59 protein-coding genes (2 of these 59 only partly in view) are annotated in these 53,994 nt (G+C 67.4%); 25 read left to right on the forward strand and 34 right to left on the reverse strand.

Annotated elements, in window-relative coordinates; translation table 11 throughout:
• The 3 genes in view from WKW77_RS16235 to WKW77_RS16245 are tightly spaced (at most 28 nt apart) and all read right to left on the reverse strand, a layout consistent with a single transcriptional unit that may run on beyond the window.
• Positions 1-945, reverse strand: partial view of a glycosyltransferase family 4 protein gene (locus WKW77_RS16235; RefSeq protein ID WP_340357882.1) — the 5' portion only. Its footprint begins 120 nt before the window's first position; 945 of the gene's 1,065 nt are visible here — the first part of the coding sequence; the start codon lies at positions 943-945; the stop codon falls past the left edge of the window.
• On the reverse strand, positions 942-1,355 hold the full coding sequence (locus WKW77_RS16240) for a 6-pyruvoyl trahydropterin synthase family protein (protein ID WP_340357883.1): 414 nt from the start codon (positions 1,353-1,355) through the stop codon (positions 942-944). Before WKW77_RS16240 ends, WKW77_RS16235 begins: the two co-directional genes overlap by 4 nt.
• 28 nt (positions 1,356-1,383) lie before the next feature.
• Positions 1,384-2,382 (reverse strand): zinc-dependent alcohol dehydrogenase, encoded by a 999-nt coding sequence (locus WKW77_RS16245; RefSeq protein ID WP_340357884.1) that lies wholly within the window; start codon positions 2,380-2,382, stop codon positions 1,384-1,386.
• A gap of 182 nt (positions 2,383-2,564) precedes the next feature.
• On the opposite strand from WKW77_RS16245, the gene WKW77_RS16250 reads away from it, so the two are divergent.
• On the forward strand, positions 2,565-2,789 hold the full coding sequence (locus WKW77_RS16250; RefSeq protein ID WP_340357885.1) for a hypothetical protein: 225 nt from the start codon (positions 2,565-2,567) through the stop codon (positions 2,787-2,789).
• A 13-nt stretch (positions 2,790-2,802) separates the two neighbouring features.
• On the opposite strand, the gene WKW77_RS16255 is transcribed toward WKW77_RS16250, so the two are convergent.
• From WKW77_RS16255 to WKW77_RS16285, 7 genes are all read right to left on the reverse strand, one after another.
• Positions 2,803-3,813: an XdhC family protein gene (locus WKW77_RS16255; protein ID WP_340357886.1), complete on the reverse strand. Its 1,011-nt coding sequence runs from the start codon at positions 3,811-3,813 to the stop codon at positions 2,803-2,805.
• 34 nt (positions 3,814-3,847) lie between these two features.
• Positions 3,848-4,450 (reverse strand): SRPBCC family protein, encoded by a 603-nt coding sequence (locus WKW77_RS16260; protein ID WP_340357887.1) that lies wholly within the window; start codon positions 4,448-4,450, stop codon positions 3,848-3,850.
• Between the two features lie 36 nt (positions 4,451-4,486).
• A complete protein-coding gene (locus WKW77_RS16265) occupies positions 4,487-5,635 on the reverse strand; it encodes a vWA domain-containing protein (protein ID WP_340358004.1) in 1,149 nt (382 codons plus the stop codon).
• Positions 5,636-5,688: 53 nt separating this feature from the next.
• On the reverse strand, positions 5,689-6,621 hold the full coding sequence (locus tag WKW77_RS16270; RefSeq protein WP_340357888.1) for an AAA family ATPase: 933 nt from the start codon (positions 6,619-6,621) through the stop codon (positions 5,689-5,691).
• A gap of 95 nt (positions 6,622-6,716) precedes the next feature.
• A complete protein-coding gene (locus tag WKW77_RS16275; RefSeq protein WP_340357889.1) occupies positions 6,717-7,508 on the reverse strand; it encodes an FAD binding domain-containing protein in 792 nt (263 codons plus the stop codon).
• 20 nt (positions 7,509-7,528) lie between these two features.
• Complete coding sequence (locus tag WKW77_RS16280) at positions 7,529-9,970, reverse strand: xanthine dehydrogenase family protein molybdopterin-binding subunit (RefSeq protein ID WP_340357890.1); 2,442 nt, start codon at positions 9,968-9,970, stop codon at positions 7,529-7,531.
• Positions 9,971-9,981: 11 nt separating this feature from the next.
• Positions 9,982-10,473 carry a (2Fe-2S)-binding protein gene (locus WKW77_RS16285; protein WP_340357891.1) on the reverse strand — a complete coding sequence of 164 codons (492 nt, stop codon included), beginning with the start codon at positions 10,471-10,473 and terminating at the stop codon, positions 9,982-9,984.
• 193 nt (positions 10,474-10,666) lie between these two features.
• On the opposite strand from WKW77_RS16285, the gene WKW77_RS16290 reads away from it, so the two are divergent.
• From WKW77_RS16290 to WKW77_RS16300, 3 genes are all read left to right on the forward strand, one after another.
• Positions 10,667-11,788: a helix-turn-helix domain-containing protein gene (locus tag WKW77_RS16290; protein WP_340357892.1), complete on the forward strand. Its 1,122-nt coding sequence runs from the start codon at positions 10,667-10,669 to the stop codon at positions 11,786-11,788.
• A 151-nt stretch (positions 11,789-11,939) separates the two neighbouring features.
• Positions 11,940-13,100, forward strand: coding sequence for an ABC transporter substrate-binding protein (locus WKW77_RS16295; RefSeq protein WP_340357893.1), 1,161 nt, complete (start codon positions 11,940-11,942; stop codon positions 13,098-13,100).
• A 65-nt stretch (positions 13,101-13,165) separates the two neighbouring features.
• Complete coding sequence (locus WKW77_RS16300) at positions 13,166-13,492, forward strand: thioredoxin family protein (RefSeq protein WP_340357894.1); 327 nt, start codon at positions 13,166-13,168, stop codon at positions 13,490-13,492.
• Here WKW77_RS16300 and WKW77_RS16305 read toward each other — a convergent pair.
• Both WKW77_RS16305 and WKW77_RS16310 read right to left on the reverse strand, forming a co-directional pair.
• Positions 13,489-13,866, reverse strand: a complete 378-nt coding sequence (locus tag WKW77_RS16305) for a nuclear transport factor 2 family protein (RefSeq protein ID WP_340357895.1) — start codon at positions 13,864-13,866, stop codon at positions 13,489-13,491. The two genes, WKW77_RS16300 and WKW77_RS16305, sit on opposite strands and share 4 nt — an antisense overlap.
• 89 nt (positions 13,867-13,955) lie before the next feature.
• Entirely contained in the window at positions 13,956-15,260 is a 1,305-nt protein-coding gene (locus WKW77_RS16310; RefSeq protein ID WP_340357896.1) for a D-amino acid dehydrogenase, read from the reverse strand.
• Positions 15,261-15,389: 129 nt separating this feature from the next.
• On the opposite strand from WKW77_RS16310, the gene WKW77_RS16315 reads away from it, so the two are divergent.
• Positions 15,390-15,857, forward strand: coding sequence for a winged helix-turn-helix transcriptional regulator (locus WKW77_RS16315; RefSeq protein WP_093163446.1), 468 nt, complete (start codon positions 15,390-15,392; stop codon positions 15,855-15,857).
• A gap of 4 nt (positions 15,858-15,861) precedes the next feature.
• On the opposite strand, the gene WKW77_RS16320 is transcribed toward WKW77_RS16315, so the two are convergent.
• The 3 genes from WKW77_RS16320 to WKW77_RS16330 are packed head-to-tail and all read right to left on the reverse strand — an operon-like array spanning position 15,862 to position 18,229.
• Complete coding sequence (locus tag WKW77_RS16320; RefSeq protein ID WP_340357897.1) at positions 15,862-16,779, reverse strand: ABC transporter substrate-binding protein; 918 nt, start codon at positions 16,777-16,779, stop codon at positions 15,862-15,864.
• The gene (locus tag WKW77_RS16325; RefSeq protein ID WP_422823213.1) at positions 16,776-17,486 is read right to left on the reverse strand and encodes an ABC transporter ATP-binding protein; all 711 of its coding nucleotides are present in this window, start codon (positions 17,484-17,486) and stop codon (positions 16,776-16,778) included. Before WKW77_RS16325 ends, WKW77_RS16320 begins: the two co-directional genes overlap by 4 nt.
• Entirely contained in the window at positions 17,480-18,229 is a 750-nt protein-coding gene (locus WKW77_RS16330; RefSeq protein ID WP_340357899.1) for an ABC transporter permease, read from the reverse strand. The genes WKW77_RS16325 and WKW77_RS16330 overlap by 7 nt, the downstream gene beginning before the upstream one ends.
• Before the next feature lie 140 nt (positions 18,230-18,369).
• On the opposite strand from WKW77_RS16330, the gene WKW77_RS16335 reads away from it, so the two are divergent.
• On the forward strand, positions 18,370-19,470 hold the full coding sequence (locus tag WKW77_RS16335) for a substrate-binding domain-containing protein (RefSeq protein ID WP_340357900.1): 1,101 nt from the start codon (positions 18,370-18,372) through the stop codon (positions 19,468-19,470).
• A gap of 18 nt (positions 19,471-19,488) precedes the next feature.
• On the opposite strand, the gene WKW77_RS16340 is transcribed toward WKW77_RS16335, so the two are convergent.
• Positions 19,489-20,778, reverse strand: coding sequence for an SUMF1/EgtB/PvdO family nonheme iron enzyme (locus WKW77_RS16340; protein WP_340357901.1), 1,290 nt, complete (start codon positions 20,776-20,778; stop codon positions 19,489-19,491).
• Between the two features lie 132 nt (positions 20,779-20,910).
• On the opposite strand from WKW77_RS16340, the gene WKW77_RS16345 reads away from it, so the two are divergent.
• The 8 genes from WKW77_RS16345 to WKW77_RS16380 all read left to right on the forward strand — a co-directional run bounded on the left by WKW77_RS16345 (position 20,911) and on the right by WKW77_RS16380 (position 28,325).
• Positions 20,911-22,077: an ABC transporter substrate-binding protein gene (locus tag WKW77_RS16345; RefSeq protein ID WP_340357902.1), complete on the forward strand. Its 1,167-nt coding sequence runs from the start codon at positions 20,911-20,913 to the stop codon at positions 22,075-22,077.
• Between the two features lie 148 nt (positions 22,078-22,225).
• Positions 22,226-23,107, forward strand: a complete 882-nt coding sequence (locus tag WKW77_RS16350) for a branched-chain amino acid ABC transporter permease (protein ID WP_340357903.1) — start codon at positions 22,226-22,228, stop codon at positions 23,105-23,107.
• Positions 23,104-23,967: a branched-chain amino acid ABC transporter permease gene (locus WKW77_RS16355; protein ID WP_340357904.1), complete on the forward strand. Its 864-nt coding sequence runs from the start codon at positions 23,104-23,106 to the stop codon at positions 23,965-23,967. The genes WKW77_RS16350 and WKW77_RS16355 overlap by 4 nt, the downstream gene beginning before the upstream one ends.
• A gap of 71 nt (positions 23,968-24,038) precedes the next feature.
• Positions 24,039-24,845 carry an ABC transporter ATP-binding protein gene (locus WKW77_RS16360; protein WP_340357905.1) on the forward strand — a complete coding sequence of 269 codons (807 nt, stop codon included), beginning with the start codon at positions 24,039-24,041 and terminating at the stop codon, positions 24,843-24,845.
• Positions 24,842-25,564 (forward strand): ABC transporter ATP-binding protein, encoded by a 723-nt coding sequence (locus WKW77_RS16365; RefSeq protein WP_340357906.1) that lies wholly within the window; start codon positions 24,842-24,844, stop codon positions 25,562-25,564. Before WKW77_RS16360 ends, WKW77_RS16365 begins: the two co-directional genes overlap by 4 nt.
• Before the next feature lie 154 nt (positions 25,565-25,718).
• Positions 25,719-26,258 carry a TRAP transporter small permease subunit gene (locus tag WKW77_RS16370; RefSeq protein WP_340357907.1) on the forward strand — a complete coding sequence of 180 codons (540 nt, stop codon included), beginning with the start codon at positions 25,719-25,721 and terminating at the stop codon, positions 26,256-26,258.
• Between the two features lie 61 nt (positions 26,259-26,319).
• Positions 26,320-27,849: a TRAP transporter large permease gene (locus WKW77_RS16375; RefSeq protein ID WP_340357908.1), complete on the forward strand. Its 1,530-nt coding sequence runs from the start codon at positions 26,320-26,322 to the stop codon at positions 27,847-27,849.
• On the forward strand, positions 27,846-28,325 hold the full coding sequence (locus WKW77_RS16380; RefSeq protein ID WP_340357909.1) for a hypothetical protein: 480 nt from the start codon (positions 27,846-27,848) through the stop codon (positions 28,323-28,325). The genes WKW77_RS16375 and WKW77_RS16380 overlap by 4 nt, the downstream gene beginning before the upstream one ends.
• Before the next feature lie 84 nt (positions 28,326-28,409).
• Here WKW77_RS16380 and WKW77_RS16385 read toward each other — a convergent pair whose 3' ends face one another.
• From WKW77_RS16385 to xseB, 4 genes are all read right to left on the reverse strand, one after another.
• Positions 28,410-29,489 (reverse strand): TRAP transporter substrate-binding protein, encoded by a 1,080-nt coding sequence (locus WKW77_RS16385; protein WP_340357910.1) that lies wholly within the window; start codon positions 29,487-29,489, stop codon positions 28,410-28,412.
• An 87-nt stretch (positions 29,490-29,576) separates the two neighbouring features.
• Positions 29,577-31,463, reverse strand: a complete 1,887-nt coding sequence (gene dxs / locus WKW77_RS16390; protein ID WP_340357911.1) for a 1-deoxy-D-xylulose-5-phosphate synthase — start codon at positions 31,461-31,463, stop codon at positions 29,577-29,579.
• 15 nt (positions 31,464-31,478) lie between these two features.
• Entirely contained in the window at positions 31,479-32,399 is a 921-nt protein-coding gene (locus WKW77_RS16395) for a polyprenyl synthetase family protein (protein ID WP_340357912.1), read from the reverse strand.
• Positions 32,396-32,662, reverse strand: a complete 267-nt coding sequence (xseB, locus tag WKW77_RS16400; protein ID WP_340357913.1) for an exodeoxyribonuclease VII small subunit — start codon at positions 32,660-32,662, stop codon at positions 32,396-32,398. The genes WKW77_RS16395 and xseB overlap by 4 nt, the downstream gene beginning before the upstream one ends.
• 191 nt (positions 32,663-32,853) lie before the next feature.
• On the opposite strand from xseB, the gene WKW77_RS16405 reads away from it, so the two are divergent.
• The 7 genes from WKW77_RS16405 (at position 32,854) to WKW77_RS16435 (ending at position 39,164) form a co-directional block, all read left to right on the forward strand.
• Positions 32,854-33,984, forward strand: a complete 1,131-nt coding sequence (locus WKW77_RS16405) for an aromatic ring-hydroxylating oxygenase subunit alpha (RefSeq protein ID WP_340357914.1) — start codon at positions 32,854-32,856, stop codon at positions 33,982-33,984.
• Between the two features lie 133 nt (positions 33,985-34,117).
• Positions 34,118-35,050: a DMT family transporter gene (locus WKW77_RS16410; RefSeq protein ID WP_340357915.1), complete on the forward strand. Its 933-nt coding sequence runs from the start codon at positions 34,118-34,120 to the stop codon at positions 35,048-35,050.
• Between the two features lie 10 nt (positions 35,051-35,060).
• Entirely contained in the window at positions 35,061-35,966 is a 906-nt protein-coding gene (locus tag WKW77_RS16415; RefSeq protein ID WP_340357916.1) for a sulfurtransferase, read from the forward strand.
• Positions 35,963-36,508, forward strand: coding sequence for a DUF2796 domain-containing protein (locus WKW77_RS16420; protein WP_340357917.1), 546 nt, complete (start codon positions 35,963-35,965; stop codon positions 36,506-36,508). Before WKW77_RS16415 ends, WKW77_RS16420 begins: the two co-directional genes overlap by 4 nt.
• Before the next feature lie 7 nt (positions 36,509-36,515).
• Positions 36,516-37,220, forward strand: a complete 705-nt coding sequence (locus WKW77_RS16425; RefSeq protein ID WP_340357918.1) for an ABC transporter ATP-binding protein — start codon at positions 36,516-36,518, stop codon at positions 37,218-37,220.
• An 82-nt stretch (positions 37,221-37,302) separates the two neighbouring features.
• Positions 37,303-38,562 (forward strand): ABC transporter permease, encoded by a 1,260-nt coding sequence (locus WKW77_RS16430; protein ID WP_340357919.1) that lies wholly within the window; start codon positions 37,303-37,305, stop codon positions 38,560-38,562.
• 2 nt (positions 38,563-38,564) lie between these two features.
• Entirely contained in the window at positions 38,565-39,164 is a 600-nt protein-coding gene (locus tag WKW77_RS16435) for a DUF3299 domain-containing protein (protein ID WP_340357920.1), read from the forward strand.
• 12 nt (positions 39,165-39,176) lie between these two features.
• On the opposite strand, the gene WKW77_RS16440 is transcribed toward WKW77_RS16435, so the two are convergent.
• Together WKW77_RS16440 and WKW77_RS16445 are read right to left on the reverse strand one after the other, a co-directional pair.
• Positions 39,177-39,632, reverse strand: a complete 456-nt coding sequence (locus WKW77_RS16440; RefSeq protein ID WP_340357921.1) for a GNAT family N-acetyltransferase — start codon at positions 39,630-39,632, stop codon at positions 39,177-39,179.
• 2 nt (positions 39,633-39,634) lie between these two features.
• Positions 39,635-40,894 (reverse strand): glutamate carboxypeptidase, encoded by a 1,260-nt coding sequence (locus WKW77_RS16445; RefSeq protein ID WP_340358005.1) that lies wholly within the window; start codon positions 40,892-40,894, stop codon positions 39,635-39,637.
• Positions 40,895-41,080: 186 nt separating this feature from the next.
• Here WKW77_RS16445 and WKW77_RS16450 point away from each other — a divergent pair, with 186 nt between their 5' ends.
• Entirely contained in the window at positions 41,081-41,290 is a 210-nt protein-coding gene (locus tag WKW77_RS16450) for a dodecin (protein WP_340357922.1), read from the forward strand.
• 208 nt (positions 41,291-41,498) lie between these two features.
• On the opposite strand, the gene WKW77_RS16455 is transcribed toward WKW77_RS16450, so the two are convergent.
• From WKW77_RS16455 to WKW77_RS16470, 4 genes are all read right to left on the reverse strand, one after another.
• Positions 41,499-41,744 (reverse strand): hypothetical protein, encoded by a 246-nt coding sequence (locus WKW77_RS16455; protein ID WP_340357923.1) that lies wholly within the window; start codon positions 41,742-41,744, stop codon positions 41,499-41,501.
• 129 nt (positions 41,745-41,873) lie between these two features.
• A complete protein-coding gene (locus WKW77_RS16460; RefSeq protein WP_340357924.1) occupies positions 41,874-42,773 on the reverse strand; it encodes a ZIP family metal transporter in 900 nt (299 codons plus the stop codon).
• Between the two features lie 167 nt (positions 42,774-42,940).
• The gene (locus tag WKW77_RS16465; protein ID WP_340358006.1) at positions 42,941-43,693 is read right to left on the reverse strand and encodes an aspartate/glutamate racemase family protein; all 753 of its coding nucleotides are present in this window, start codon (positions 43,691-43,693) and stop codon (positions 42,941-42,943) included.
• Between the two features lie 116 nt (positions 43,694-43,809).
• Entirely contained in the window at positions 43,810-44,691 is an 882-nt protein-coding gene (locus WKW77_RS16470; RefSeq protein ID WP_340357925.1) for a transporter substrate-binding domain-containing protein, read from the reverse strand.
• A 211-nt stretch (positions 44,692-44,902) separates the two neighbouring features.
• On the opposite strand from WKW77_RS16470, the gene WKW77_RS16475 reads away from it, so the two are divergent.
• Entirely contained in the window at positions 44,903-46,123 is a 1,221-nt protein-coding gene (locus WKW77_RS16475; protein WP_340357926.1) for a D-amino acid dehydrogenase, read from the forward strand.
• Positions 46,124-46,141: 18 nt separating this feature from the next.
• On the opposite strand, the gene WKW77_RS16480 is transcribed toward WKW77_RS16475, so the two are convergent.
• The 7 genes from WKW77_RS16480 to xdhC form a co-directional block, all read right to left on the reverse strand.
• Positions 46,142-46,675 carry a DUF4136 domain-containing protein gene (locus tag WKW77_RS16480; protein ID WP_340357927.1) on the reverse strand — a complete coding sequence of 178 codons (534 nt, stop codon included), beginning with the start codon at positions 46,673-46,675 and terminating at the stop codon, positions 46,142-46,144.
• A 72-nt stretch (positions 46,676-46,747) separates the two neighbouring features.
• Positions 46,748-47,965: a beta-ketoacyl-[acyl-carrier-protein] synthase family protein gene (locus WKW77_RS16485; RefSeq protein WP_340358007.1), complete on the reverse strand. Its 1,218-nt coding sequence runs from the start codon at positions 47,963-47,965 to the stop codon at positions 46,748-46,750.
• Positions 47,956-48,222 carry an acyl carrier protein gene (locus tag WKW77_RS16490; protein ID WP_340357928.1) on the reverse strand — a complete coding sequence of 89 codons (267 nt, stop codon included), beginning with the start codon at positions 48,220-48,222 and terminating at the stop codon, positions 47,956-47,958. Before WKW77_RS16490 ends, WKW77_RS16485 begins: the two co-directional genes overlap by 10 nt.
• A 56-nt stretch (positions 48,223-48,278) precedes the next feature.
• Positions 48,279-49,034 carry a phosphatase PAP2 family protein gene (locus tag WKW77_RS16495; protein ID WP_340357929.1) on the reverse strand — a complete coding sequence of 252 codons (756 nt, stop codon included), beginning with the start codon at positions 49,032-49,034 and terminating at the stop codon, positions 48,279-48,281.
• A 77-nt stretch (positions 49,035-49,111) separates the two neighbouring features.
• Entirely contained in the window at positions 49,112-50,446 is a 1,335-nt protein-coding gene (locus WKW77_RS16500; protein ID WP_340357930.1) for a glycerate kinase type-2 family protein, read from the reverse strand.
• 145 nt (positions 50,447-50,591) lie between these two features.
• Positions 50,592-51,797: a urate hydroxylase PuuD gene (locus tag WKW77_RS16505; RefSeq protein ID WP_340357931.1), complete on the reverse strand. Its 1,206-nt coding sequence runs from the start codon at positions 51,795-51,797 to the stop codon at positions 50,592-50,594.
• Positions 51,798-52,000: 203 nt separating this feature from the next.
• A complete protein-coding gene (gene xdhC, locus WKW77_RS16510; protein WP_340357932.1) occupies positions 52,001-52,819 on the reverse strand; it encodes a xanthine dehydrogenase accessory protein XdhC in 819 nt (272 codons plus the stop codon).
• A gap of 53 nt (positions 52,820-52,872) precedes the next feature.
• Between xdhC and WKW77_RS16515 the strand changes: the two genes are divergently transcribed.
• The gene (locus WKW77_RS16515; RefSeq protein WP_340357933.1) at positions 52,873-53,379 is read left to right on the forward strand and encodes a hypothetical protein; all 507 of its coding nucleotides are present in this window, start codon (positions 52,873-52,875) and stop codon (positions 53,377-53,379) included.
• 113 nt (positions 53,380-53,492) lie between these two features.
• Here WKW77_RS16515 and uraH read toward each other — a convergent pair whose 3' ends face one another.
• A complete protein-coding gene (gene uraH / locus WKW77_RS16520; RefSeq protein WP_340357934.1) occupies positions 53,493-53,855 on the reverse strand; it encodes a hydroxyisourate hydrolase in 363 nt (120 codons plus the stop codon).
• A gap of 85 nt (positions 53,856-53,940) precedes the next feature.
• On the opposite strand from uraH, the gene WKW77_RS16525 reads away from it, so the two are divergent.
• Positions 53,941-53,994: the beginning of a GntR family transcriptional regulator gene (locus WKW77_RS16525; protein ID WP_340357935.1), read on the forward strand. The gene runs 612 nt beyond the window's last position; 54 of the gene's 666 nt are visible here — the first part of the coding sequence; it begins with the start codon at positions 53,941-53,943; its stop codon lies beyond the right edge, outside the window.

A 53,994-nucleotide genomic window follows, 5' to 3' on the forward strand; every position in this document is an offset into this window, starting at 1 on the left:
GGCGGTGTCGTCCATCAAGCGCTGCAGCGCCGCGCGAAGCGCCGACTGGTCGCCGGGCGGCACGAGCGCGCCCGCATCGGCCGGCACGGTGTCCGGAATCGCGCCGGCCGTGGTGCTGATCACCGGCAGGCCACGCGCGAGCGCCTCGGCGAGCGCCATGCCGTAGCCCTCATGGAAGGACGGCAGCACGAAGACATCGGCGCGCGCATAGAACGCATCCAGCGCCGCTTCGTCCTGCTCGCCATGCAGCGCCACCCGATCGCGCAGGCCGTGGCGATCGATCGCATCGACGAGCGCCGCGGAGCACGCGGCATCCATCGTGAGACTGCCGACGCAGTCCAGGACCCAGCGCCGGTCGCGCAGCTCGGCGAGCGCGTCGACCAGGAGGCCATGACCTTTGCGCGGGCTCACGTTCGCCACGCTCAGCAAGTGCAGTCCGCCTGCGCCGGATCCGGCGGCGAGCGGTGCCGGCGCCGTGCCGGGCTCGACCACTGAGACGTGCGCGGCCGGAATGTCGTACGCGGCCAGCGCGCGCGCGGTCGAGGGGCTCGTGACGATCACGGCACGCGCGGTCGCAAGCGCCCTTCGTTCGCTGTCGAACAGCATCGCTTGCGTATCGGCGTCGAGCCCGGTCTCCAGCGCGAGCGGGTGATGCACGAGCGCCGCCCACCGCAGGCGCTTCGCATGGGCCTCTGCAACGTCGGCCATCGCGCCGAAGGCCAACCCATCCACGACGACCACCGAGTCGTCGGGCAATGCCTCCACGACCAGACGGGCCGCCTCCATGGCCGCATCGTCAGGCACCGGCCAACCATCGCCGAGCGAGCGCACATCGACATGCCAGCCCAGCGTCCGCAGGCCATCGACGATATGCCGGTCGTAGGTGGAGCCGCCGGTGCGTGCGCCGAGATCGCCCGGCACGAGAAAGCTGCAACGCCCGTTCACGACGCGCGCGCAGGCAATGCGCCCTCGTAGGCCGCCCACGCCACGTGCGATTCGTTCAGGCGCACGCGCAGGCTCGACAGGCCGCCCGCATGTGCGCCGAGTTCGCCGGCAGCGATGCATGCGGCCACGCGGTCGAAGATCACGCGCGCCATGAATTCGGTGGTCGTGTTCCTGCCCTTGAAAACCGGATCGTCGTCGAGGTTGCGCAGGTTAAGTTCGCCGAGCACGCGGCGCAACACTTCGGTGGCGAGCGCGATGTCGACCACCACCCCATCGGGATCGAGTTCGGCGCGGCGCATTTCCAGATCGACGACGTAAGTCGCGCCATGCAGGCGCTGGGCCGGCCCGAACACCTCGCCGGTGAAGCTGTGGGCAATCATGAAATGGTCGCGGACGTTGACGCTGTACATGGGGGCCTTTCGGATGCGAAGAGTGAATTCAGGAATAGTCGATGCGCTGGCAGAGCGTGTCGGGCGCGCCGCTGGACAGCCGTTCGAGCACCGCGGGCAATTCATCGAAGGGTGCGCTGTCGGTGATGAGCGCGTCGAGCACCGGATCGCACAGCAGCGAGAGCGCCAGCGCCATCCGTCGGCCGCGGTCCCATCGCGCACGCTGGGCGGTCGCCACATGGCCGACCTGCGAACTCCGGAGCGTGAGCCGGCGCGAATGGAACGCTTCGCCCAGCGGCAGCGGCACATCGCGCGCGCCGTACCAGCTCATCTCGATGACGGTCGACTCGAAGGCTGCGAGCTTCAGCGCGGTGACAAGGCCTTGAGGGTCCCCGCTCGCATGGACCACGAGGTCGGCATCGGGCGCCGCGTCCTGCGGCAGCGCGAAGCCGAGGCCCAGCGCTTCGGCCAGCGATCGACGCGAGGCGCGCACGTCGACGAGTTCCACCTTGCAGCCCGGCACGCGCCCCGCGAGCCAGGCGACCAGCAGCCCGACCACCCCGCCGCCCACCACCGACATGCGATCGCCCAAACGCGGCGCAGCGTCCCAGATGGCATTGACGGCAGTCTCCATGTTCGCGGCCAGCACCGCGCGCGCGGGCGGAAGGCCCTCGGGCAACACATGCACCGCATCCGCCGGAACGACATAGCGGGTCTGGTGCGGATGAAGACAGAAGACGTGACGGCCCTTCAATGCTTCAGGCCCGTGTTCGACGATGCCGACGCTGGCGTACCCATACTTCACCGGCGCCGGGAAATCCCCTTCCTGGAAGGGCGCGCGCATGCGCTGGAATTCGGTCGCCGGCACCTCGCCGCGAAACACCAGCATCTCGGTGCCTCGGCTGACTGCGGAGTGAAGGGCTCGGATCACCACCTGCCCCGCCGCCGGGGAAGGCATGGTCGCGGCACGGATCGCCGCCCGGCCGGGCGCCTCGATCCAGCAAGCCCTGGCGCCACCCGGAATGTCGTGGGACGGATATGCAGGCATCGTTCGCAACGCCCGCTGCCGCGAGCGACCCTCAATCAACCGACGGAAGCCGATCTTAAGACGACGACCCCCGCAGTCCTCCGTCGACCGGCATGCCGCGCGTGCGTACAAGAAAGTCTTCAGTGTTTTTACGCATCATTCGGCACTGTTCCCGTCACGGTTCTCTGATAGCCTGTGACGCCATGCGCGCCATCGTCCTTCTCGCCAATCTCGGCCTTCTCGCACTCGCTTTCCATTTCGGCTCGCTGGCTGGCCTGCTCATCGCGGCAGCACTGTGCGTCGCGATCGTCGCCGGCTTCTTCCTGTTCTCGATGTCGCGCAGCGAATCGCTCGAATCGAAGGACATCCGCCGCGCGATGGGCCGCAGCACCACCTTTCTCGGCGGACTGACGGACACCCGCCGCTAGCGCGGTTCAGACATCAGACAGCCGCCGCGGCCGCCTTCGCCACGGCGACCGCCGCTTCGCGCGGCAACTGCACCGCGTTCTTCACCGCGAGGATCTCCGCCATCACGCTCACCGCGATCTCCGGCGGCGTCTTGCTGCCGATGTAGATGCCGATCGGCCCACGCAGGCGAGCGAGAGAGGCTTCGGTCTGATCGAAGTGCTCGATCATGCGGTCGCGCCGCGCCTCGGCATTGCGGCGCGAGCCGATCGCGCCGACATAGAACGCCTCCGTCTGCAGCGCCTCGAGCAAGGCGAGGTCGTCGAGCTTCGGATCGTGCGTGAGCGCGACCACGCAACTGCGCCGATCGGGCTTGAAGGCGGTCACCGCGTCGTCGGGCATCTCGGTGGTGGTCGTCACGCCCGGCACGTTCCATGAGGTCTGGTACTCGGTACGCGGGTCGCACAGCGTGACCGCGAAACCGCTGAACTGCGCCATCGTCGCCAGGTACTCGGCCAGTTGCCCCGCGCCGATCAGCAGCATGCGGTACTCGGGGCCGAAGGTGTTGACCAGCTCCGTGTCGTTGACCGTCAGCGCCGCGGGCGAAGAGGCTTCGTTCAACTTCACCGATCCGTCCGCGAGCGTCACCGTCCGCTGCATGAGGCGGCCACGTTCGAGCGATGCCACGAGGGTATCCAGCGAAGCCGGATCGGGGTCGTATTCGAGCAGCAGCTCGAGCGTGCCACCGCACGGCAGCCCGAAGCGATGCGCCTCATCGGCGGTGATGCCGTACTTGACGAAGGCCGGCGCGCCCGTGGGCATGACGCCGTCGCCATGCGCGCGGGTGTAGCGCGCGATCAGGTCGTCTTCGATGCATCCGCCCGACACCGAGCCGACGACCGCGCCGTCTTCCGCCATCGCCATGATCGATCCGATCGGGCGCGGCGACGAGCCCCAGGTGCGCACCACCGTCGCCAGCAGCCCGCGGCGGCCGGCCTGTCGCCAGTCGCGCAGCGCACGAAGCACCATCACATCGAGGTTTTCCATAGTTCTCTCTCAGTCTCTCGGGCTCTCTCGTCCTTCAGTCGGCAGGCTTCTCGGCTGCTGCGTCGCCTTCCTCGCCCTTGTCCTTCTTGCCGAATCCCATCTTCCGCATGAAGCCGGCCATCGCGCCTTCCTTCTCGGCCGGCTCGGCGTCACCTTCGGCTGAAGCTTGCGCTGGCGGCGGACCGTAGCGGCTCTGCATCTCGGCCTCGAAGCGCTTGAAGAAATCGTCGGCGGTGGACTTGGCGGCACCGTCAATGAGTCGCTGCCCCAGCTGCGCGATCTTGCCGCCCACCTGGGCCTGCACCGTGTAGTCGAGCTCGCAGCCTTCGACCCCATCCACGGCGGGCTTGAGCGACACGCCCGACGCGCCCTTGGCAAAGCCGGCTACGCCGCCCTGCCCTTCGAACGTGAGCTTGTAGCTTTCCGGCGCCTGGATGTCCGACAGCGTGACCTTGCCGTTGAACTTGGCCGAGACCGGACCGATCTTGACCGCGAGCCCGACGCTGTATTCGTTGTCGCCGGTCAACTCGAACCTGTCGCAGCCGGGAATGCACTTCTTCAGCGTCTCCGGGTCGTTGAGCGCGTCCCAGGCCTGTTGCTGGGTGATCCCGAGCTTGCGGTTGCCGAGCATTTCCATGATGAATCTTCCTTGTGGGTGTCTTGTCGCAGCGGGCTAGCGGCCCGACCGCATGAGGGCTGCGAGGCTGGCCGCCAGTTGTTCCAGAGCGCTGAGATTGTGGACCGCCAGCATCGCGTCTGCATGGCGGTGCAGGATGGCCGCACCGCGCGCAAGGGGTGCATAGCCTTCGTAGCGCAAGAGCGGGTTCAGCCACAGCACGCGCCGCGAATGGCGCTTGAGCCATTGCAGTTCGTTGTCGAGGACGTCCGGCTCGCCGGTGTCGAGACCGTCGCTGATCACCAGCACCAGCGTGCGGCGGCCGGTGAGGCGCCGCGCATGGCGGCGGTGCAATTCGACCAGCGATTCGCCCAGCCGCGTGCCACCGGCGAAATCGTCGATCGCCTCGCTCGCGGCGCCGAGCATCGAGTCGGTGTCGGCGAGCCGGAAAGCCGGGGTCAGGTCGGTCAGGTGCGTGCCGAAGGCGAAGACGTCGCGCCGGCCGGAGTGCCGTGTCGAGGCGTGCAGGAACGCGAGCAGGAGCCGCGCGTAGCGCTCCATCGAGCCCGACACATCGACCAGCACGAGGAGCGGCAGCGGTTCCTTGCGCCTCGCCCAACGCGGCAGGCGCAGGATCTCGCCGCCGGTGCGCGCCGCCTCGTGCAGCACGCCGGGCCAGTGCATGCGCGAATGCGCGCCCGCATCGCCGGTGACACGCAACCTGCGCGCGGGCAATGTGGGGATCGGCAGCGCGATGTCGCGCGCGAGGCGTTCGACGAGCCGGTATTCGGTCGCACCGAGCGCATTGAAATCAGCGTGATGGATGCGCACACGGTCGCTCGCGGTCATCGCGGCGTCGAAGTCGACCTCGCGCTCGTTCTGCGCCGCACGCGCCCCTTCGCGCGGCGGCGCCAGCGCCTCGCGTACACGCGGGCGGCGCCTGGACGGCTCGGCCTTGCCTTCGGCGCTGGGCAGCATCTGCGCGAGCAGCTTGTTGGCCAGCTCCGGATCGCGGAACCACGCGTCGAAGAGCTCGCGGAACACCAGCCGGTCTTCCTCGCGGCTGATCATCACGGCTTCCATCGCCGCAGCGAGATCAAGCCGGCTCTCGACACCGACCAGCGTCGCGGCCTCGGCGGCGAGCGCGATGCGCATCGAATCGGTCCGCACGCCCGCGCGGCGCAACGCGCGGCCGAAGCCCAGCATGTTGCCCGCCAGCTTGCCGCGGCGTGCGTCGCCGAGCTGATGGACGGTTTCGCTCAAGACGAAGCCTCCTCCTCGGGCTTGAGGAGATCCGTCGCCATGGCGTGCGTCAGCGCGGCGACGTCGTCGCGCTGCTTGAAGAGGATGCCGGCGGTGTCGACCACGATCTCGGGGTCGAGCTCGAGGGTGTCGAGCGCGACCAGCGCCTTCGCCCACTCGACGCTTTCGGCGATGCCCGGGCCGCGCTGGAACGCGCTCGCGAACGGGGTGCTGCGCAGCCGGCCGACGAAGTTCGCGATCTGCTCGGAGAGCAGGGCGCTCGCCTGCGGCACCTGTGCCCGCACGATCGCCAGTTCGCGCTCGCGCTCCGGATAGTCGAGCCAGTGGTACAGACAGCGGCGCTTCACCGCATCGTTGAGTTCGCGCGTGCGGTTGCTGGTGAGGATGGTGACCGGCGGCACCAGCGCACGGATGGTGCCGAGTTCCGGGATGCTGACCTGATATTCGCCGAGATACTCCAGCAGGAAAGCCTCGAAGGGCTCGTCGGCGCGGTCGACTTCATCGATGAGCAGCACCGCGCCGGGCGCAGGCGCCTGCAGGGCCTGCAGCAGCGGGCGACGGATCAGGTAGCGCGGCTGATAGACCTCCGATTCGACATCGGTGGAGATGCCTTGCGCCTCGGCGGCGCGCATGTGCAGCAACTGCGCGGCGTAGTTCCATTCGTAGAGCGCTTCGCGCTGTTCGAGGCCGTCGTAGCACTGGAGCCTCAGCAGTTCGCGGCTGAGCGCGGTCGACAGCGCCTTCGCCAGTTCGGTCTTGCCGACGCCGGGCTCGCCTTCGAGCAGCAGCGGCCGCTGGAGCTTGAGCGCGAGGAACACCGCCGTGGCGAGCCGCCGGTCCGCGTAGTAGCCGGCGCCCTGGAGCGCCTGCACGACGGCGTCGATGGAAAAGAACGGCGAAGCCGCCGGGGGCGTATCTTGATCGGTCATCTGAGCAGCTTAAGGGCTCTTGGCATTGCGCGTCGGCGCGCGCACGCAGGCTGCGGGGAGAAGGCCCCGCAGCCGCGAAGCCGCTACCGGAAGCCTTAACTCGACGCCTTGGCGACTGCCCTTTGCGTCAGCACGCCAATCAGGTTGGCGCGGTACGCAGCGGAAGCATGCAGATCGGTATTGAGATCGCTCGAATCGATCTTCACCGACGCCGCCGATTCCGGCGTGAAAGCCTTGCTGAGCGCCTGCTCGAGCCCAGCGTGCCGGAACACGCCATTGCCCGCACCGGTCACCGCCACGCGCACGCCGCCGTCGAACTGCGCGACGAAGACGCCCACCAGCGGAAAGTTCGACGCCTTCTGGCGCAGCTTCTCGTAGGCGGCGCGCTTCGGGATCGGGAAGCGGATCGCCTTGATGAGTTCGCCGTCTGTCAGCGCGGTGGTGAAGAGGCCCTGGAAGAAATCGTCGGCTGCGATCTCGCGCTGGGTGGTGATCACCGTCGCGCCGGTCGCGAGGACCGCGCTCGGATAGCACGCGGCCGGGTCGTTGTTGGCGGCCGATCCGCCGATGGTGCCCATGGCGCGCACCTGCCGGTCGCCGATGTGATCGGCGAGCCATGCGAGCGCCGGAAAGGCGGCCTTGACGTCGGCGTTGTTCGCGACATCGACGTGCCGCGTCATCGCACCGATCACGAGCGCATCGCCCGACTTGCTGATGCCCGCGAGTTCCTTGACGCCGCTCAGGTCGGCCAATTGCTCGGGGGCGGACAGCCGCAGCTTCATCGAGGCCAACAGCGTCTGGCCGCCGGCGAGCGGCTTGGCACCCGCCGCGGCGAGCTTGACCGCATCGGCCAGGGTGGTGGGACGTTCGAGAGTGAAGGCGTACATGGTGTTCAACCTTTCCGTGTTCAGGGAGCCGGGCGGCCTTGCGTGCTGGCGGCCAGCGAGGGCTGCTGCGGTTGATGGGTCGGGCTGCTGCCCTTCTGCATCGCTTCCCACACGCGGTAGGGCGAAGCCGGCATGTCGAAGTCCTTGACGCCCAGCGGCGCGAGCGCGTCGAGCACCGCGTTGATGACCGCCGGCGGCGAACCGATCGCGCCCGCCTCGCCGCAGCCCTTGGTGCCCAGCGGGTTGTGGGTGCAGGGCGTGCACACGGTGTCGAGCTTGAACATCGGGAAGTCCTCGGCGCGCGGCATGGCGTAGTCCATGAAGCTGCCGGTGAGGAGCTGGCCGGTCTCGTTGTCGTAGACGCAGTTCTCCATCAGCGCCTGGCCGATGCCCTGCACCAGCCCGCCGAGCACCTGCCCTTCCACGATCATCGGATTGATGATGGTGCCGAAGTCGTCGACGGCGGTGAAGCGGTCGATCTTGACTTCGCCGGTCTGCTTGTCGACCTCGACTTCGCAGATGTAGGTGCCGCCCGGGAAGGTGAAGTTCGTCGGGTCGTAGAACGCGGTTTCGTTGAGCCCCGGCTCCAGTTTGTCGAGCGGGTAGTTGTGCGGCACGTAGGCGGTGAGCGCGACCTGGCCGAAGGCGATCTTCTTGTCGGTGCCCTTGACGGTGAACTCGCCATTGGCGAATTCGATGTCGGCATCGCTCGCTTCCATCAGGTGCGCCGCGATCTTCTTGGCCTTGGTCTCGATCTTGTCGAGCGCCTTCATGATCGCCGCGCCACCGACCGAGATCGAGCGCGAGCCGTAGGTGCCCATGCCGAAGGGCACGCGGCCCGTATCCCCGTGCACCACGTCGACGTTCTCGACCGGAATGCCCAGTCGCGCGGCCACCACCTGCGCGAAGGTGGTTTCATGCCCCTGTCCGTGGCTGTGCGAGCCGGTGAACACCGTCACGCTGCCGGTCGGATGCACGCGGATCTCGCCGCATTCGAACAGGCCTGCGCGCGCACCGAGCGCACCCGCGATGTTCGACGGTGCGATGCCGCAGGCTTCGATGTAGCTGGAATAGCCGATGCCGCGCAGCTTGCCCTTGGCCTCGCTCGCCGACTTGCGCTGCGCGTAACCGGCCACGTCGGCCAGCGTGCGGGCCTTGTCCATGCAGGCATGGAAGTCGCCCGTGTCGTACTGCAGCGCCACGGGAGTCTGGTACGGGAAAGCGGTGATGAAGTTGCGCTTGCGGATCTCGTCCTGGCCGAGGTTCATTTCCCACGCGCAGCGCGAGACGAGCCGTTCGAGCAGGTAGGTGGCTTCGGGCCGGCCCGCGCCGCGATAGGCGTCCACCGGCGCGGTGTTGGTGAACCACGCGTCGACCTCGACGTAGATCTGCGGCGTGGCGTACTGCCCCGCGAGCAGCGTCGCGTAGAGGATGGTCGGTATCGCGGTCGAGAAGGTCGACAGGTAGCCGCCCAGGTTCGCGTCGGTGTGCACGCGCAAGGCGAGGAACTTGCCGTTGGCGTCCATCGCCATCTCGGCATGGCTCACATGGTCGCGACCGTGCGCGTCGGAGAGGAAGGATTCCGAGCGCTCCGCCGTCCACTTGATGTTGCGGTTGAGCTGCTTCGAACCCCAGGTCAGGGCCACGTCCTCCGCATAGAGATAGATCTTCGAGCCGAAGCCGCCGCCCACGTCGGGCGCAATCACGCGCACCTTGTGCTCGGGCAGGCCGAGCACGAAGGCGGTCATCAGCAGGCGCTCGACGTGCGGATTCTGGTTGGAGACGTAGAGCGTGTACTCGTCGTTCGCGCGGTTGTAGCTGCCGATCGCGACGCGCGGCTCGATCGCGTTGGGCACGAGCCGGTTGTTGACGAGATCGAGCCTTGTCACGTGCGCCGCATTCGCGAACGCCGCATCGACCGCGGCCTTGTCGCCGATCGCCCACTTGTAGCACTGGTTGTCCGGCGCCTGATCGTGGATCACGACGCCGCTCTGCTTCTTCGCGGCATCGGCCACGCTGACGAGCGCCGGGAGCTCTTCGTAGTCGACCACGATCGACTCGGCAGCGTTCTTCGCCTGCTCGACCGTCTCGGCCACGACCATGGCGACGTGGTCGCCCACGTAGCGAACCTTGCCGATCGCGAGGATCGGATGCGGCGGCTCCTTCATCGGGGTGCCGTCAGGGTTGTTGATGAGCCAGCCGCAGGGCAGGCCGCCCATCTTTCCGTCGATGTCCTTGCCGGTGAAGATGCCGACCACGCCGGGCATCCTGAGCGCGGCCGCAGTGTCGATGGACTTGATGTTCGCGTGCGCATGCGGCGAACGCAGGAACACCGCGTGCGCCTGGTTGGCCAGGGTCACGTCGTCGGTGTACTGGCCGGCGCCGGTGAGGAAGCGGTAGTCCTCCTTGCGGCGCAGCGCCTCGCCGATGTGCGGGAGGCTGGAGAAGTCGGATGCACCCATGACTTGTCTCCTCAGACGTTGGCCGGGGCCTTGGCGGGTTCGGACATCGCCTTGCCGCCCATCTGGACCGCCTTGACGATGTTCTGGTAGCCCGTACAGCGGCAGAGGTTGCCGTCGAGCAGCTCGCGGATCTCGGTCTCGCTCGCATTGGGGTGGTAGGTGCACAGGTCGATGGCGCTCATCACCATGCCCGGGGTGCAGAAGCCGCATTGCAGGCCGTGGCACTCCTTGAAGGCCGCCTGCATCGGGTGCATGGTGCCGTCAGGCTGGGCAATGCCTTCGATGGTCGTGATCTTCGCGCCGGCGACCTGCCCGACCAGCACGTTGCAGGACTTCACCGCACGCCCGTTGACGTGGATCGTGCACGCGCCGCACTGCGCGGTGTCGCAGCCGACGTGCGTGCCAGTGAGATGGAGGTGCTCTCGGATCGCCTGGACCAGGAAGGTGTTGGGAGGCGCGTCGACCGTGACATCGCGGCCGTTGACCGTGAAAGAAACCTGCATGTGGCTGTCTCCGTTGTAAAGGGAAGAGATGGCTGTTTTCGGCCAGATGAATCTTGGACGCCGCACCTGAGCGGAACCCTAGGCAAAACCCTAGCCGCTTGCGTGGGCCACTTGAAATTCTCAAAATGAAACAGCTTGCCGGTTGGCAATGCATCCGCCCCAACAGGTGCCGTTCAGGCCCGGACCCCGCACGATGACCGCATCCCTCGCCTCGCCGCTGCCAGAGCGCTCGATCACCATCGCCCAGGCACGGCGGGAATGGATCGACGGCGAGCCCGCCGCCGCCCCAGGCACGCGGATCGAGCCATGGCTGCTGCGTTCGTGGCAGCGCTGCCTCGCAGCCGGGCGGCAGCCCGGGGAGCGCGTGGGCTTCGACCCGGTGTCGGCGCAGGCTGCGCTGCGTGTCGCGGAGCGCAACCGCGCGCTGGTCACGGCTGCGCGGCCGGTGATCGAACAGCTCTCGCGCGCGATTGCGGACACACGCTACTTCGCGATCCTCACGGACGCGGACGGCATCGTGGTCGATGTCGGCGCGCTGCCCGGCGGCAGCGATCCGGCCGCGCGCCATGCGCGCGACATCGCACGCGTCGGCGTGGACCTGTCGGAACGCGCGGTCGGCACTACCGCGATCGGCACGGCGCTGGCCGAGCACGAATCGGTCTGGCTGCATCGCGGCGAACACTTCTTCGACGACACCAGCGTCTACAGCTGCGCGGGCTCACCCCTCTTCGGCCCGCTCGGGGAATGCATCGGCATGCTGGACCTGACCGGCGTGCAGGTGGTCGAGCGGCCCGAATTGCGGCATCTGGCCGTCCTGTCGGCCCGCAGCATCGAGAACGCGCTGCTCCAGCGGCATCCCTGCGAACTGCGCCTGCGCATCGGCTGGCCGGGTTGCGCGCCGGGCGCCGATGCGGAGGGCCTGTTGTGCATCGACGCGGACGGCTACGTGACGGGCGCCAACGCGGCCGCGCGGCACATGCTCCATCAGCCGCTGGGCGCCGGGCTCGCGCTCAACTGCAACGACCTCTTCGCGCTCCCGCCGCAGATGCTCTTCGATGCGGCGCGGCGCGGCGATGCGGTGCTTGAAGTGCCGCTGTGGTCCGGCCTGCGGGTGCAGGTCCGGGCGCAACTCCCGAACCAGCCGGCGGCGCCCTCGCAAGGCGGCGGCCGTTCGCGGCTGCGGGACGTCGAAACCGCGCTGATCCGAAAGGCGGTCGACGAGGCCCGCGGCAACGTCGCCGAGGCCGCGCGCGCGCTCGGCATCAGCCGCGCGACCGTCTATCGCAAGCTTCCCAGAAGCCGCCGCGCCCGCTGAATTCGTCCGCGACGTTCGTGCGGTTTGCCACGAAATGGCAGACCGCCCGGGAACTCGCCCCAATGGACTTACTTACACTTTGTTGCTATTGTTAGAAGTTGTTAAAACTTCTGCGTGCCTTTCTGTCGGCATGCCCCTGGGGACGTCGACCATGAGTGATTCCAAGGCCCGCACCTTCGACCCGTTGCCGAAGCCCACGCGTCGCCAAGTCATCGGCCGGCTGGCGGGCGCCGCCGCCGTTGCCGGCCTCGGATTGCCAGTCTTCGCCCAGGCCAGGACCCTGCGGATCGGCGCCACCTTCGACAACAGCAGCGTCGAGAAGGCCAACGGAACCGGCCTGTTCCTCGGTTCGAGCGCCTATTTCAACGCCCTCAATCGCGCGGGCGGCATCAACGGCACGAAGGTCGAGCTGGTGATGGCCGACGACCAGTTCAAGCCCGACATCGCCAAGGCGAACGCCCTCTCCTTCGCGGCGGACAGCGCGATGCTGGCCATCCTGCACCCGCTCGGCACACGCCAGACGGCGGAAGTCAGCGATGCAGTTCCGGGCATGGCGGTGGTGGGGCCGAACACCGGCACCGTGTCGCTGCGCAAGAAGGCGAATCCGAACACCTTCTGGGTGCGCGCGAACTACGACCAGGAAATCGACAAGCTCATCGCCACCGCCGCGGTGCTCGGCCAGTCGCGCATCGGCATCGTGTATTCGAACGACCCGCTCGGCCAGTCGCTGCTGGCGGGCTACAAGGCGGCGCTGGCCAAGGCCAAGCTCGAACCCGCAGTGGTCGCGAGCACGCCGGGCACCACCAGCATGGAGGTTGGGCCCGCAGCGAAGCAGATCGCGGAAGCCAGTCCGCAGATCGTCATCATCGGCCTTGCCGGCACCGCGCCGGCCTTCGTCAAGGCGTTGCGCGCGGCGGGCGGCAAGAGCAGTTGCTACGGCCTCTCGATCACGGCCGGCTCGCTCAGCGCGATGGGCGACCTCGCGCACGGCCTCGGTTTCGCGATGGTGGTGCCCTCGCCGTTCGCGACCAAGTTCGAGATCGTGCGGCGCTACCAGGCCGACATGATCGCCAACGGCACCAAGGAGTTTTCGCTGCCGAGCCTGGAGGGCTACATGGATGCCGCCGTGCTGGCCGAAGGCCTGCGCCGCGCCGGCCCGGCGCCGACGCGCGCCGCGGTGCTCGCCGGCCTGGAGCGCATCGAGGCCTACGACCTCGGCGGCGTGAAGATCAACTTCGGCAGGACCAACCGGGAAGGCAGCCAGTTCGTCGATGTCGCGGTGATCAGCACCAACGGCAGGCTGGTCAGCTAACTCCCACGCCGCGGGCCGCCGGCGTCGGACGAGCGCGCTTCGGGGCGCTCAAGCAGAATCGGGCGATGAGTTCATACGCAACCGAACAACCTTCCCGCGCCGAGGTCGACGCGATGCCCGGTCTCACGGTGGTCGAATTCGGCGCCAACTGGTGCGGCATCTGCAAGGCGGCGCAGCCGGCGATCAACGAGGCGCTGCGCGACGCGCAGCACCTGCGGCATCTCAAGGTCGAGGACGCCAGCGGGAGGCCGCTGGGACGATCCTTCGGCATCAAGCTATGGCCGACCCTGGTCTTCATGCGCGATGGCTTGGAAGTCGGCCGCGTCGTGCGGCCCGGCAGCGCCGCGGACATCCGCCGCGAGCTCGAACAGGCAGCCGCCGCGAAGCATTAGGCGCTGGCCGGCACCTTGTCCAGGAAGCCGGTCACGCATTGCAGCCGACCTGCTTCGAGCTGCACGAAGTCCGTGCCCTCGATCAGATCCTCCGCGCCGCTCGGGCCGAGCGTCCACGAGAAGCGCATCTGGTCGCCGTGTCCGTCCACGCGGCCCTTGAGCGCGAAGCGAAACCCCGGGTAGCGCCGGTGCACCCCGCCAACGAGCGCGTTGATCTGCGTGCGGCCGCTCGCCTGCGCGATCGGATCGACGTAGCGCGCGTCGTCGGTCCAGTGCGTTTCGAGCAGCTTCAGCCGGCGGTCTTCGTCCGTCTCGTTCCAGACGGCGATGTACTGCTCGGCGAGCTGCGTGGCGTCGGGGATGGCGGTGTTCATGGCGAGTCCTTTCGGTGTTCAACACCCGCAACAGCGCGGGGTGGAGGAATGGTCGCCGCGGGGTCGCCGCCGGTCGATGACGTGGGAGGTTATGCCGGCACGCCTGCCGGGCGCACGATGCGGCGTCCGCCGGAAGCCGGCGCGAGGTAGCGGTCCACGGAGAGGCCGTCGGTGCGGATATCCGGACGCCGACCCATCACCTGGTCGGCGACCACCTTGCCGGAACCGCAGGCCATGGTCCAGCCCAGCGTGCCGTGGCCGGTGTTGAGGAACAGGTTGGCATATGGCGTCGCGCCGATGATCGGCGTGCTGTCGGGCGTCATCGGACGCAGGCCGGTCCAGAATGTGGCGCGCGGCAGGTCGCCACCGGGGAAGAGATCGGTCACGACACGCTCCAGCGTCTCGCGGCGACGCGGATTGAGGCGCAGGTCGAATCCGCCGAGCTCGGCCATGCCGCCGACGCGGATGCGGTCGTCGAAGCGCGTGACCGCGACCTTGTAGGTTTCGTCGAGCACGGTGGATTGCGGCGCCAGCGCAGGATCGACGAGCGGCACCGTCAGCGAATAGCCCTTGACCGGGTACACCGGAAGGTCGAGCCCGAGCGGCGCGATGAAGTCGCGTGAGTAGCTGCCGAACGCGAGCACGAAGCGGTCGGCGGTGAGCACCTCTCCATCCGCCAGACGCACGCCGGTGATGCGCCCGCCCTCGGTGACGAGACGCTCGACCGATCGATCGAAGCGGAAGTCCACGCCCAGCCCGCGAGCGACATCGGCCAGCCCCTTGGTGAACAGGTTGCAATCGCCGGTTTCGTCGTTCGGCAGGCGCAAACCGCCGGCCAACAGGTCGCCGGTGCGCGCGAGCGCCGGTTCGACCGTAGCAAGCCGATCGCGATCGAGCAATTCATACGGCACGCCGCATTCTTCGAGCACCGCCACATCGCGCTGCACTGCATCCAGCTGCGCCTGCGTGCGAAAGAGCTGCAGCGTGCCCTGCGTGCGGTGTTCGTAGTGCACGCCGGTCTCGGCGCGCAGGGCCCGCAGGCAGTCGCGGCTGTATTCGGCCACGCGCATCATGCGTTCCTTGTTGACTGCATAGCGCTCGGGCGAGCAGTTCTTGAGCATCGCCGCCATCCAGCGCAGCTGGAACAGCGTGCCGTCCGGACGGATCGACAGCGGTGCGTGCTTCTGGAACATCCACTTGAGCGCCTTGAAGGGAATGCCCGGCGCGGCCCAAGGGGTGGAGTAGCCGGGCGACACTTGCCCGGCATTGGCGAAGCTCGTTTCCTGCGCGGGGCCGCTCTGGCGGTCGAGCACGGTCACTTCGGCGCCGGCCTTGGCGAGGTAATACGCGGTCGTGACACCGATGACGCCGCCACCCAGAACAATCACTTTCATCGCAAAACCCATTCAATGCAGGAATTGCGCTAAGCGTATTCTTCCGGTCGCCATAAACTTCGCTGAAATCGGTACGGTTGACAGTTGTTTTTGCCGATTTTTCGCCGCATTCAGGCCCAAAGGAGTGAAATGACCGATCTCGACCGGACGGACCGGAAAATCCTCGACATCCTCCAGCGCCAGGGGCGCATCTCGATGACCGATCTGGCCGAGCAGATCGGCCTGTCGACCTCGCCCTGCTCCGAGCGGGTTCGCCGCATGGAGCGCGAGGGCGTCATCACCGGCTACTACGCGCGCGTCGATCCGCAGGCCCTCGGCAAGACGCTGCTGGTGTTCGTCGAAGTCACGCTCTCGTCCAAGTCGGGCGATGTGTTCGACAAGGTGCGCAAGGAGCTGATGCACGTGCCCGAGGTCATGGAATGCCACCTCGTCTCCGGCGGCTTCGACTACCTCATCAAGGCCCGGCTGCGCGCGATGAGCGACTACCGCAACCTGCTGGGCGACCTGCTCAAGAAGCTGCCGGTCACCGCTGAATCGCGCAGCTATGTGGTGATGGAAGAGGTCAAGGAAAGCCTTTACCTCCCCGTGGACCGGTAGCGCTTCAGCGCGCGTTCGGGAAGAAGAGCTGTTCCCCGCCGATCTTGTAGGAGGCAATGGTCGACTGCCCCGCCGGCGAGGTCACCCAGTCGACGAACTTCCGAGCGCCGTCGCTGTTGAGCTGCGGAAACCTGGTCGGGCTCACGACCATCACGCCGTACTGGTTGAACAGGCGCTTGTCGCCTTCCACCAGCACCGCGAGATCGGCGCGGTTCTTGAAGCTCAGCCAGGTGCCGCGGTCGGCCAGCACATACGCTCCGGTCGAAGCCGCGATGTTGAGCGCAGGCCCCATGCCGCAGCCGCATTCCTTGTAGCCCGTGCCCTTCTTCTCGCCCGGCACCGGCTGGCCGGCTTCGGCGAGGCCGGTCTGCGTCCACAGGCGCCGCTCGGCGGCGTCGGTGCCGCTCTTGTCGCCGCGCGAGACGAAAGGCGCGTTGACGGCGGCGATCTTCCGGAGCGCGGCGACGATGTCGCTGCCCTTCGTTGCAGCCGGATCATCCTTCGGCCCGATCAGGACGAAGTCGTTGTACATGACCGGGAAGCGCCTGGCCGCGAAGCCTTCGGCGACGAACTTCTCCTCCGCTGCGGTGTCGTGCACGAAGAGCACGTCGGCATCGCCGCGCTTGGCCATGTCGATCGCCTGCCCGGTGCCGACCGCAACCACCTTGACGTCGATGCTCGTGGCCTGCTTGAACGCCGGCAGCAGATGGCCGAAGAGGCCGGACTGCTCGGTCGAGGTGGTCGAAGCCATGGTGATGGTCTCGGCATGCGCAGCCACCGACAGAACGATCGCACCCGAGCCGATCAACGCATGCAGAACGACGCGGCCAAGCCGGGGAATCCCGCGGAACCGGCTTTGCCGGGCCGCCGGGACGGCCCCCGGAGAGGGGGAGCGCCGAAGGCGCATGGGGGTGAGCGTCATACCGATTCTCCTTTGACGAACAGACGCGCTTCGCGGGGCAAGGGCCCGTTGAAGAAATCGTGGACGGGCAGGTCGGCGAGCAGCCGGCCGTGCTCGAGATAGATCACGCGGCTCGCGAGCCGCTTGACCTGCCCCAGGTTGTGGCTCGCGAACACCAGCGTGCGGCCTTGCGCCGCATCGGCGATGAGCGCCTCGACGTCGCGCTTGGCGGTCGGGTCGAGGCTGGCGGTGGGTTCGTCCAGCAGCAGCACGTCCGGCTGCAGCACCCATGCACGCGCCAGCGCCATCCGCTGCTGCTGTCCACCCGAGAGCGTGCGGGCGTTGCGGTCCGCCAGCTCCGCGAGGCCCACGCGCGCGAGCGCCACGGTCGCCTCCCGCTTTGCGTTGGCCCAGGGCGCACCATGCAGCCACAACGCCAGCGCCACGTTGTTGCGCACGCTCGCGCGCAGCATGTGCGGCCGCTGGAACAGCATCGCCTGGCGGCGACGCGATGCACGGCTGACGAAGGCGCCCCGCGAATGCGGCACCAGCCCGTGCAGCACGCGCAGCAAGGTGCTCTTGCCGCTGCCGTTGGCGCCGATGAGCGCGACGCGCTCGCCCGCATTGATCGACAGCGTCGTGCCGGACAAGGCCTGCACGCGCCCGAAATGCACGTCGATGTCGTGCAGGCTGAAAAGCGGCTCGGCGCTCGCGAACCGGCTCACGATCTCAGCTCCAGATGACGGGAGATCGCGGGATCGGCCGCCCCGCCGTCGACACGCTCGCGCCAGCTCCGAAGCGCCGCGATCGCGAGGTTGAGCACCAGCACCACGCCCAGGAGCACGAAGCCCAGCGCGAGCGCCAGCGGCAGGTCGCCCTTGCTGGTTTCGAGCGCGATGGCGGTGGTCATCACGCGTGTGAAGCCGTCGATGTTGCCGCCGACGATCATCACCGCGCCGACTTCCGACACCGCGCGGCCGAAGGCGGCGATCACGACCGTGACCAGCGCATAGCGCTCGTCCGCGACGAGCAGCAGCGCACGCGCGAACGAACCGGCGCCGAGCGATCGCAACTGCTCGCCGTGCGCGCGATCGGCATCCTCGATGGTCTGCCGCGTCAGCGCGGTGACGACCGGCAGGACGAGGATCGTCTGCGCCAGCACCATCGCCTTGAAGCTGAACAGCCAGCCCAGAAAGCCCAGCGGCCCGGAGCGCGAGAGCAGCAGGTAGATCACCAGCCCGACCACCACGGAAGGCAGTGCGAGCAGCGTGTTGAGCACGGTGAGCAAGAGCGCACGTCCCGCAAAGCGCGTGACCGCGATCCACGCGCCCAGCACCAGGCCCAGCCCGCAGGCGAGCACGCACGCCGACGCGCTGACCGCCAGGGATCGGCCGACGATCGCCAGCAACACCGGATCGCCCGAAACAAGAAGTCCGCCCGCGGCGACGACGCTGTCTGTGAAAGTGCTCATTCGTGGGTGCAATCGAAACGCGGGGCAGTGTGTAGCAATTTGCGACCGTGACTTATGCAATCACTTTCATAAGTTGGGGATTGCATTTGCATAATCCTCCCGGCTCCCGGCTCCCGGCTCCCGGCTGCCGCCGACTTCCCGTGCACCAGATCGAACTCTCCTACGCCATCGCGCCCCGCCGAAGCGGTCGCGCGCTGATCCGCAACCCGCTCATGGAACTGCTGCATGCGGTGCGGGAGCGCGGCTCGATCTCGGCGGCGGCGCGGTCGCTGGGCTTTTCGTACCGCCATGTGTGGGGCGAGCTGCGTCGCTGGGAAGACCTGCTCGGTCATGCACTGGTCGCCGGCGAGCAGGGCCGCTCGGCACAGCTCTCGGAGTTCGGCGACAAGCTGTTGTGGGCCGAGCGACAGGCGCAGGCGCGGCTCGCGCCCCAGATCGAGGCGCTGCACGCCGATCTCGAACGCGCCTTCGCGCTCGCCTTCGACGACAGCACGCACGTGCTGAGCCTGCACGCGAGCCACGACGACGCGTTGGTCCTCCTTCGTGGCCACGCGGCGGCCGCCGCGCGCCTGCAGCTCGACATCCGCTTCACCGGCAGCGTCGATGCGATCGGCGCGCTCAACCAGGGCCGCTGCGTGATGGCGGGCTTCCATACGCTGGAAGATCTGCCGAACGGATCGCTCGCGCAGCGCACCTACAAGCCGCTGCTCAAGCCCGGCCTGCACAAGCTGGTCGGCTTTGCGCGGCGCACGCAAGGCCTGATCGTCGCGGCCGGCAATCCGCTGGGACTCCGAAGCCTGCAGGACATGGCCGGACGGAAGGTGCGATACGTCAACCGCCCGCTCGGCACCGGCACGCGCGTTCTGTTCGATGAGCTGCTGGAGCGCGAAGGGCTCGATGCCCACGCCATCACCGGTTACGCGCACCACGAGCCTTCGCACACCGCGGTCGCACACGCGATCGCCTCGGGCCAGGCCGACGCGGGTCTGGGCATCGAATCGGCCGCGCGCGCGATGGGCCTGGGCTTCGTCCCGCTGGTGCACGAGCGCTACCACCTCGCCTGTCTCAAGGCAGCGCTCGACCAGCCGGCGATCCAGGCCCTGCTGACGGTGCTGCGCGGCAAGGCCTGGCAGCACCAGCTGAGCACCCTGCCGGGCTACGAGAATGCGGGCAGCGGCAACGTGCAGTCGCTGAGCAGACTGCTCCCTTGGTGGAACTTCAAACCGAAGAAGTCGGGCTGAGATCGCACCCGGCAACACTCAGAGCGTGCAGGTCCTGAAGCCGAAGAAGCCGTCGTCGCGATCCGGCATCGCAAAACCGCGGCGCTTCGGCGAACGCAGCCGCGCACGGGTCGCGAACGATGCGCCGCGCAGCACACGTGCTCGCCCGAATGCCGCCTGCGGATCGAAGGCCGATCCGTCGCTCCACGGATCGGCACGGAAGCCCGTCCACGGCCGAAGCGTGCCGGCGGTCCATTCGTGCACATCCGCCCAACGGAAGCCGCGGTTCATCGCGGTGTGCGCAGCGATCTCCCATTCGACCTCCGTCGCCAGCCGGCGGCCGGCCCATCGCGCCCAGGCATCGGCCTCCCACCAGCTCACATGCACCACGCTCTGGTTGTCCGCGGCGCGCACCGTCCGGCCGAAGCGCTGCTGAAGCACCGAGCCGCCGCCCTCGCGCGTCGAGCCGATCTGCTCGACGTGGCGCGGGCCGCGCCGGCCTTCGATCTGGGCGGCGAGCCACGCCTGCCCTTCGGGGCGCCACAGCTCGGGCCGGTCATAGCCGCCGTCGTCGACGAACTCGACGAACTGGCTCCAGGTGACCGGCTGCGCATCGATCTCGAACTCGGGCACCTCGACGCGCTCCGCGCCGCCTTCCTGCGCGAACGCGAAACCCGGCCCGGCCATGCCGAGCTCCCACGCCGTCGCCGGCATCAGCAGCGGCTGTCGGCTGACCGCGGCCGGCGGCAGTTCGATGCCCAGCCGCAGGCCGAGCGTCTGCGCCATCACGACGAGCTGCTCGCCGCACATGTCTTCGTGGAACAGCGCGAGACGGTAGAAATAGAGCCCCGAATCCGTCTCGGCAGCGTGTTCGAGCAGTTCCAGCGTGATTTCCAGCGTTTCGAGCAGGTAGGCCTTGGTCTGCGCGAGATCGGGCATGTCCGGCGACCAGCGGTCGGCTGGCGGAGCCTGCGAGGAATTCCACCACGCATCCGCGTTCGGCTCGATCGCCGCGAGCCGCGTGGGGCGCACCGGGCACTCGGCGCCGAACGCGCGCTGCGTATTGCGCGCGATCCACCATTCGGAGAACCAGCCGATCTGCCCGGCCAGCCAGACCGGCGGATCGACGCCTTCGACGCGCGGCATCGCGAGCGTCGCGGAGCCGAGTGCCTGCTCGTACAGCGACAGCAGATGCAGCGTGTGGTTGCGCGCATCGATCAGCGCCAGGGACAGCAAGTCGCGGCCCGCGCGGCGCATGTCCGGCGAATCGATCGCCTGCGGCGCGCCGGAGGTGCTGAAGGGCGTCGAAGACGACGGGCTCGAAGGCATCGGGAATTATGAGGACCCACGCACCGTCGGCGTCAACCTCGGTTTGCCAGGGGACAGCGCGCCGGCAGCTTCGCCACCCCACTCGTAAAATACGCGCCCTCTCCTCCCCCTCACCAGAAAGAACTCTCCATCATGAGACGCTTCCCTCTCAAGAACTCGCTGCTCGCCATCGCGGCGTTCGCGGCGTTCACCGCGTTCGGTCCGGCCGCACAGGCGGCCGACCTGAAGATCGGCGTGGCCGAGGCCCTGTCGGGTGGCGCCGCGCAGTACGGCACCGCCATCCGCAACGGCTTCGAGCTGGCCGTTGGCGAGATCAATGCCGCGGGCGGCATCAACGGCAACAAGATCGAACTGGTCATCGCCGACGAGCAGGGCAAGAAGGAAGAGGCGATCAACGTCTTCAAGAAGCTGATCTTCCAGGACAAGGTGCTGATGGTCTTCGGCCCGACGCTGTCCAACTCCGCGCAGGCCGCCGACCCGATCGCCCAGGCCGCCAAGACGGTGGCCTTCGGCACGTCCAACACCGCCGACGGCATCACCTCGATCGGCGACCACATCTTCCGCAACTCGGTGACCGAAGCCGACGTGCTGCCCGAGACGATCAAAACCGCGGTCAAGAACGCCGGCATCAAGAAGGTGGCGGTGCTCTACGGCAACGACGACGTCTTCACCAAGAGCGGCTACGACAACTTCAAGAAGGCGCTCGACGACCTGAAGATCCCGGTGACCACCACCGAGACCTTCGCCAAGGGCGACGTGGACTTCAAGGCCCAGCTCACCAAGATCAAGGCCAGCGGCGCGGACGCGATCGTGCTGTCGGCGCTGCTCGCCGAAGGCGCGCCGATCATGGTGCAGGCCCGCCAACTCGGCCTGAACGTGCCGATCATCGGCGGCAACGGCATGAACTCGGTCAAGATCTTCGAACTCGCCAAGGGCCAGTCCGACAACCTCTACGTGGGCAGCCCCTGGTCGTCCAGCAACGCGACGCCCGAGAACACCAAGTTCATCAAGGCCTACACCGAGAAGTTCAAGATGGCGCCCGACCAGTTCGCGGCGCAGGCCTATGACGCGATGTACATCGCGGCCCAGGCGCTCAAGACCGTCAAGGTGAGCGGCGACCTCGCGGCCGACCGTGCCGCCGTGCGCGAGGCGCTGCCGTCGGTGAAGCACACCGGCGCCACCGGCGCGTTCCAGTTCCGCCGCGCCAACGACAAGAGCGGCAAGCCGGCCGGCTACGACGCCCAGCAGTTGCCCATCGTCAGCGTGACGAAGGGTTCCGAGTTCGTCATAACCAAGTAACCCCCCAGCCTCGCTCACTGCGTGTAGCTCGGGCACCCCCCTGCTGGGGGCAACACCAGCGGCCCGGCCAAGCCGGTTCCGCGGTGTTTCTCGAACGGCGGGAGCCGGCTTGCCGGCCCCGCCTCGTGTCTTTTTGAATGGAACCACGATGCTTGAACAGCAACTGGTCAACGCGCTCTCTCTCGGGTGCGTCTATGCCCTCTTCGCGCTGGGCTTCACATTGATCTTCGGTGTGCTCGGCGTCATCAATCTTTCGCACGGCGCGGTCTTCATGGTGGGCGCTTATGCGGCCGTGCAGGTCATGGCGCACTTCGATCTGCCGCTGTGGATCGGACTGCTGTTCGCCTTCGTGTCCTGCGGCCTGCTGGGGCTGCTGATCGATTTCCTGGTGCTCAAGCCGCTGCGCGCGCGCAATGCACCGCACCTGATTCCGATGATCGCGACCATCGGCGTGGCGATCATCCTCAACAACGGCGTGCAGGGCCTGTTCGGCGCGCAGAACGTGCGCTTCCCGGCCGACGCGGTGTCGAGCGAGTCGCTGAATCTCGCGGGCATTCATCTCACGGCGCTGGAGTTGGGGATCATCCTGCTGTCGTTCGTGCTGATGGCGGTGCTCATGCTGGCGCTCAAGCGCACGCAACTGGGCCGTGCGCTGCGCGCCATTGCCGAATCGCCGAAGGCGGCCTACCTGCTGGGCATCAATGTCGAGGGCCTGTTCTACCTGACCTCGTTCGCGGCCGCCGCGCTCGGCGGGCTCGCGGGCGTGCTGATCGGGCTCTATTCCAACGCGGTGTTCCCGCTCATGGGCCAGCCGATGCTGCACAAGGGCATCGCGGTGATCATCCTCGGCGGCATGGGCGACATTCGCGGCGCGATGCTGGGCGGCCTGTTCCTCGGCTTTGCGGAAGTGCTGTCGGTGGCCTACATCGGTTCGACCATGCGCGACGCGGTAGCGTTCGGCCTGCTGTTCCTCGTGCTGCTGGTGCGGCCCAAGGGGCTCTTCGGCACGGTGCAGGAGCGCAAGGTATGAGCCTTCTCGAGAATTTCTGGTCGGTCTACAGCAACCTGGTGCTCACGCTGGGCACCAACGCGCTGCTGGCGCTGTCGATCTGGCTCACGCTGTCGTGCGGCATGCTCGCGATGGCGAACGCCGCCTTCATGGGCATCGGCGCGTACACCTCGGCCATCCTGTCGATGAACTACGGCGCCCCCTTCCCGGTCGCGATCGCGGCGGGCATGGCGGCGCCGGCGCTGACGGCCTTCGTGATCGGCAAGCCGACGCTGCGGCTGTCCGGCGTGTACCTCGCGATGGCGACGCTCGCCTTCGGCGAGGTGGTGCGCATCGTGGTGCTCAACGCCGAATCGCTCACGGGTGGCGCGCTGGGGCTCAACGGCATTCCGCAGGCCACGCAGTGGTGGCACGTGCTGCTCGCCGTGGTGCTGGTGCTGTTCGCGCTGTGGCGCCTGCGCCGCTCCAAGGTGGGTCGCGCCTTCGAGGCCATCAAGGAAGACGAGACCGCCGCCGGCCTGATGGGCATCGACGTCGGCGCGCACAAGATGCTGGCCTTCGTGCTCGGCGCCGCGATCGCGGGGCTCGCGGGCGTGCTCAATGCGCACCTGACCTTCTTCATCGGCCCGAACGAATACGGCTTCGACCGCGGCGTGGACATCCTGACGATGACCGTGCTCGGCGGCATCAACGGCCTGACCGGCCCGGTGCTCGGCGGCGTGATCCTCACGGTGCTGCCCGAGGCGCTGCGCGCGTTCGGCGACTTCCGGCTCGTGGTCAACGGCGTGATCCTGGTGCTGATCGTGCTGTTCCTGCCGAAGGGCATCTGGGACCCGGCGCGTTTCCGCCAATGGTTCGGACGCAAGGGAGCGATGGCATGAGCGCCGCGCCGGGCCGCTCCCAAGCAAGCTCTCGCCCCCTCGGTGGGCAGCGAGGACATGAAATGCCGAGCGTGGGGGCAACAGCCGCGCCGCTTCTTCAGCTCGACGGCGTCTCGCGCCATTTCGGCGGCCTCAAGGTGCTGCAAGAGGTGAACCTCGAAGTGCCGAAGGGCGGCGTCTTCGGCCTCATCGGCCCCAACGGCGCGGGCAAGACGACGGTCTTCAATTTGACGACGGGCCTGCTGCCGACCACCGGCGGCTCGATCCGCTTCGAGGGCCGCGACCTCGCAGGCCTCAAGCCCCACCAGATCACGCGCGCCGGCATCGCACGCACCTTCCAGAACATCCGCATCTTCAAGGAGATGTCGCTGCTGGAGAACGTGATGGTCGGCATGCATGCCAAGCTGCGCTATGGCGCATTAGGGCTGCTCGCGGGCACGGGCCTCTTCCGCGGCGAGGAGAAGCGGGCGCGCGATCGCGCGCGCGAGCTGCTCTCGTGGGTCCGCCTCGATCACAAGGCCGACGACGTGGCCGACAACCTCTCGTACGGCGACCAGCGCAAGCTCGAACTCGCGCGGGCCCTCGCCACCGACCCGAAGCTGCTGCTGCTCGACGAACCGGTCGCAGGCATGAACAGCACCGAGAAGACCGAACTGATGCACGAGATCCGCAATATCGCGGGCCGTGGCTACACCATCTTCATGATCGAACACGACATGCGCTTCGTAATGGGCTTGTGCGAGCACATCGCGGTGCTGAACTTCGGCCGCATCATCGCGCGCGGCAACCCCGACCAGATCCGCAACGATCCGCAGGTGATCGAGGCCTACCTCGGCCGCGAGGAAGACGAAGCGACGAACGAGGGAGTGGCGCCATGAGCACCGGGCCTCTGCTGAAAGTCGAAGGACTGCGCGTCGCCTACGGCCACATCGAGGCGGTCAAGGGCATCGATTTCGAACTCCACGAAGGCCGCATCACCACGCTGGTGGGCGCCAACGGCGCCGGCAAGTCGACCACGCTGCTCGCGCTGTCGGGCCTGGTGGCCAAGGCGGCGGGGCGCGTGGTGCTCGACGGCCAGGACCTCACCGCCCTGTCGCCGCACCGCATCGTCGCCTCGGGCATGGTGCAGGTCGCCGAAGGCCGCGCCACGCTGACGACGCTGACGGTGCGCGAGAACCTCGAACTTGGCGCCTACACGCGCCGCGACGGCCGCGCCCAGCGCGCGGAGGACCTCGAACGCATCTACACCCTGTTCCCGCGCCTGAAGGAGCGGGCCGACGGCCTCGCCGGCAACCTCTCGGGCGGCGAGCAGCAGATGCTGGCGATCGGCCGCGCGCTGATGGCAAAGCCGCGCGTGCTGCTGCTGGACGAACCGTCGATGGGCCTCGCACCGATCATCGTGCAAGACATCTTCCGCACGCTGCGCGAGATCAACAAGGCAGGGCTGACGATCTTTCTGGTCGAACAGAACGTGCGGCAGGCGCTCAAGATCGCCGACAGCGCTTACGTGATCGAGACCGGAAGAATCGTGTTGTCCGGCAGCGGGCACGAACTGCTCGGAAACCCGAAGGTCCAGGACGCGTACCTCGGCGGCTGAGGCGCGTGGCTGGTTCCGGGCGCGCGCCTGCATTGGGGAAGTCCTCAAGGCGGCGGCCTGCCCGGACCCCGGACAATTAGCAACAGAGCGTTACTATTGAAGGTTTTGCGCCCACGCCGGCGCGAAACCAGAGACCCCGCGTCCGGAGACAAAGTTGTCAGCCTTCCTCAAATTCACACGCGCCGTGGACTGGGTCAGCGCCCAGCTCGGCAAGGTAGCCGCCTGGGCGGTGCTCGCCGCCTCGGTCATCTCCGCGTGCAACGCGGTGATCCGCTACGGCCTCGATCTCAGCAACAACGCCTGGCTCGAGATCCAGTGGTATCTGTTCGCCGCGACCGTGATGCTCGGCGCGCCGATCGTGCTGAAGCTCAACGAGCACGTGCGCGTGGACATCCTCTACGGTCGGCTCAAGCGCAACGGCCCGGTCTACGTCGATCTCTTCGGGCTGCTTTTCTTCCTGCTGCCGGTGATGGGCCTGCTGTTCTGGCTGACCTTCCCCTTCTTCCTCAACATGCTGCGCACCGGCGAGATGTCCGGAAACATCGGCGGCCTGATCCGCTGGCCCGCCGCGCTGATGATGCCGCTGGGTTTCGGCGCGATGTTCCTGCAGGGCGTGGCGGAAATCATCAAGCGCATCGCCTACCTGCGCGGCCTGATCGAGATGGATACGCACTACGAGAAACCGGTGCAGTGAGCACCGAACGCCAGAGCCACCCGCGCCCAGCTCGCCGCTGGCGCATCGCAGGATAAAAAGAATGCAAATGGAAAACTTCGCCCCGATCATGTTCGCGGGGCTGGTCGTCATCATGCTGATCGGGTTCCCGGTCGCGTTCTCGCTGGCCGCACTCGGCCTCTTCAGCGGCTTCTACGCCATCGAGATGGGCTGGTTCCCGGCCGGCTTCATGGCCAACCTGCCGCTGAACGTCTTCGGCATCCTGTCGAACGAGACGCTGCTCGCCATCCCCTTCTTCACGCTGATGGGTGCGGTGCTCGAGAAGTGCGGGCTCGCCGAGGACATGCTCGACTCGATGGGCCAGCTCTTCGGTCCGGTGCGCGGCGGCCTCGGCTACTCGGTGATCATCGTGGGCTTCATCCTCGGCGCGATCACCGGCACGGTGGCCGGGCAGGTGATCGCGATGGCGATGATCTCGCTGCCGATCATGATGCGCTACGGCTACAACATGCGCTATTCGACCGGCGTGCTGGCGGCCTCGGGCACCATCACGCAACTCGTGCCGCCGTCGCTGGTGCTGATCGTGATGGCCGACCAGCTTGGCACCGACGTCGGCCAGATGTACAAGGGCGCGTGGGGTCCGTCGATCCTGCAGGTGCTGATCTTCGCGATCTACACCTTCCTCGTCGGCCGCATCCGTCCCGACTACGTGCCGGGCGTGCCCGCATCGGCGCGCACGCTGTCGGGCTGGGCACTGTGGGGCAAGTGCCTGCGCGGCATCATCCCCTCGGCCATCCTGATCTTCGCGGTGCTCGGCTCGATGGGCGGCCTGCCCTTCATGGACCACGCGATCGCCACGCCGACCGAGGCCGGCGCGATGGGCGCAGTCGGTTCGCTGATCCTCGCCGCGATCCACCGCCGCCTGAACTGGCAGATGCTCAAGGAAGCCATGGACGGCACCATGCGCCTCACGGCGATGGTGGTCTTCATCCTGATCGGCTCGCGGATGTTCTCGCTGGTGTTCCAGGGCGTCGACGGCGCGAAGTGGATCGAGCACATGCTCTCGGGCCTGCCGGGCGGCCAGATCGGCTTCCTCATCGCGGTCAACATCTTCGTGTTCTTCCTGGCGTTCTTCCTCGACTTCTTCGAGATCGCCTTCATCATCCTGCCGATGCTCGGGCCCGTCGCGGCCAAGCTGGGCATCGACATGGTGTGGTTCGGCGTGCTGCTGTGCGTGAACATGCAGACCTCGTTCATGCACCCGCCTTTCGGCTTCGCCCTCTTCTACCTGCGCGGCATCGCCGACACGCTGTTCAAGAACGGGGCGCTGCCGCGCAAGATCGAATCGCGCGACATCTACCTGGGTGCGGTGCCGTGGGTGGGCCTGCAACTGCTGCTCGTCGGCATCGTGATCTTCTTCCCGCAGACTGTCACGGTGTTCCTCGACAAGCAGGTGGTGGTCGACGTGGACAAGGTCCAGCTGGAGATGCCCGCCGAACAGAACGAGCCCGACAGCGGCGTGAACATGGAAGACCCGTTCAGCCAGAAGTCCGAGCCCGAAGCGCCCGCAACGCCCGAAGCCCCGGCACCGGGCAGCGACTCCAAGCAGTGAGCGACGACGGGGCCGAGACCCCTCCTCCTACCACCCCGGACGACGCGCCGGCCTCGCTCGAAAGCCCGGCCTATCCGCGCTTCGTGCGAATCCTCGCGGTCGTCTTCGTGATCGACCTGATCGCGTTCGGCCTCTGGAGCCTGCCCGCGCTCAGCGGCGAATCGTGGACCCCCGGCAGCATCGCGCTGTTCACCTTGGCCGCGCTGTGCATCGGCTGGATTGGCTATTGGATCGTCAACAGCCGCACACGCCTCGACGGCGACGAACTCACGCAGACCTGGCTCTGGACGAAGCGCGTGCGCGCATCAGAGGTGGCGCAGCTCAAGCTCGTCCATTGGCGATGGCTACAAAGCGTGATCGCGCCGCGTCTTCTCGTGCGCCGGCGCAATGGCGCGGTCGGGTGGTTCCATTCGGCCGATGCGCGTTTGCTGACCGAGTTCGCGCAACGCGTTGCTGCGCGAAGCTTCAAGAACTGATCGCTCGCTCGGCGACCTCCACGAAAAAGGCCCTGCCGTCGCCGGCAGGGCCTCTTGATCCGGTGCAACTTGCGGCCGGACCGATTACAGCTTCTGCGCCTGCATGAAGCGGTCGAAGGTGCCTTCCGTGAAGCGGAACCAGGCGTTCTGGTCGGCCAGGAACTTGGCGTAGTCGCCGTACACCTTCTTCCACTCGGGGTTGGTGTTGTTCAGGTCGGCGTAGATCTGCTGGGCCGACTTGAAAGCCGCGTCCATCACGTCCTTCGAGAACGGGCGCAGCTTGGTGCCCGAGCCCACGAGCTGCTTCAGCGCGACGGGGTTGCGCGCGTCGTACTTCGCGGTCATGCCGACATTGGCCTGCGCGGCAGCCGCCGAAACGATCGCCTTGTACTCGGCCGACAGGCCTTCCCACGCCTTGGTGTTGATGTAGAAGTCCAGTTGCGGACCACCTTCCCACCAGCCGGGGTAGTAGTAGTACTGCGCGACCTTGTTGAAGCCGAGCTTCTGGTCGTCGTAAGGGCCGACCCACTCCAGTGCGTCCAACGTGCCCTTTTCGAGCGCGGGGTACAGGTCCGCGCCGGGGATCGACTGCGGGATCACGCCGAAGGGTTCGAGCACGCGGCCGGCGAACGGGTTGGTGCGGAACTTCAGGCCCTTCAGGTCGGCGACCGACTTGATCTCCTTGCGGAACCAGCCGCCCATCTGCGCGCCGGTGTTGCCGCCCGGCAGGTTGTAGATGTTGTACTTGGCGTAGAAGTCGCGCATGAGCTTCAGGCCGTTGCCTTCGTACATCCATGCGTTCATCTGGCGGGTGTTCATGCCGAAGGGCACCGCGCAGCCGAGGCAGAAGGTCGGGTCCTTGCCGTAGAAGTAGTACGGCGCCGTGTGCGCCATCTCGACCGACGCGTTCTGCACGCCGTCGACCACGCCGAAGGCGGGCATCAGTTCGCCGCCTGCATGCACCGATATCTGGAACTTGCCGCCCGTCATGTCGCTCACGCTCTTCGAGAACGTCTCGGCCGTGCCATAGATGGTGTCGAGGGACTTCGGGAAGCTCGACGCGAGACGCCAGCGCACGGCAGCCTGCGCATGAACCGCAGGCGCGATGCCCGCGGCGAGAACGCCGGCGATGCCGGCGTTTTTGATGAGGGAACGACGATCCATTGATTGGTCTCCGGGGCTTGAAAAACGAGAACGCGGCTTGTGGCCGCGTCGCTGACCAGACTGGTCAGCGACCATTGTAAAAAATGCTTACACAACGCCGGGGCGGGTTTTCCCTGCGGAAACCACGCTGTCGAAGCGCTGCGCGATGGAGCGCTCGATGCCTTCTGCGTCCAGGCCGATGCCGGAGAGCAGCTTCGCCGGATCGCCGTGTTCGATGAAGCGGTCGGGCAGTCCGAGTTGCAGGACCGGCTTTTGCAGGCCCGCGGCCTGCAGGGCTTCGAGGACCGCGCTGCCGGCGCCGCCCATGATCGCGCCCTCTTCCACCGTGACCAGTGCCTCGTGCGAGCCGGCGATCTTGAGCAGCAGTTCGACGTCGAGCGGTTTCGCCCAGCGCATGTTGACCACGGTGGCGTCCAGCGACTCCGCGGCCTTCAATGCCGGATAGAGCAAGGTGCCGAAGGCGAGGATCGCGATCTTGCGGCCTTCGCGGCGGATCTCGCCCTTGCCGAACGGCAGGCCATCGAGCGACTGCGGCGGCGCGACGCCCGCGCCCGAACCGCGCGGATAACGCACCGCCACCGGATGGCTCTGCTCGTAGGCCGTGGTGAGCAGTTGACGGCACTCGGCTTCATCGGCCGGGCAGGCCACGCTCATGTTGGGAACGCAGCGCAGGAACGAGATGTCGTAGGCGCCCGCATGCGTCGCACCGTCGGCACCGACGAGGCCCGCGCGATCGAGCGCGAACACCACCGGCAGGTTCTGGATCGCGACGTCGTGAATGAGCTGGTCGTACGCGCGCTGCAGGAAGGTCGAATAGATCGCGACCACCGGCTTGAGGCCTTCGCACGCGAGTCCGGCCGCGAAGGTGACCGAATGCTGCTCCGCGATGCCGACGTCGTAGTAGCGCTCGGGGAAGCGCTTCTCGAACTCGACGAGGCCCGAGCCCTCGCGCATCGCCGGCGTGATGCCGACGAGGCGGGCGTCCTTGGCGGCCATGTCGCACAGCCAGGTGCCGAAGATCTGCGTGAATGTCTGCTTGGGCGCGGTCGCGGGCTTGACGAGCCCGACCGCCGGATCGAACTTCGAAGGCCCGTGATAGGCCACCGGATCGGCCTCCGCGAGCTTGTAGCCCTGGCCCTTCTTCGTGACCACGTGCAGGAACTGCGGGCCGCGCAGATGCTTGAGGTTCTCGAGCGTCGGCACCAGCGAATCGATGTCGTGCCCGTCGATCGGACCGACGTAGTTGAAGCCGAACTGCTCGAACAGCGTGGCCGGCACGACCATGCCCTTGGCATGCTGCTCCAGGCGCTTCGCGAGTTCGAAGAGGGGCGGCGCGGCGCGCAGCACGCTCTTGCCGACGTTCTTCGCGGCGGCGTAGAAGTTGCCGCTCATGAGCTGCGCGAGGTAGCGGTTGAGCGCACCCACCGGCGGGCTGATCGACATGTCGTTGTCGTTCAGGATCACCAGCAACTTGCAGTCGTCGCACACGCCCGCGTTGTTCAGCGCCTCGAAGGCCATGCCGGCCGTGAGCGCGCCGTCGCCGATGATCGCGACCGAATGGCGGTCCTCGCCCTTCTGCCGAGCCGCCAGCGCCATGCCGAGCGCGGCCGAGATGCTGGTCGACGAATGCGCGGTGCCGAAGGTGTCGTATTCGCTTTCGGTGCGCTGCGGAAAGCCGGAGATGCCGCCGAGCTGGCGCAGCGTCGGCATGCGGTCGCGGCGGCCGGTGAGGATCTTGTGCGGATAGGTCTGGTGGCCCACATCCCACACCAATCGGTCGTGCGGCGTGTTGAAGACGTGGTGCAGCGCGACCGTGAGCTCCACGGTGCCCAGGTTCGAGCTGAGATGGCCGCCGGTGCGCGAGACGTTGTCGAGCACGCAGGTGCGCACCTCGTCGGCGAGTTGCTTGAGTTGAGCGCGGTCCATTTGCCGCAGCTGGGAGGGGTCGTGGATGGTGGGGAGCAGCGGAGCCATGTGCAGTTCTTGTCGTTATCGATCGCGATCGACGACCATGTGGGCGAGCGCGCGCAGCGCGCCCGTGTCGGCCAGCGCGCTGCGATCCAGCGCTTCGAGGGCCTGGGCCAGCAACTGGCGCGCCTCGGCACGCGCGCCGTCGAGGCCGAGGAGTGAAACGTAGGTGGGCTTGTCGCTCGCAGCGTCCTTGCCCGCCGTCTTGCCGAGCGTTTCGGAATCGGCGATGACATCGAGGATGTCGTCGACCACCTGGAAAGCCAATCCGATGGCCGCGCCGTAGTCGCGCAATGCGACGAGCGTTTGCGGCGAAAGCGCATTGCCGCAGGCCGCGCCCATCTCGACGCTGCCTTGCAGCAGCGCGCCGGTCTTGAGGCGGTGCATGTTGCGCAGCTCGGCTTCGGTCAGCGCGACGCCGACACTGGCGAGGTCAATCGCCTGGCCGCCCGCCATGCCCTGGCTGCCGGCGGCGCGCGCCAGCAGGCGGCACAGCATCGCCTGCACCGCCGGCGAAATGCTGGTGCCATCCGGCGTGAGCAACTCGAACGCGAGCGCTTGAAGGGCATCGCCGGCCAGCAGCGCATCGGCTTCACCGAACTTGACGTGCACCGTGGGCTTGCCGCGGCGAAGCACGTCGTTGTCCATGCACGGCAGGTCGTCGTGCACCAGGGAATAGGCGTGGATCAGCTCGACCGCGCACGCGGCGCGCAACGCCGCTTCTGCGTGGCCGCCGACCGCCTCGCTCGCGGCCAGGACGAGCAGCGGACGCAAACGCTTGCCGCCGTCGAGGACCGCATAGCGCATCGCGTCGCCCAGGAGCACCGGCGCATCCACGCCGACCCATTCGGACAAAGCGGATTCGACGCGCGCCAGCAGCGGTTCGCTCCATGCGGACAGACGAACGGCATCCCACCGCAAGGTTTCGCAGGCCGTCGTCATTCGGCCGTCCAGACCTTGAGGCTGCCTGCGTCGAGCAGCTTGATCTGGTCTTCGACCGCTTGCAGCTTGTCGCGGCAGAACGCCAGAAGCGCCGCGCCGCGCTGGTAGCTGCCAAGAAGCTGATCGAGCGGCAACTGGCCTGATTCGAGTTCGTTCACGAGTTGTTCGAGCTCCTGCAAGCCGGCTTCATAGGTGGCCGGCAGCGCGCCGGTATCGGGCGCGGCGGATTCGGCCGGCTGGGAGGAAGAAGGCACCTTGGGCATGCGGCGATCGTGGGTGAAACCCTACATTTTAGGGCGGGGGACCCGATCGCATCCCGACGGGTACAATCCGCGGTTCTCCGGGCCGGCTGATGCTGACCCATTTTCTTTTGGGGCCGCCGCGCGACACCGCACGCTTTCAAGGCAGCCATCCGTTCCTCTTTCTCCCTGTGGGGAGCTTGGTCAGGTCACCCATGTCTGATTTAAGTCTTCAACTGCAGCAGGCTTCGAGCCAACTTCCGGTTTCTGCGTATTTCGACGAGGCGCTCTACGCCCGCGAGATGCAAACCCTCTTCGCCGCCGGTCCGCGCTATGTCGGCCATCGGCTGGCGGTCCCCGAGCCGGGCAGCTTCCATACGCTGCCGCAGGAGCACCAGGGCCGCGCGCTGGTCCACACGCCCAAGGGCGTGGAGCTGATTTCCAACGTATGCCGCCACCGGCAGGCGCTGATCCTCCAAGGACGCGGCGAAATCGATCCGACGAGCGGCGGCAACATCATCTGCCCCCTGCACCGCTGGACCTACGCGGCCGCGGACCCGCGCACGACCGGCACGCTGATCGGCGCGCCCCATTTCGAGCAGGACCCCTGCCTCAACCTGCACAACTACCCGCTGACCGAATGGAACGGGCTGCTCTTCGAGAAGAGCGTCCAACCCGGCAGCCGTGACGTGGCCACCGACCTCGCGAACCTCGGCGCGCGCGCCGACCTCGATTTCGAGGGCTATGCGCTCGATCGTGTCGAACTGCACGAGTGCAACTACAACTGGAAGACCTTCATCGAGGTCTACCTCGAGGACTACCACGTCGGCCCCTTCCATCCCGGCCTCGGCAGCTTCGTGACCTGCGACGACCTGCGCTGGGAATTCGGCAGGCACCATTCCGTACAGACGGTCGGCGTGGCCAACCGCCTCGGCCGCGCCGGCAGCCCGGTGTACCAGCGCTGGCAGGAACAGTTGCTGAAGTACCGCGAAGGCAAGCCGCCGAAGTACGGCGCGATCTGGCTCACCTACTACCCGAACGTCATGGTCGAGTGGTATCCGCACGTGCTCACGGTGTCCACGCTGCACCCGATCGGACCGCAGAAGACGCTCAACATGGTCGAGTTCTTCTACCCCGAGGAAATCGTCGCCTTCGAGCGCGAGTTCGTCGAGGCGCAGCAGGCTGCCTACATGGAAACCTGCGTCGAGGACGACGAGATCGCCGAACGCATGGACGCCGGCCGCCGCGCGCTGATGCTGCGCGGCGACGACGAAAGCGGCCCTTACCAGAGCCCGATGGAAGACGGCATGCAGCAGTTCCATGAGTGGTATCGGCGGCAATTTTGACTCGCCCCCAGGCTCGCGCACTTCGTGTCGCTCTCCACCCCCTGCCGGGGGCGCAGCCCGCGGCCCGGCCAAGCCGGTTCCGCGGCTGCCCGCGAACGGGCGGGCGCTTCGCGCCGCCGGGGGTGAGTCACTGATGCAAGCACTGTGGATGGTGCTTGGGGCGCTGATCTTCGCCACCATGGGCGTGTGCGTGAAATTCGCATCCGCTTGGTTTTCCTCTGCTGAACTGGTCTTCTACCGCGGCCTGATCGGCATCGTCTTCCTGTGGATCCTTGCGCGGCAGCGCGGCGTGACGCTCGCCACGCGCTATCCCGGCATGCACGCATGGCGCAGCCTGATCGGCGTGGTGTCGCTCGGCGCGTGGTTCTATGCGATCGCGCACATGCCGCTCGCCACCGCGATGACGCTCAACTACATGAGCAGCGTGTGGATCGCGGCCTTTCTCGTCGGCGGCGCGCTGCTGGCGTGGGTGCCCGTGCCCGGCCGCGACGGGCGCACGCAGCGACCGCCATTGCAAGGGCCTCTCGTGCTCACCGTGCTCGTGGGCTTCGGCGGCGTGGTCCTGATGCTCAAGCCGACGGTGGAAGGCAGCCAGGGCTTCGCAGGCATGCTGGGACTGCTGTCGGGGCTGACGGCCGCCTTCGCCTACATGCAGGTGGTCGCGCTGTCGCGCATCGGCGAACCGGAATCGCGCACGGTCTTCTACTTCGCCGTGGGTTCGGCCGTTGCGGGCGGGCTCGGCACGCTGGTCGGCCCTTCGACGCCTTTCGATGCCTGGACGTGGGGCCATGCTGCCTGGCTGCTGCCGGTCGGCCTGCTGGCCGCGCTCGGCCAGCTTTGCATGACGCGCGCCTACGCCACCGCCAAGACCGAAAGCGGTACGCTCTTGGTCGCGAATCTCCAGTACTCGGGGATCGTGTTCGCCGCGATGTACAGCGTGCTGCTGTTCGGTGACCGCATCGACGCGACCGGATGGCTCGGCATGGCGCTGATCGTGGCGAGCGGCATTGCGGCGACGGTGCTGCGGCAACGCTCGTTGCCGAAGGCGCCCGCCGAGGAACATTGAAGGACATCACATGTACACCACCCTGATTTCCGTCGAGCAGCTCCAGGGCCTGAAGGCCAACGAGGCCCGGTTGATGGTGTTCGACTGCACCTTCGACCTGATGAAGCCCGATGCCGGCGCGCAGCTCTACCGGACCGCGCACATCCCGGGTGCGGTGTATGCCCACCTCGACACCGCACTCAGCGCGAAGCACGGCGTGGCTGGCGCGCACGGCGTCGTCGTCGCGAAGGAAGAAGGCCCGCCTGCTTCGGGCGGCCGCCACCCCTTGCCCAGCCGCGAGAAGTTCGCCGCCTGGCTCTCCAGCGTCGGCTTCGCGAACGACATGCAGGCGGTGGTCTACGACCGCAACGGCGCGAACTACTGCGGCCGCCTCTGGTGGATGCTCAAGTGGATGGGCCACGAGGCGGTGGCGGTGCTCGACGGCGGCCTGCAAGCCTGGCAGGCCGCGGGCGGCGCCGTCACGGACCGCGAGGAGCCCTCGCACTTCCAGTCGAACTTCGTCACCGGCGAACCCTTGACGCGACTCGTCGACACGAAGACGGTGGCCGCGCGGCTCGCGCAGGCTGACCAGACGCTGATCGACGCACGCGCACCGCAGCGCTATCGCGGCGAAGTGGAACCTCTGGACCCGATCGCCGGTCACATCCCCGGGGCCCTGAACCGGCCCTTTTCCGAGAACCTCGGACCCGACGGGAAGTTCAAGCCGGCCGCGCAATTGCGCGCCGAATTCGAATCGTTGCTGGCGGGCCGGGAGCCGTCCACGGTGGTCCACCAATGCGGCAGCGGCGTGAGCGCGGTGCCCAACCTCCTCGCGATGCAGGTCGCAGGATTGGGTCCGACCGCGCTCTATGCCGGCAGCTGGAGCGAATGGAGCAACACGCCGGGGCTGCCGACCCGGCAAGGCGCAGAACCATGAAATCGATGAGCCGGCCGCTCATTTCACTCGCACTGACCACAGTCATCGCCATCCCTTTCGGCGCGCTCGCGCAAGCCCAACACGCGCATGTGCATGGACAGATCAAGCTCGACGTCGTCGTCGAAGGCCCCACCGTGGTGATCGAGATGGAGTCACCGCTCGACAACTTCACCGGCTTCGAGCGCGCGCCGCGCACCGATGCCGAGAAGAAGACCGCGGACACCGTCATCGCACAGTTGCGCGCGGCGGACCAGATCTTCCGCATCGACCCGGTCGCCAATTGCAAGCTCGGCCCCGTCACCCTGCGTTCGCCCGCACTCGGATTGGGCAAGGCCGAGGGTGAATCGACCGAAGGCCATGCCGATCTCGACGGCACCTTCGCCTTCAATTGCACCAATGCGGCGGCGGCGAAGTTCATCGACATTGGCCTGTTCGGCGCGTTCAAGGGTCCGCGCCAGATCGAAGCGCAGATCGCATCGCCGCAAGGCCAGTTCAAGCGGTCGCTGAAGCGGCCCGCCGAACGGCTCGCATGGAGCAAGTGACCCGGCTGTGAGCTCCGTACTTTCGGCTGAATCGCTCCGATTCCAATGGCCAGGTGCGAAGGCGCCATGCATCGACATCGAACGGCTGGACATCGCCGCGGGCGAAGCCGTGTTCCTGCACGGCCCGAGCGGCTGCGGCAAGAGCACGCTGCTGTCGCTGCTGGCGGGCGTGCTGGTGGCCCAACAGGGGCGCGCCACGCTGCTCGGACACGACTGGGCCGCGCTTTCGGGTGCGCGCCGGGACCGGCTTCGGGTCGCACATGTCGGCTACATCTTCCAGCAGTTCAACCTGCTGCCCTACCTGAGCGTACTGGACAACGTCCTGCTGCCTTGTCGCTTCTCGGCACGTCGCATGGCCCAGGCGATGCGCGATGGCACGGCGCAGGCGCAGGCCGAGCTCCTGCTTGCACAGATGGGCCTGGATTCGAGTCTGTGGCGGCGGCAGGCCCTGCAGTTGTCCGTCGGGCAGCAGCAGCGCGTCGCAGCGGCGCGCGCGCTGATCGGCCACCCCGAAGTCGTGATCGCCGACGAACCCACCTCGGCGCTCGATGAAGACCGCCGCGAAGCCTTTCTCGACGTGCTGCTCACGGCCTGCAAGACGAACCGCAGCGCGCTGGTTTTCGTGAGCCACGATCAGCGGATCGCCGAGCGCTTCGCGCGCCACGTCCTGCTGCCGGAGATCAATCGTGCGGCCTCGGGGGAGCCCGCATGACCGCCGCGCCGGGCCGCCCCAAGCAAGGTCGCGTCCCCCCGGGGGGCAGCGAGGACACGCAGTGCCGAGCGTGGGGGCCAGCATGACCGCACTTTTCGGCATTGCGTGGCGCAGCGCATGGAACCGCCGCTTCACGCTCGCGCTGACCGTGTTGTCGATCGCGCTGTCGACCTTCCTGCTGCTCGGCGTGGAGCGCATCCGCACCGAGATGCGCGAGAACTTCGCGTCCTCGGTGTCGGGCACCGACCTGATCGTCGGCGCGCGCACCGGCTCCACGCAGCTGCTGCTGTACTCGGTGTTCCGGATCGGTTCCGCGACCAACAACATCCAGTGGAAGAGCGTGCAGGCACTTGCCGCGCATCCCGGCGTGAGCTGGGTGGTGCCGATGTCGCTCGGCGATTCGCACCGCGGCTTCGCGGTGCTCGCGACCACGCCGGAGTACTTCGAGCACTTCCGCTACGGCGACCGCCAGCCGTTGCGCATGCGCGATGGCAAGCCGTTCGGTGAACTGTTCGACGCGGTGATCGGCGCCGAGGTCGCGGACCGCCTCGGCTATCGGGTCGGCCAGAAGATCACGCTCGCGCACGGCAGCGGCGAGCTGGTCGCCGAGCATGCCGACAAGCCCTTCACGGTGATGGGAGTGCTCGCGCGCACCGGCACGCCGGTCGACCGCACGGTGCACATCGGCCTCGGCGCGATGGAGGCCATCCACCTCGAATGGGCCGGCGGAGCGCCGATGCCGGGCGTCAAGATCCCGGCCGATCAGGTGCGCAAGTTCGACCTCACGCCGAAGAACGTGACTGCCGCGCTGGTCGGCCTCAAGAACCGTGCCGCGGTGTTCGCGGTGCAGCGCTGGGTGTCGACCTATTCCGGCGAGCCGCTCATGGCCATCCTCCCCGGCGTGGCGCTCGACGAACTGTGGAGCGTGATCGGCGTCGGCGAGAACGCGCTGCTGCTCATGTCCGCGCTCGTTGCGCTGGTGAGCCTTGCGGGGCTGGTCTCGGTGGTGATGGCGGGGCTGAACGAGCGCCGCCGCGAACTCGCGGTGCTGCGCGCGGTCGGCGCGAATCTGCGCCACGTGCTCACGCTGCTCGCACTCGAAGGCGCTCTGGTCACGCTGCTCGGCGTGGCGGTCGGCGTGGCGCTCGCGACCGTGGGCATCGCGGTGCTGTCGCCCTCGCTGCAATCCCGGTTCGGATTGGCCCTGCACCTGTCCGAACCTACACTGAACGAATGGCTGCTGCTGGCAAGCCTGATCGTCGCGGGCTGGCTCGCGAGCCTGCTGCCCGGCATCCGTGCCTACCGGCTTTCGCTGGCCGATGGACTTTCCCCAAGGATCTGAAGATGACTCTGCGCCTTCCTCTTTCGTTTCTTCTCGCCGTGGTGATCGCGAGCAGCGCGCTTGCGGCCGAGCCCTCCCCCTCGGCCACCTCGCCGACCAATCCGCTCGGCGGCAAGGCGGGCAGCGAAAAGGTCGCACCCGGCCAGCCGCGCGTGATTTCGTGGGAAGAGTTGGTGCCCAAGGACTGGGATCCGATGAAGGAACTCAAGGGCATGGACCTGAGCAAGCTCGACGACAGCGACCCGCGCGCGAACGAGCTGCTGATGAAGCTGCAGGACGTGTCGAACAACGCGCCCACCAACACGGCGATGAACGGGGTCGAGGTCAAGATCCCGGGCTTCATCGTGCCGCTTGAGGAGAACAAGGGCGAGGTCACCGAGTTCCTGCTGGTGCCCTACTTCGGCGCCTGCATCCACACGCCGCCGCCGCCGGCCAACCAGATCCTGCACGTGCGTCCGAAACAGGGCGCGAAGTTCCGCGCGATGGACACGGTCTGGGTCACCGGCAAGCTGCAGACGCTGCGCAACGACTCGATGATGGGCGTGAGCGGCTATCACATCACCGCCGACAGCGTCACCAAGTACACCGGCGGCGCGAAGTAGGCCGCTTTCGGCTCAGAGCCGCTTCGTCATGAAGAGGCTGTTCGGGTCCGGGGCGTAGTCGCCGAAGGGTTCGCAGCGCGTGAATCCGAAGGACTCGTAGAGCCGGTGCGCAGGTGCGAAGGCCTGCATGCTTCCTGTCTCCAGGCTGAGGCGCTCGAAGCCACGCGCCTGCGCCTCGGCGACGATGTGATTCAGAACGGCGCGCGCCACGCCGCGTCCGCGATGCGCTTCGGCGGTGCGCATCGACTTGATCTCGCCATGCGTCGACGACAGCGCGCGCAGTGCGCCGCAGCCGAGCAGGTCGCCGCCTTTCCACACCGTCCAGAACGAGATGTCCGGCTGACGCAGCTTGTCGAGATCCAGCGCGTGCACGCTCTCCGGAGGCGACACCGCGCGCATGTGACTCAGATGCTCTTCGAGCAAGGCGCGGATCTCCGGCCCGCGGAGGTCGTCCTGCCGGATCTCCATGGTCACTGCTTGCCGATCTCGGTCAGGAGCCGGGTGACGAGATACAGGCGCGGCACGATCGAATCCACCTCGATGTATTCGTCCTTCGCGTGATAGCCGAAGCCGGCGAGGCCGAAGCTCTCGAGCACCGTGGCCTTGCCCGAACGCCCCGCGAAGCCCGCGTCGGTGCCACCGCCGGTCATCGGCGCCAGCGCGAGGTCGCGATCGATCTCCTTGTAGATCGCCTGCGCCTTCGCGGCGAGCGCCGCGCCCTTCTCGCCGGCCAGGAAGGCGGGGCGGCCCACTTCGACCTTCAGGATGGTTTCGGTGTCGGGAATCAGCTTTCCGCTGTCGATCTTGCTGCGCAGCGCGGCTTCGAGCTTCTTCTCCGCGCCGGGCTGGGTGATGCGGATGTCGCCCAGCGCCTGTGCCTTGGCGGTGATCTGGTTGAGCGGGCCGTTGGCGCTCGCCACGGTCCAGTTGAGCGTGGCGCCCGGCGTTTCCTTCGGCACGTCCTTGGTCTGCAGCATCTGGTAGGCCAACTCGTACAGTGCGTTGCGGCCCAGCTCGGGCGCGGCCCCGGCGTGCGCTGCGCGTCCCTTCACATCGAGCGTGGCGGTCGCGATGCCCGCGGCGCCGAGCAGCAGGGCCTCGCCCTTCGCCACCGATTTCGCGGCAGTGGGTTCGAAGGACAGCACGACATCGTGCTGATCGGCCAGCGTGGCGATCAGCTCGCCCGAACCGACGGACCCGACTTCCTCGTCGGGATTGAAGAGCACGGTGAGCGTGTCGTAGTCGCGCCAGCCGGCCTCCCCGAGGATCTTGAGCGCGGCGAGCATCACCGCGATGCCGCCCTTGTCGTCGGCGATGCCGGGACCGTAGATCCGGTTGCCGTCGACCTTGTAGGGCTGCGTGCCCAGGATGCCGGCCGGGTAGACGGTATCCATGTGCGCCTGCAGCATGATCTTTCGCTTGCCCGTGCCCTTGAGCGTGCCGATCACGATGTCGGTGCCCGCACCGGCCGTCGCCTTGCGCCGCTCGATCTTGAAGCCCGTGCTCTTGAGGCGGCCCTCGACCACATCCGCCATCTTCATCAGACCGTCGACGTCGAGGCTGCCCGACTCGATGAGCACCATGTCCTTGAGGTTGTCGATGACTGCGGGTTGCGCCTTTTCGGCTGCGGCGAGCAGCCCGGCATCGGGGGCGGCCTGCACTGCCGGGCTTGCAAGAACAAAACAGGCCATCGCGAGGGCCGAGAGCGCACCGGGAAGACGTCGATTCATCATGAACAGGAGATGGTTGAAAAAGCGCGGAGAAGCATATTTCACACCTCGCCCGGCACAAGCACATCCGGGACAAGCGTGCATGGCCTCATGCGCGGGTTTCAACTAGGCACGCTTCAACCGCCCACCGTGCCACCATGGCAGCGCCAATTGCACCGGATCCCAAACGACAGCAAGGAGAACACCATGACCAGCCATGTCTACAAGCTCATCGAACTCACCGGTTCCTCCCCCAACAGCAGCGACGACGCGGTTCGCCGCGCCGTCACCAAGGCGAGCGAATCGGTCCGCAACATCCAGTGGTTCGAAGTCACCGAAACCCGCGGCCACGTCGTCGACGGCAAAGTCGCCCATTGGCAGGTCACCCTGAAAGTAGGCTTCACCCTGGAAGACTGAAACAGCGGAATCAGCGGCGGCGCAAAGCGCCCGCCCGTTGGTGAGCCGCCGCGGAACCGGCTTCGCCGGGCCGCAGGCGGCGCCCCCTTGAGGGGGCTGAGGGCCGCGGCTCCAAGCCTGCCTGCGCAGGCTTGGACGGCCCGAAGAGCTGCCGCCCCCGGCGGCCGCCCGAGAGAGCGACACGAAGTGCGCGAGCCTGGGGGTGGACTCAGTCCGGCGCCTGCATCACCCGATCGAACTCCTCGTCCGCCAGCACGTTGTCCGCGTCCAGTTCGCTCGCATCGGTCAGATCGATGCCGGTCTCCTCCGAGAGTTCGTCCGTCACCTCGGCGTCGAGCTCGTCGTCCTCGAATTCTTCGTTCTCCGCATCCTCGGACACGGTGTCATCGGTCTCGTCGATCTCGGGTTCGTCTGCGGCTTCTCCGGTACGCAGAGGGGGCTCGGCGCTCTTCATGATCGGACTCCTGGCTGACTGACTGCGCATCGCAGCGATGCACACCCGAGTGTGGGCCCAACGGTCGGAGCCGTCTTGTCAGAAAAGACGCAACAAGCGTTTCAGAACGTGCATGGCGCGGGCGGTCGATCAATCCGCGTGGCCATGCGCCTCGTGCGACTCATGCGCGTGGTCGGCATCACCGTGCGAATGGGCATGCTCGCCATGGGCAAGGCGGCTGACGAGCGTGACCAGCACGATGCCGATCGCCAGCCACACGATCTGCATGGCCGTCTGGCGCGCAGGCAGGCGTTTTTGCAGTTGCGGGATCAGGTCGGCCAGTGCCACGTAGACGAAACTGCTGGACGCCAGCACGAGGAAATACGGCAGCCATTCGTGCAAGCGGTCCACCAGCCACCAGCCGACCACGCCACCGAGCGCGGTCATGGTGCCGGCCAGCGACACCTTGACCAGCGCCGCGCGTTGATTGGCCGAACTCTGGCGCAGCACCACCAGGTCGCCGATATGGTGCGGCACCTCATGCGCCAGCACGGCCACCGCGGCGACCAGTCCGAGCCGCAGGTCGGCGATGAAGGCCGATGCGATCAGGATGCCGTCGCCGAAGCAGTGCACGCTGTCGCCGGTGAGCACCGCCCAGCCGCCGCCCTTGGCGGTCGGGGCATGGGAATGCCCGTGCGAATGCACATGGGCGTGCGCGTGGTGATGGTCGTGGTCGTGATCGGGGGCGCCTTCATGGTGATGCTCGTGCCCGTGGTGCCACAACTCGGCCTTGTCCAGCAGGAAGAAGAAGACCAGCCCGAACAGCAGCACCGCAAAGAGCACGCCCGGCGCAATATGGCTTTCGAAGGCTTCCGGGAGCAGGTGCATGAAAGCGGTGGCGAGCAGCGCGCCCGCCGCGAGGCTCAGCAGATGCTGCGGGTTGACACCGCCTTCGCCGGTGCGCACCCCCACGCGCAGCAGCAATGCGGCGATCCACACACTTCCGATGCCGGCGACCAGAGTCGCGGCGATGATGGCTAGCAAATTCATGACGGCTTGACGTGTCTGGCAAAACAAAAGCCGTCCATCGGACGGCTTTCGGTGGAAAGCGGCTGGAGGATGCGGCTTGTCCGCACCTTTGGCTCTTGGTTGGCCCTTGGTTGGTCCTGGCAGCCGGTCAGCCGGATGCCTGTTCGCTTTTCATCTTATCAATCATGTCAAGCGGGGGACGAAGGCATGTCGTAGGCGCGGTTTGCCAATGCGCAAGCCAGCACCCGTGCCGGGTCGACGAGCCGCAACCCACCCACGGCCGCCGAGCCTTGCAGCCCGAGCGGAATCTCGGTGCATCCCATCACGATCGCGACGTCGCCATGCCGCCGCCCCAGCTGGAGCGCGACCTCGCTGAAGCACGCCTCTGCCAGCGCCATGTCGCCGGCCTTCACGCCGTCGTAGATGCCGCGCATGAGCTGGCGCCGCTCGTCCGCCAGCGGCAGGTGGCAGCGCAGGCCTGCGTCGGCCATGGCGTGTTCGTAGAGACCGATGCGGTAGGTGCCCTCGGTCGCCATCAGCGCCACGTCGCGCACGCCCTCGGCCGCGAGATGCGCCGACACTTCGCGCGCCACGTGCAGCAGCTCGATGTGGGGAAACCGCGCCTGCAGCGTGCCATGCCACGCATGCGCGGTGTTGCACGCGATCGCGACCGCGCGGCTGCCGAGCGCGGCCAGCCGCCCCAGCGCCTGCAGCATCGGCTCGAGCGGCTGATGCGCGCCCGGGGTGGCGGAGTCGATCGCCCCGGTGCGATCGGGCACCGGCACCTGCGCCAGCCAGTGCTCCGGAAAGGCCTGGTCCCGCACCGGCTCGCCGCGCGCCCGCATCAGGCCGGCGCAGGCCTCGACGAACAGGCGCACGAAGTCCGCGCCGGCCGCAGGCCCCATGCCCCCCAGAATGCCAACCACCCGCGTCACAACCATCACCTTCCGTCAAATTCAAACCAGAAACACCGCGGAACCGGCTCCGCCGGGCCGCAGGTGTCGCCCCCTGCAAGGGGGTGGGCGGCCACACGAAGTGGGCAACCCGGGGGGTGTGCTCAGGTCGCCGGCTTGTCGCTGGGCGTCTTGATGTTGTCCCGCAGCTGCGGGCTCATCGGCAGGCCGAGCGCAGTGCCCCGCGGCGGAATGGGCTGCATGAACCACTTGTCATACATCTTCTCGAAGCGGCCCGACTTCATGAGATCGATGATGGTGTCGTCCACCACCTTCTTGAACGCCGGGTCGTCCTTCGGCAGCATGCAGCCGTAGGGCTCGACCTGCAGCGAATCCCCGACGACCTCGAAGTCGCCCGGATTCTTGGCGTTGGCGATCTGGCCGAACAGCAGGATGTCGTCCATCGCGAACGCGACGGCGCGATCGGTTTCGACCAGCAGGAAGGCGTCGGCATGGTCCTTGGCGAGGACGATGTCCATGTCGAGGTTCTTCTCGACGTTGTACTTGCGCATGACCAGCGCGTTGGTGGTGCCGGTGGTGCTGGCGACCTGCTTCTTCGCCAGGTCCGCGTAGTTCTTGATGTGGGAGGACTTCTTCACCAGCAGCCGCGTGCCCGTGTAGAAGTGATTGATCGCGAACGCGACATCCTTGCCGCGCGCCGTGTTGTTGGTGGTCGAGCCGCATTCGAGATCGACCGTGCCGTTCTGGATCAACGGGATGCGATTGGCCGAGGTCACCGGCATCAAAGCGACTTCGAGGTTGGGCTTGTTGAGCTTCTTCTTGACCGCATCGACCACCGCATTCGACAGCTCGACGGAGAAGCCGACCGGCTTGCCGCCATCCAGATAGCTGAACGGCACCGAGGACTCGCGATAGGCCAGCGTGATCTTGCCGGACTCGGCGATCCTGGCCAGGGTATCGGCCGCCTGTGCACCCGTCGCGGCGGCGGCGAGCAGGACGGCGGTCATCAATGCGGATAGCTTCATGCGAGCCCTTTCGGTGGTTTGAATGTGAAACGGAGTGTAGGAAGCATCCGCCCGTTGCTCACAATTCCTTTTGCACGGACGGCCATGACCAAAAGTTATGGGCGGCGCATCCCATGAGCTTTGGCTATGGCCCGCGGCGCTTTTGGCATTTCACGGCGCAGACGGTGCGGCCTAGAGTCGACGCATCCAAGACCACAGAGAGGAAAGCGTCATGCACTTGTGCGTGCTGGGAGCCGGCATCGTCGGCCTGGCCACCGCCTGGCAACTGAACCGCCAGGGTTTCGAGGTGACCGTGATCGACCGCGCGGCGCCCGGCGCGGGGGCCAGTGGCGGCAACGGCGCGCAGCTCAGCTATTCGTACGTGCAGCCGCTGGCCGATCCTTCCATCTGGAAGCAGCTGCCCAAACTGCTCCTGTCACCGTCCTCGCCGCTGAAACTGCGCCCGCAGCTCGATCCGCTCCAGTGGCGCTGGGGCCTGGCTTTCCTCGCCGCGTGCAACGCGAAGACCTCGCGAGAGACCACCGCGCAGCTCCTGGCACTGGCCACGCGCAGCCGCATCGCCTTCGAAGCGATGCGCGACGAGCTCCAGCCCGATTGCGACTTCTCCGCCACGGGCAAGCTGGTGCTGTACGCGAGCGAGGCATCGCTCGAAGGCGCGCGCCGGCAACTCGAACTGCAGCGCACCCTGGGCAGCGAGCAGCGGCTGGTGACGCCGGATGAATGCGTCGCCATCGAGCCGGCGCTCGCGGACTATCGGGGCCAGATCGCCGGCGCGATCCACACGCCGAGCGAATGCGCGGCCGACTGTCTGAAGGTGTGCACGGAGCTCGAAGAGGCGCTGCGCGCGCGGGGCGTGCGCTTCGTTCTCGGCAACGATGTGAAAGGGTTCGATCTGCGCCGGGGCCGCGTCGCCGCGGTCCGGACTTCGGGCGGGGATGTGCCGGCGGACTTCTTCGTGATGGCACTGGGCAGCGCGTCGCACGAGCTCGGCGCGCAACTCGGCGTGTACCTCCCGGTCTACCCGCTCAAGGGCTACAGCATCACGCTCGATGTGGACCCGGCGCCGGCCGCTGCCCCGCGCGTGAACGTGACCGACAGCGCGCGCAAGGTGGTCTTCGCCCGCATCGGTTCGCGACTGCGGGTGGCCGGGATGGCGGAGCTCGTCGGCCACGACGCGAGCATTCCCGCGACGCGCATCGAGACGCTCGCCGAAGCGACGCGCGCGGTGTTCCCGAGGGCGAGCCGGATGGACTCGCTCCACCCCTGGACCGGCATGCGCCCTGCCACGCCGACAGGGGTGCCGATCATCGGGAAGGTGGCTGGCGCGCCGTCGAACCTGCTGTTCAACACCGGCCACGGCGCACTGGGCTTCACGCTGGCCTTCGGATCGGCGCAGCAGATCTCCCGGCTTCTGGACGCGAAGCGAAGCTGAGACGGCGCGGCCGCGCGCTCAGTAGGAGGAAGCGCGTGCGCTCCCCGGCGGGAAGCCCGCGAACATCTTGTCGAGGGCGGTCTGCAGCATCGTGTTCATGCGCGCGGGGTCGTCCTGCAAGGTGCCGCTCGCGGTGCCGCGCCACAGGCCGCGCTTGGTGGTGCCGTCGAACAGGTCGACGACGAGCGTGCCCACCTCGAAGGTGTCGACCGTGGTCATCGAGTTCGGCGCTGCGGGGCCGAAGCCGCCCCAGCCGAGGTAGCCCACGGTCGTCGTGTTGAAGACCTGGCGTTCCTGGCTGGTCACATGCGCGGCCACGTGGACATCGCCGTTGGGCGCGAACTTCCAGCCCCGGGCCTGCAGCCGCGCGTCGATGCCGTCGACGATGCGCTGCTGCATCAGCGGCGATCCGCCGTCGGGCTTCGTCACCCAGCTGTAGGTCTTGAATCGCGAGAAGTTCACACCGGGATCGAAATCCGTCTTGACCGTGGGAGTAGCGGCACAAGCCGACAGAAGCACTGCGAAGACGAAGGCGACGAAGCGTCCGAGCATGTTGACTCCAGTGGTGAGTTGCGAAGGCCGGGGCAGTTTAGCCCGGCATCCCCGCGGACCGAACCGTGTCGCTCAGGCGCGCGTGAAGACCAGGACCGAGTTGGTTCCGCCGAAGGCGAACGAATTGCTGATCGCTGCTTCGAGCTGCGGCGCCGCCGTGCCGATCTGCGGAACGAGGTTGAGACTGCACGCCGGGTCCATCTCGGCGCAGTGCGCATTGGGCGGAAACTCGCGCCGCTGCAGCGCCATCACGGTGATGACCGCTTCGAGCGCGCCGGCCGCGCCGAGCAGGTGACCGTGCAGCGCCTTGGTGGAGCTGACGCGCAGTCGGTCGAGATCGTCGCCCCACACCTGCGCCAGCGCATCGCGCTCGACCACGTCGCCGATGCGGGTGGCCGTGCCGTGGGCATTGCAGTAGCCGATGTCCTTCGGCTGCAGCCCGGCCTGCCGCAAGGCCTGCCGGAGCGCGCGCGACTGGCCCGGCGCGTCGGGCTTGGTGAGATGCGTGGCATCGCAGCTCTGGCCCCAGCCGGTCAGCAGGGCACGCGGATGGGCGCCGCGCCGGCGAGCACGCTCGGCGGATTCGAGCACCAGAAATGCAGCGCCCTCGCCGAGCGCGAACCCGCTGCGGTCGGACGCGAACGGCCGGACCGCCGCCGCTTCGTCGCCGGGCACGAAGGACGCGAGCGTCTGCATCGCCTGCCACGCGAGAACCACGCCCGGCACGATCAGCGCTTCGCTGCCGCCAGCGATCGCCAGGTCGACTTCGCCGCGCTGGACCGATTTCGCGGCTTCGGCGATCGCAAGGCTCGACGACGCGCAGGCGACCGAGTAAGTCAGCACCGGCCCGTGCACGCCCTGGCGCATCGCCACATGCGAGGCCGGCGCGCTGGGCATGAAGGCCGGGATGGTCAGCGGCGGCACGCGCCCGTTGCCGCGATAGGCGGTCTCCAGCGCGGTCGCACCGCCCATCCCGCAGCCGGCGAACACGCCGATGCGCTCGGGGTCCACGTCGGCAGCCTTGCCGGCGTAGCCCGCGTCGCGCATCGCGAGGTCGGCAGCGGCCACGGCCAGCTGGCTGACCCGGTCGACGCCGGCGAGCTGCAGCTTGGTGAACCAGCGCAACTCGTCGAAGGCGGCGGTGGCTGCGACCGCGGGCTTGGGGAGTTCGGGGAAGACGGGCCGCAGCGCGGATTCGCCGCGCATCAGCGCATCGAACATGGCCTGGGGCTCGTCCCCCTGCGGCGAGACGATGCCGATTCCGGTGACAGCGACTTCGCTCACGCCGATGCGGATTGCGAGGCTTTCACCTTGTCGACCAGGGCCGCGAGCTGGGCCAGCGTGTCGATCGTGGGATCGTCGTCGGGCATGCTGATGCCGAAGTGGTCTTCGATCGCGAAGACGAATTCGACCAGCGCCAGCGAATCGAAGCCCTTTTCGCGCATGGAAGCATTCGGGTCGAGCTCCGCCGGCTCGATGCCGTATTTCTCCTGGATGAGGTCCTGCAGTTCTTTGAGCGAACTCGTTTGTGCGGTGTCAGTCGTCATGTTCTGTCCATCGACCGGTCCTGTCGACGGCGATGTTGGGTAGTTGCTGTCTGGCCTCAACCCCTCCTGGGAAGGCTGCGATCGACCCGCCGGCCATGCATTTCCATGATATCCGCTTCAGCCCGGGGGCTTGGCGTCGGACGCGGCCGCCAGTACAGCGACGGAATCGCGAAGGCGATGCCGAGAACGGCGCCCGCGACCGCATCGAGCACTACGTGCTGGCGGGTCGCGAGCGTCGAATAGACGATCGCGAGAAACCACGCGGCATTGATGAGCCGCAGCCAGGCGGGCGCACGGATCGCCCTGAAGACATGGTCCACCCAGATGGCGGTGAAGATCGCCACGGCCACGTGCATCGAGGGACAGGCGTTGCCCGCGGCATCGACCCCGCGAAGGATCTCGAAGCCGGGAAAATCGGTCGGGTCCTTGGGAATCGTCGGGATCTGGGTCGGCCAGAAATAGAAGAAGCCGAGACCGGTCAGGCACAGCGCGCCGACCCATATCCCGTAGGACACCAGTTCCCTGAACGTGAGCTGCAGTCCCGGAGCCACGCCGACGTAGACCCAGAGCGAGAAATACGCGATCAATGCCGGCGGCTGGAAGGGAATCAGGCGGTCCAGCGCGGTGAGCGGCATCACCGTCACCGGGCTGGCCGGCTCGCGCAACAGGTGGAAATAGCCGATGAAGAAGATCCAGGTCCACACCGTGGTGCCGACCACCTTCAGCGGCAGGTAGCGGCGCATCCGCAGCCCGAGGTCGGCAGCCCAGCGCGGGGACGGATGGGACGCGAGCCCCGGTCGGGATGGGTTCATGCAGGTCGGCGTGTTCGTTCGGTCAGGCACAAAGGACAAAGGCATGCCCATTGCACCGCCCGAACGACCACGCGGACTTACAGGATCAGCAGCGCACGAAAGTCGTTGACGTTGGTGTGCGTCGGTCCGGTGACCAGCAGGTCCCCGATCGCATCGAAGTAGCCATAGGCGTCGTTGCGATCGAGGTGATCCGCGAGCTTGCGGCCGGCGGCTTCCGCGCGGCTGAGCGTGTCGGGCGTCACAAAGGCACCGGCATTGTCCTCGACGCCGTCGATTCCGTCCGTGTCGGCCGCCAGTGCCCACACGTTCTCGCGACCGGCGAGCGCGCCCGCGAGACCCATGCAGAACTCGCCGGCACGGCCGCCGCGCCCCTTCGGCTGGCCCGGCTGGCGCGGGCGGATCGTCACCGTGGTCTCGCCGCCCGAGATGATCACGCAAGGCCTGGCGAAGGGCTGGCCGCGCATCGACACCGCACGCGCCAGCGCGCCGTGGACCTTGCCGACCTCGCGCGATTCGCCTTCCATCTCGTCGCTCAGGATGTGCGCCTCGATGCCGGCGGCGCGCGCCGCGGCGGCCGCGGCTTCGAGCGACTGCTGCGGCGTGGCGATCAGGTGCGTGGCGTGGTTCCTGAAAACCGGGTCGTGCGGCTTCGGGGTTTCGAGCGCGCCGCTCTCGAGTGCCGCCCGCACTGCCGCAGGCACCTCGATGCGATAGCGGTCGAGGATCGCGAGTGCCTCCGCGCAGGTCGAGGCGTCGGGCACGGTCGGTCCGCTGGCGATCACTGCCGGATCGTCGCCCGGCACGTCGCTGATGGTGAGCGTGACCACCTGCGCCGGCCCGCAGGCCGCCGCGAGGCGACCGCCCTTGATGCGCGAGAGGTGCTTGCGCACGCAGTTCATCTCGCCGATGTGGGCGCCGGATTCGAGCAGCTGCGTGTTGATGCGCTGCTTGTCGGCCAGCGTCAGGCCTTCGGCCGGCAGCGTCAGCAGCGCCGAGCCGCCGCCGGAGATCAGGCACAGCACCAGATCGTCGGCGGTCAGCCCCTGCGTGAGCGCGAGGATGCGCTCGGCCGCCTTCATGCCGGCTTCATCGGGCACCGGATGCGCCGCTTCGACGATGTCGATGCGCTGCGGCAGACCTTCCGGGCGCGGCGGTATGTGCCCATAGCGCGTCACCACCAGGCCCGACAGCGATGCATCGGCGGGCCACAGGGCTTCCAGCGCCTGTGCCATCGACGCGCCCGCCTTGCCGGCCCCGAGCACCAGGGTGCGCCCCTTGGGCGGCTTGGGCAGGCAGGGCCCCATGCTGGCGAGCGGCAGTGCGCGCTCGACCGCGACGCGATAGAGATGTTCGAGGAATTCGCGCGGTGCGCCTCGCGGATCCGGGATGTTCGACGTGTTCGACGGGTTCATGATTTCACCTTGTCTCTGTATCCCTGCCACCATACCCCACCGCCCTCTTGACCAGGGGGCCGCCGCGCCCGGCCGCCCGAAGCGGCCGGCCCGCCCTCAGCAGGGGGGTGGGCGAAGCGACACGAAGTGCGCGCAGCCTGGGGGGTTACTTCGTACCAGCGCCGCCTTCGAACCACTTGGCGATCAAGGCGCGCTCCGCGTCCGTGATCCCGGTGGCGTTGTTCATCGGCATGATCTTGGTGACCACCACCTGCTGGTACACCGCCTGTGCATGCGCGGCCACCTGGTCCGGCGCGTCGAGCCGCACGTTCTTCATCTGCACCTGCGCGCCGTGGCACATGTAGCAGCGCTGTTCGAGCACCTTCTGCACGTCGCCGAACGAAACCTTCTGCGTGGCGGCACTTGCCTCGGGCGCCCCGACCGGCTCCGGCCGCATCCAGATGATGGACAGCCCGAGCACGACGACGCCGAACATCGCGTAGGGCACGGGATTGCGCGCATTACCCAGTTTGAAGCGATGACGCACCACGAAGAACTGACGGATGGCCGCGCCGCCGAGCATGATCAGCAGCAGCACGATCCAGTTGTACTTGCTCGTGTAGGTGAAGCTGTAGTGGTTGCTCAGCATCGCGAACAGCACCGGCAGCGTGAAATAGGTGTTGTGCACGCTGCGCTGCTTGCCGCGAGCGCCGTGGATCGGGTCGACCGGCTTGCCCTCGCGCAGCGCCGCGACGTTCTTGCGCTGGCCGGGGATGATCCAGAAGAAGACGTTGCCGCTCATGGTCGTCGCCATCATGGCGCCCATCAGCAGGAAGGCCGCACGGCCCGCGAACCAGTGGCAGGCGAGCCATGCCGCGAAGGCGATGAAGATCGCCACCAGCACGCCGACGATGGTGTCGCCGTTCTTGCGCTGGCCGAAGATCTGGCAGATGCCGTCGTAGACCATCCAGAACACGACGAAGAAGGCCAGCGCCACCGCGATCGCGGCGCCGGGCTGCCAGTCCATCTTCGATTTGTCGATGAGGTAGGTGCTGGCGTTCCACAGGTACGAGACGGTGAAGAGCGCGAAGCCGGTGAGCCAGGTCGAATAGCTTTCCCAATACGACCAGTGCAGGTGATCGGGCAGCTTCTTCGGCGCCAGCGCGTACTTCTGCATGTTGTAGAAGCCGCCGCCGTGCACGGCCCACTGCTCGCCGCCGACGCCCTTGTCCAACGATTCGGGGTCCTGCGGCTTCTCGAGGCTGTTGTCCAGCATCACGAAGTAGAACGAGGCGCCGATCCAGGCGATCGCGGTGATGACGTGGACCCAGCGCAGCAGGAGATTGGCCCAGTCGAGGTAATAGCTTTCCATTTGGCTTCAACCCTTACGGCGTGTGGGAACGCCGTGGTGTTCCGGCCTGCTCACCACTGCGGGCGCTGTAAGCAGAGTGATTGCCGCGAACGAAAGGCACCTGGTGGCTCCTCGCTCCGCTGCGGCTTGTGGACTGAAGTGTATACACTTTTACGAAAAAGTCATCGGATTCCGGCGTCGAGATGGGTGCAGGAAAACCCTGATCACGGCCGTGCGGAATAGAGCGCCTGCAACAACTGTGCCGCCACTGCGACAGCGATCACCTCCGGCTCCTTGCCCGTGATGCCCGGCACGCCGATCGGACAGGTCACGCGGTCCATCTCGGCCGCCGTGAAGCCCCGCGATTCGAGGCGATGGCGGAAGGTGGCCCATTTGGTCTTGCTGCCGATCAGGCCGATGTAGGGGAGATCGTCGCGCTCGCGCAGGCGCTTCAGGCAGGCGATCACGATGTCCAGATCCTCCGCGTGGCTGAAGCTCATGATCAGCACGCGCGAGCCGGGCGCGAGGTCGGCGACGGCCTGCTGCACCGGGTCGGAATATTCGGTCTCGATCTGTGCCGGCAATTCGTCGGGGAAGACGCCGTCGCGGCTGTCGATCCAGCGCACCGAGAACGGCAGCGTCGACAGCAGCCGCGCCAGCGCCGCGCCCACGTGGCCGCCGCCGAACAGCGCGACCGGTTCGAGATGCGCGAGCAATTCCTTTTGCAGCGCCTGCGCATCGGAAGCCTGGATGCGCCGGTACGACAGGAACACCACACCACCGCAGCACTGTCCGAGGCTCGGCCCGAGCGGATAGCGGCGGATGCCTTCGATGGCCGGGCCGCCCGCGAGCCAGGCGCGCGCTTCCTCGGTCGCCTGGAATTCGAGCTGCCCGCCGCCGATCGTCGCAGTCAGGCCGTCGGCCCAGACCGCCATCCAGGTCCCGGCCTCGCGCGGCGCCGAGCCCTGCGTCGATTCGACCCGCACCAGGATGCCGTGCTCGCGCTTCAGTCGCGCGAGGAGTTCATCAACCGCGCCTGTCATCCGCGATACCTCCGGTTTCGGCGCCCGTTGCCCGCCACGGTATAACCGCGCCAATGAATTTCAAGCTCACGCCGCGCCGCCTTGCATTGGCGGGCGCCCTTGTCTCCAGCCTCTGGCTCGCCGGCTGCGGCACCCCTCCGACCGCACCAGGCGCCGTCCCCGGCCAACTCAGCAACGCGACGCCCGACCGCGGCGACACCAACCGCCCCCGCCCGACGCCGTCCAACGCAACGACCGCGCGCGACTACCGCAAGGACGCCGCGCGCTACGTCTACCAGCTCAACAAGCGGCGCATCTACGAAGGCAAGCTGCCGCCGATGCTCTATGCGGTCGGCACGCTGCAGGTCGATCTCGACGCCGGCGGCAAGGTGATGTCCATGCACTGGATGCGCGCGCCGAAGCACGCGCCCGAGGTGATCGCGGAAATCGAGAAGGCCGTGCTCGAAGCCTCGCCCTTCCCGGCGCCGACGAAGCTCGGCAAGGTGACCTGGACCGACACCTGGCTGTGGGATGAGGACGGTCATTTCCAACTCGACACGCTGAGCGAAGGACAACTGTAGCCCGCTAGTCCGCAAACGCCGCGGAACCGGCTTCCCCGGGCCGCTGGCGTTGCTCCCGGCAGGGGGTTGGCGAAGCGACACGCAGTGCGCGCAGCCTGGGGGCGAGCAACATTTCAAGAGCCGCGGTACGTGGAATAGCTCCAGGGGCTCACCAGCAGCGGCACGTGATAGTGCTGGTCGGCGCGCGCGACGCCGAAGTCCAGCGACACGCGATTGAGGAAGTTCGGCTCCGGCAAGCTCACGCCGCGGGCCTTGAAATAGCCGGCCACGTCGAACACGAGGCGGTATGTCCCCGTCTTGAGCGTCGTGTTGTCGTAGAGCGGGCCGTCGCTTCGCCCATCCGCATTCAACGTGAAACGCCGCACCAGCGTGGCGCGCGCGTCTTCGCCCGTTCCGTCGGTGGTGTACAGCGCAACCTCCATGCCGGCGGCGGGCGTGCCGTGCATCGTGTCCAGTACGTGGGTGCTCAGGCCCATGGATTCGCTCCTTCAGTGCATTCGGGAAATTCCGGTCGACAAAAGTGTATACAGTTCCGGGCTTTCGGTCTATCATGAAAAGACCATGGAATCGACCACCACCCGCGCCATCGTCGACGCACTCACCAAGGCCATTGTG

Source organism: Variovorax ureilyticus (genome assembly GCF_037889935.1).
GTDB lineage: Bacteria > Pseudomonadota > Gammaproteobacteria > Burkholderiales > Burkholderiaceae_C > Variovorax > Variovorax ureilyticus.

Excerpts from the sequence above, each read along its gene's own strand:
- WKW77_RS16240 (WP_340357883.1), bottom strand. The coding sequence starts at position 1,355 with ATGTACAGCGTCAACGTCCGCGACCATTTCATGATTGCCCACAGCTTC.
- WKW77_RS16245 (WP_340357884.1), bottom strand. The coding sequence starts at position 2,382 with ATGCCTGCATATCCGTCCCACGACATTCCGGGTGGCGCCAGGGCTTGC.
- WKW77_RS16250 (WP_340357885.1), top strand. The coding sequence starts at position 2,565 with ATGCGCGCCATCGTCCTTCTCGCCAATCTCGGCCTTCTCGCACTCGCT.
- WKW77_RS16255 (WP_340357886.1), bottom strand. The coding sequence starts at position 3,813 with ATGGAAAACCTCGATGTGATGGTGCTTCGTGCGCTGCGCGACTGGCGA.
- WKW77_RS16260 (WP_340357887.1), bottom strand. The coding sequence starts at position 4,450 with ATGGAAATGCTCGGCAACCGCAAGCTCGGGATCACCCAGCAACAGGCC.
- WKW77_RS16265 (WP_340358004.1), bottom strand. The coding sequence starts at position 5,635 with ATGCTGGGCTTCGGCCGCGCGTTGCGCCGCGCGGGCGTGCGGACCGAT.
- WKW77_RS16270 (WP_340357888.1), bottom strand. The coding sequence starts at position 6,621 with ATGACCGATCAAGATACGCCCCCGGCGGCTTCGCCGTTCTTTTCCATC.
- WKW77_RS16275 (WP_340357889.1), bottom strand. The coding sequence starts at position 7,508 with ATGTACGCCTTCACTCTCGAACGTCCCACCACCCTGGCCGATGCGGTC.
- WKW77_RS16280 (WP_340357890.1), bottom strand. The coding sequence starts at position 9,970 with ATGGGTGCATCCGACTTCTCCAGCCTCCCGCACATCGGCGAGGCGCTG.
- WKW77_RS16285 (WP_340357891.1), bottom strand. The coding sequence starts at position 10,473 with ATGCAGGTTTCTTTCACGGTCAACGGCCGCGATGTCACGGTCGACGCG.
- WKW77_RS16290 (WP_340357892.1), top strand. The coding sequence starts at position 10,667 with ATGACCGCATCCCTCGCCTCGCCGCTGCCAGAGCGCTCGATCACCATC.
- WKW77_RS16295 (WP_340357893.1), top strand. The coding sequence starts at position 11,940 with ATGAGTGATTCCAAGGCCCGCACCTTCGACCCGTTGCCGAAGCCCACG.
- WKW77_RS16300 (WP_340357894.1), top strand. The coding sequence starts at position 13,166 with ATGAGTTCATACGCAACCGAACAACCTTCCCGCGCCGAGGTCGACGCG.
- WKW77_RS16305 (WP_340357895.1), bottom strand. The coding sequence starts at position 13,866 with ATGAACACCGCCATCCCCGACGCCACGCAGCTCGCCGAGCAGTACATC.
- WKW77_RS16310 (WP_340357896.1), bottom strand. The coding sequence starts at position 15,260 with ATGAAAGTGATTGTTCTGGGTGGCGGCGTCATCGGTGTCACGACCGCG.
- WKW77_RS16315 (WP_093163446.1), top strand. The coding sequence starts at position 15,390 with ATGACCGATCTCGACCGGACGGACCGGAAAATCCTCGACATCCTCCAG.
- WKW77_RS16320 (WP_340357897.1), bottom strand. The coding sequence starts at position 16,779 with ATGACGCTCACCCCCATGCGCCTTCGGCGCTCCCCCTCTCCGGGGGCC.
- WKW77_RS16330 (WP_340357899.1), bottom strand. The coding sequence starts at position 18,229 with ATGAGCACTTTCACAGACAGCGTCGTCGCCGCGGGCGGACTTCTTGTT.
- WKW77_RS16340 (WP_340357901.1), bottom strand. The coding sequence starts at position 20,778 with ATGCCTTCGAGCCCGTCGTCTTCGACGCCCTTCAGCACCTCCGGCGCG.
- WKW77_RS16345 (WP_340357902.1), top strand. The coding sequence starts at position 20,911 with ATGAGACGCTTCCCTCTCAAGAACTCGCTGCTCGCCATCGCGGCGTTC.
- WKW77_RS16350 (WP_340357903.1), top strand. The coding sequence starts at position 22,226 with ATGCTTGAACAGCAACTGGTCAACGCGCTCTCTCTCGGGTGCGTCTAT.
- WKW77_RS16355 (WP_340357904.1), top strand. The coding sequence starts at position 23,104 with ATGAGCCTTCTCGAGAATTTCTGGTCGGTCTACAGCAACCTGGTGCTC.
- WKW77_RS16365 (WP_340357906.1), top strand. The coding sequence starts at position 24,842 with ATGAGCACCGGGCCTCTGCTGAAAGTCGAAGGACTGCGCGTCGCCTAC.
- WKW77_RS16375 (WP_340357908.1), top strand. The coding sequence starts at position 26,320 with ATGCAAATGGAAAACTTCGCCCCGATCATGTTCGCGGGGCTGGTCGTC.
- WKW77_RS16385 (WP_340357910.1), bottom strand. The coding sequence starts at position 29,489 with ATGGATCGTCGTTCCCTCATCAAAAACGCCGGCATCGCCGGCGTTCTC.
- dxs (WP_340357911.1), bottom strand. The coding sequence starts at position 31,463 with ATGGCTCCGCTGCTCCCCACCATCCACGACCCCTCCCAGCTGCGGCAA.
- WKW77_RS16395 (WP_340357912.1), bottom strand. The coding sequence starts at position 32,399 with ATGACGACGGCCTGCGAAACCTTGCGGTGGGATGCCGTTCGTCTGTCC.
- xseB (WP_340357913.1), bottom strand. The coding sequence starts at position 32,662 with ATGCCCAAGGTGCCTTCTTCCTCCCAGCCGGCCGAATCCGCCGCGCCC.
- WKW77_RS16405 (WP_340357914.1), top strand. The coding sequence starts at position 32,854 with ATGTCTGATTTAAGTCTTCAACTGCAGCAGGCTTCGAGCCAACTTCCG.
- WKW77_RS16410 (WP_340357915.1), top strand. The coding sequence starts at position 34,118 with ATGCAAGCACTGTGGATGGTGCTTGGGGCGCTGATCTTCGCCACCATG.
- WKW77_RS16415 (WP_340357916.1), top strand. The coding sequence starts at position 35,061 with ATGTACACCACCCTGATTTCCGTCGAGCAGCTCCAGGGCCTGAAGGCC.
- WKW77_RS16420 (WP_340357917.1), top strand. The coding sequence starts at position 35,963 with ATGAAATCGATGAGCCGGCCGCTCATTTCACTCGCACTGACCACAGTC.
- WKW77_RS16430 (WP_340357919.1), top strand. The coding sequence starts at position 37,303 with ATGACCGCACTTTTCGGCATTGCGTGGCGCAGCGCATGGAACCGCCGC.
- WKW77_RS16435 (WP_340357920.1), top strand. The coding sequence starts at position 38,565 with ATGACTCTGCGCCTTCCTCTTTCGTTTCTTCTCGCCGTGGTGATCGCG.
- WKW77_RS16440 (WP_340357921.1), bottom strand. The coding sequence starts at position 39,632 with ATGGAGATCCGGCAGGACGACCTCCGCGGGCCGGAGATCCGCGCCTTG.
- WKW77_RS16445 (WP_340358005.1), bottom strand. The coding sequence starts at position 40,894 with ATGAATCGACGTCTTCCCGGTGCGCTCTCGGCCCTCGCGATGGCCTGT.
- WKW77_RS16450 (WP_340357922.1), top strand. The coding sequence starts at position 41,081 with ATGACCAGCCATGTCTACAAGCTCATCGAACTCACCGGTTCCTCCCCC.
- WKW77_RS16455 (WP_340357923.1), bottom strand. The coding sequence starts at position 41,744 with ATGAAGAGCGCCGAGCCCCCTCTGCGTACCGGAGAAGCCGCAGACGAA.
- WKW77_RS16460 (WP_340357924.1), bottom strand. The coding sequence starts at position 42,773 with ATGAATTTGCTAGCCATCATCGCCGCGACTCTGGTCGCCGGCATCGGA.
- WKW77_RS16465 (WP_340358006.1), bottom strand. The coding sequence starts at position 43,693 with ATGGTTGTGACGCGGGTGGTTGGCATTCTGGGGGGCATGGGGCCTGCG.
- WKW77_RS16470 (WP_340357925.1), bottom strand. The coding sequence starts at position 44,691 with ATGAAGCTATCCGCATTGATGACCGCCGTCCTGCTCGCCGCCGCCGCG.
- WKW77_RS16475 (WP_340357926.1), top strand. The coding sequence starts at position 44,903 with ATGCACTTGTGCGTGCTGGGAGCCGGCATCGTCGGCCTGGCCACCGCC.
- WKW77_RS16480 (WP_340357927.1), bottom strand. The coding sequence starts at position 46,675 with ATGCTCGGACGCTTCGTCGCCTTCGTCTTCGCAGTGCTTCTGTCGGCT.
- WKW77_RS16490 (WP_340357928.1), bottom strand. The coding sequence starts at position 48,222 with ATGACGACTGACACCGCACAAACGAGTTCGCTCAAAGAACTGCAGGAC.
- WKW77_RS16495 (WP_340357929.1), bottom strand. The coding sequence starts at position 49,034 with ATGAACCCATCCCGACCGGGGCTCGCGTCCCATCCGTCCCCGCGCTGG.
- WKW77_RS16500 (WP_340357930.1), bottom strand. The coding sequence starts at position 50,446 with ATGAACCCGTCGAACACGTCGAACATCCCGGATCCGCGAGGCGCACCG.
- WKW77_RS16505 (WP_340357931.1), bottom strand. The coding sequence starts at position 51,797 with ATGGAAAGCTATTACCTCGACTGGGCCAATCTCCTGCTGCGCTGGGTC.
- xdhC (WP_340357932.1), bottom strand. The coding sequence starts at position 52,819 with ATGACAGGCGCGGTTGATGAACTCCTCGCGCGACTGAAGCGCGAGCAC.
- WKW77_RS16515 (WP_340357933.1), top strand. The coding sequence starts at position 52,873 with ATGAATTTCAAGCTCACGCCGCGCCGCCTTGCATTGGCGGGCGCCCTT.
- uraH (WP_340357934.1), bottom strand. The coding sequence starts at position 53,855 with ATGGGCCTGAGCACCCACGTACTGGACACGATGCACGGCACGCCCGCC.